Here is a 56,774-nt window from a genome sequence, read left to right on the forward strand (position 1 = left end):
CGAAGGAAGGATCAAGGGATTCCGCCGGGCCAGTGCGTCCGGAAGACTATTCCGCCGGGTCGTGTCCGGTCCGGCGGAATGCCGCCAGGAGCGAGCCTTCCAGCAGCCAGGCCAGGCCCATGCGCGCGCCAAGCGCGATGCACGCCATGACGACCGGCGCGGAAATCGCCAGTGTCGAAACGGCCGTCACGCCCTGGCCGATCGTGCAGCCCATGGCGAACACGCCGCCCGTGCCCATCAGGAAGCCGCCCGCCAGGTGCCGCGACAACTCGCGCGCATCGTCGCAGGCCTCCCAGCGCATGTCGTCGGCAAGCCAGGCACACAGTGCCGCGCCGAATACCACCCCGACCATCAGGCCCACGCCGTAATCGGGGATGACGCCGGTGAAGGTCGCGAAATGCATGAGCGTGTCGCCGACCGGCACGACGAAAGATCCGGCCTCGATCTGTACCGGCTCGAATGCGTGTATGGCGGCCGTCGAGGTTGCCCACCAGCCGAAGGCGACCGACAGCCCGATGACGATGCCCGACACGATACGCGCGCGGTTGCCCCGGAAGGCTTGGTCGCGGAAAGCCCAGGCCAGCAGCCCCAGCGCAGCCGCAACCGCCGTCGCGACCGTCAGGTCGGCGCCGGTGTGAACGGAGAGCAGGTCACCGAGCGATTGGCTGCCGGCAGGTGACAGGTCGATGGCAAGGTTGTCCACGACTTGGACTCGCAATTGCGCGATCAGCCCCTTTTGTGCCGCGAGCGCCGACAGGCCCAGCACGATCAGCACGACCACCGAGCGCAGGCTCCCGCCGCCCGCGCGAACCAGGGCGCCGAATCCGCAGGTGCCCACCAGCGCCATCCCGAAGCCGAAAGCCAGCCCGCCGATGATAGCGCCCGTCAGGCCGAACAGCGGCGAGAGATAGAAGGTGCCGGAAATATTGGCGACATCGGCATGGATGAGGGTCTGGGTGGCGATCAGAGCCACTGCGGCTGCCAGGATCCAGCTTGAAAGACCGGTGGAATCGCCTGCGTACCAGTGCCGTTCCAGCGCGGACAAGGTGCAGAAATGCGTCCGCCTGGCCGCATAGCCCATCACGAGTCCGGCAAGCAACCCGGCGACGGGCAGGAACCATGGCGATTCCGCAAGCTCCATCAGCATTTCCTCCGGGCGGTCCTCTCCGGCGAAGGGGGACGGACAGCCTCGTTGTTGTTGGCATGATCCTACCTGCCACAATGGCAGAGTTCAATCGGCTGCAAAGGGAAGGCGAACAGCGGTTCCCGGGCCGAAGGCTCCGGGCAGCAGGTGCCGTGCAAACGCAAAGGCCGGCCCATGGCCGGCCTGGAATGCGCTGTCGAAGCGTTTGCCCTTATTCTGCGGCGTCTGTCTCCCCCCCGCCGCGTACGGGCGCGCAGAACAATCCGTAGAGCGTCTCGATGACGGGCGCCACTTCCGCGCTCGCCAGCGAGTAGTAGATCATGCGTCCTTCGCGGCGGGTCTCGACCAACTGGTCGAAGCGCAACCGCGCAAGCTGTTGCGAGACGGCCGCCTGCGGCATGTCCATGATCGTTTCCAGTTCCGAGACGGACTTTTCCCCCTCCGCCAGGAGGCAGAGGATCAGCAGCCGGCTTTCATGGCTCAGCGCCTTCAGGAGGTCGCTGGCCTTGCGCGCCTGCGCGAAGAGCACGTTCATGTCCTCTGGGGCGGACGGATCGAATTTCGGAAGTGCCATGGTTTCAAATCCCGCAATCCGGGCTCCAACGACGGTTGCCGTGATATTCAAACATCTTCATTCTACCATGCTGCGCTGCAAAAAATCAATCGCGGGGCAGCTTGCCGATCAGTTCACCGGCCAGATACCAGAAAAATTCGTCACCCGGATAGCCCCTGATCCGGCCGATCTCCTTGCCGTCGTCGATCAGCACGAAGGTCGGCGTGAACCGTTCGCGCGCCACGAAGCCGATATCGTCGGGCCATGGCTTCGTGATGTCCACGCGGCGAAGCGGCGCAGCCTGGCCCTCCCGCGTCTTCGGCCATGCCGGGGCGATCTCGGCGTTGAAACGCGCGCACCAGGCGCATCCGGGGGCCTCAAGCATAAGCATCTGCGCGGCCGATGCCGGCAGCGCCAGGAGGGCAAGAAAGCCGACGACGGCCAGGGCGATGATCGATTTCACGGACAAACCTCATTTTGACATTGCAACATATAGTTTTTTCCGCATACATTCCAGCCCTCATCCGCCGTCAAGGATGGCTGCGACGACGCGGCGCGGATGAGGGGAGGGACCATGCTGGATGTCAGTTTGTGGGGCGCGCTGGTGGCAGGAATCCTGTCATTCGTCTCGCCCTGTGTGTTGCCGATCGTGCCGCCCTATCTGGCCTGGCTTGCCGGCCTGAGTTTCGAGGAACTGCAGGCCAGCGAGACCCTGTCGGGCCGTTCGCGCAAGATCGTCATGGCGGCGGTCGCCTTCGTTCTCGGGTTCTCCACGGTCTTCATCATGCTTGGCGCGACCGCCTCGATCTTCGGCCAGGCCATGCGCGAGGCGCTTGCCTGGTCGATCCGGATCGGTCCGCTGGACATCAACGTGCTGGCAGCCGTGGCCGGTCTCGTCATCCTCGTCATGGGCCTCCATTTCCTGGGCGTTTTCCGCATAGGGCTTCTCTACCGCGAGGCGCGGGTCCAGGTCGACCGCAAGCCCGCCGGCCTCGTCGGCGCTTATGTCATCGGTCTCGCCTTCGCCTTCGGCTGGACCCCTTGCGTCGGGCCTGTCCTTGCCGCCATCCTGTTCGTCGCCGGAACCGAGGACACCGCCGCACGCGGTGCCATGCTGCTCGGCGCCTACTCGCTCGGCATCGGCGTGCCCTTCGTTCTCGCTGCGGTCTTTGCCAGCCGGTTCATCGGCGCAGCGCAGCGCTTCAAGCGCCACATGCACAAGGTCGAGATGGCCATGGGAGGACTTCTGGTGATAACCGGCATATTGTTCATCACCGGCCAGATGTCGCGCATCGCCCAGTGGCTGATCGACACCTTCCCGGCATTCCAGACCATTGGTTGAGGAGAAAGAGCATGATCCGCCTGTTTGCCCTGATCGCCATGTTGCTGTTCCCCGCCGCGCTTCAGGCCGCCGAGATCGGCGATGACGGCCTGCACAAGCAGGCATGGTTTGCCAACACCTTCCGCGATGTGGCGGAGGACATGGAAGCCGCTGCCGCTGACGGAAAACGCCTTGCCATCGTCTTCGAGCAGCGTGGCTGCATCTACTGCCGCGCCATGCATGAGAAGATCCTGTCAGATCCGGAAGTGTCCGACTACATCAAGGCCAATTACATGGTCGTTCAGTACAACATGTTCGGCGACACGGAAGTCACCGATCTGGACGGCGAGGAGCTTTCCGAGAAGAACGCTGCGCGCAAGTGGGGCTTCGTCTTCACGCCGACGATCGTTTTCCTGCCGGAAGAGGTTCCGGAAGGCGAAACGACCGTTGCCAAGGCTGCTGTCGCGATCATGCCCGGCGCTTTCGGGAAGCTGACCTTCCTGAACATGTTCCGCTGGGTGCGCGAAAAGGGGTATGAGGGAGAGGAACACTTCCAGAAATATCACGCCCGCATCATCAATGAACTGCGGGCGGCAGGAAAGCTCGATAGCGAATGACGGCCGCAACGCGTCAAGCATGCCCTACGAATGACATATATTAAAATTCATATCCATGCATTGAAAGCGGACGTGACTGGCGCTATGGTGCCGGACTGAAGAGAAGGGGGAGGCGGACCAAACCGCCTGCCGGAAGAGCGGAGGAGACATGAACCCGATGAAACTGGGCACAGGACTGGTGACACTTGCGGCGGCTCTGGCCGTCGCCACGAGTGTCGGCGCTGCGGAGGTCGCGCCGGATGCTGTCGAATTTACCGATGACGGCGTGATGGCGTCGCTGACGGGCCAGCCGGGCGATCCGGCCGCCGGCGCCGAGGCGTTCAAGAACCGCAGGCTCGGCAATTGCCTGGCCTGCCACGCCAACAAGGACATGGAGAAGGAGCTTTTCCATGGTGATGTCGGTCCGGCGCTTGACGGTGTTGCCGACCGCTGGAGCGAGGCCGAGCTGCGCGCCATCATCGTCAATTCGAAGAAGATCTTCAGCGATGAGACGGTCATGCCCGGCTTCTACTCGCTGGAGGTGGGCAAGGACCCTGCCGAGGACTTTGTCGGCAAGACGATTCTGACCGCACAGCAGGTCGAGGATGTGGTGGCCTACCTGGCCACGCTGAAGGAATGATTGGCAGAAAGGAGCCTCATGCCATGAAGATGACAAGACGACAGGCCCTCGGTTTCAGTGCCGCGGCGGCTGCATTCGCGGTGACGGGTTTCCGCGCCGCGCCCGCTTTGGCTTCCGCCGAGGCAACCGAGAAGGCGATCATGGATTTCACCGGCGGCAAGACGCCCGAATCCGGCAAGATCTCGCTCAACACGCCCGAAATCGCCGAGAACGGGAACACCGTGCCGGTCACCGTCGAGGTCGAAAGCGCGATGGAAGGCGATGATCTCGTCGAATCCGTGCTGGTCCTGGCGGACGGCAATCCGAGCCCCGGTGTCGCCACCTTCCACTTCACCGCGCTCAGCGGCACGGCCAGCGCGACCACGCGTATCCGCCTTGCCAAGACACAGGACGTGGTTGCCGTCGCGAAGATGAAGGACGGCTCGGTCTACATGGACAGGAAGCAGGTCAAGGTCACCATCGGTGGCTGTGGCGGCTGATCTAGGGAAACGAGGAAGACGAAAATGGCAAAGTCCAAACCCCGCGTGAAGGTTCCGAAGTCGGCGTCGGCCGGCGAGGTCATCACCATCAAGACCCTGATCAGCCACGAGATGGAATCGGGTCAGCGCAAGGACAAGGATGGCAATCCGATCCCGCGCCAGATCATCAACAAGTTCAGCTGCGAGTTCAACGGCCAGCCGGTGTTCTCCTGCGACCTCGATCCGGCGGTCTCCGCCAACCCGTATTTCGAGTTCAACGCCAAGGTCAACGAGAGCGGCACGTTCAAGTTCACCTGGGTCGATGACGACGGTTCGGTCTACGAGACCGAGAACGAAATCACGGTAAAATAAGAACAATGCGCCGGCCGCCAGTCATGTGACGGGCGCCGGCGAATGTTCCTGGGAGGGAAGACGCGTGAAGAAAACAACATTCATGATGGGCGCCGTGTTCGGCCTGGCCTTGGCTGCCGGGACCGTCGCGCTGAAAGCCGATCCCGTCGACGATACGCTCGAGATCGATGGCAAGCCCATGGTCACCCGCACGGCGGCGCCTGAAGGTCATCCGTTCGACGAGGTCCTGTCGGGCTGGCTGTTCCGCGAGGCCGAGACCAGGGATCTGGAGCGCGATTCGTTCGAGAATCCCGGCATGCTGGCCGCAGAGGAAGGCGAGCAGATCTGGAACACGGTCGAGGGGACGGCCGGCAAGTCCTGTGCGTCCTGTCACGGTGACGCGGCAGAGAGCATGAAGGGCGTTGCCGCCAATTATCCCAAGTGGGATGCCGATGCGAAGCGCCCGATCAATATCGAGCTGCAGATCAACAAGTGCCGCGAAGAGAACATGGGCGCCGAGCCCTATGCCTTCGACAAGGGCGGGCAGAAGCCGCTGACGGTCTACATCAAGCATCAGTCGCTGGGTGAGCCCGTCTCGGTGGACCTCAGCCAGGGCGAACTCCAGTCCTGGTGGGAGAAGGGCAAGGAAGTCTACTACACCCGCACGGGCCAGTTGAACCTGTCCTGCGCCTCCTGCCACGAAGTCAACATGGGCAAGATGATCCGCGCCGACCATCTGAGCCAGGGTCAGGTCAACGGTTTCCCGACCTACCGTCTCAAGTCCGGCCTGACCTCGCTGCACAACCGCTTCCGCGGCTGCATCCGCGACACGCGCGGCGCCCAGCCCAAGGCCTTTTCCGACGAACTCATGGCGCTCGAGGTCTATGTGACCTGGCGCGGCACGGGTCTGTCGGTCGAAACCCCGGCGGTTCGCCAATAAGGCGTCTGCCCCAACCGGAGGCGGCATGACGCCTCCGGTCCATGAAGAAAAACAACAGGAAAAATCGGGAGGAGGGGAACTCCGTGCCGTTGCGGCCGGGGAACGCCTTCTCCTTGCCTGACCGACATCCGGAGATCACCGCCATGTTTTCAAGACGCGAATTCCTGCAGTTCGGCCTGACGGCCGGGGCTGCGTTTTCAGTTGCCGGTTTCGGAACCGGGCTGACCCGGGCGCTGGCACAGCAGAAGCTGAGCCAGGACGATCTCCTGAAATTCGATTCGAAGGGCCAGGTGACACTCCTCCACTTCACCGATGTCCATGCGCAATTGAAGCCGGTCTATTTCCGCCCGCCGGACACGAATATCGGCGTCGGCGCCTATGCCGGCATCCCGCCGCATCTGGTCGGCGAGGAGTTCCTCACCCATTTCGGCATCGAGCGCGGCAGTGCCTATGCCTACGCCCACACCATGGTCGACTATGTCGACATGGCGCGGGCCTATGGCGCGCTCGGCGGCCTTGATCGCACGGCGACGCTGGTCAAGGCGATCCGCGCCGAACGCGGTGAGGACAAGGTCCTGTTCCTGGATGGCGGCGATACCTGGCAGGGCTCCTACACGTCGCTCAAGACCAATGGCCAGGACATGGTTGACTGCATGGCCCTGCTGAAGCCCGACGCCATGGTCGGCCACTGGGAGTTCACCTTCGGCGCCGACCGCGTCATGGAAATCATCGAACAGATGGACTATCCGTTCCTGGCGTCCAACGTGTTCGACACCGAATGGGACGAGCCGGTCTTCGAAAGCACGTCCATGGTCGAGAAGGGCGGGGTCAAGGTCGCCATCATCGGCCAGGCCATGCCCTACACGCCGGTCGCCAATCCGCGCTGGATGTTCCCGGAATGGTCCTTCGGCATCCGCCCGGAAGCCATCCAGGCCAATGTCGACAAGGCCCGCGCCGAAGGCGCAGAGGTCGTCGTGCTGCTGTCGCACAACGGCTTCGACGTCGATCGCAAGCTGGCCACCGTCGTCAGCGGCATTGATGTCATCCTCACCGGTCACACCCATGACGCGGTGCCGCGCGCCATCGAGGTCGGTTCCACGCTGGTCCTGTCGTCAGGCAGCCATGGCAAGTATCTGGGCCGCATCGACCTCGAAGTGTCCGGCGGCAAGGTCACCGGCTATTCCTCGAACCTCATTCCGGTCTTTGCCGATGTCATCACGCCCGATCCGGAGATGAAGGCGCTGATCGACGAGGTGCGCGCGCCTTACGAGGCGGAAGCGACGCGCGTCATCGGCAAGACCGAGCAACTGCTCTACCGGCGCGGCAATTTCAACGGCACCTGGGACGACCTGATCTGCCAGGGCATCATCGCCGAGCGCGATGTCCAGATCGCCCTGTCGCCCGGCTTCCGCTGGGGCACGACCCTTCTGCCCGGCCAGGACATCACCATCGACGATCTCTATGCGGCGACTTCCATGTCCTATCCGGAAGTCTACAGGACCGAGTTCACCGGCGCGCAGCTCAAGGAAATCCTGGAGGACGTCTGCGACAACCTCTTCAACAAGGATCCCTTCTTCCAGCAGGGCGGCGACATGGTGCGTGTCGGCGGCATGACCTATACCTGCGCCGTCAACGAGGAGATCGGCAACCGCATCTCCGACATGCGGCTTTCGGCCACCGGCGAGGCCATCGAGGCGGACAAGTCCTACACGGTCGGCGGCTGGGCCTCGGTGAACGAGGGCACCGAGGGTCCGGCCATCTATGACCTGATGGAAAGCTACATCACCAAGCTCGGCACGGTTTCCGTGCCGGACGAACGCACGGTCAAGGTGGTTCTTTAGTCACGAATCCCGGAGCCGGCAATCGACAGCTGGCTCCCGTCGTGATACATAGAATAAACTATATGTATGATAGGCAGCGGTCCGGGAGGATAGCGATGACGCAAACGAACGGGAAAGGCGCTTCCAGGCGCAGCTTTCTGAAAGCCGGCCTGGCCGGCGGAGCCGCCCTTGCGGCGGGAACGGTGGGAGCGCGCGCCGCCGGCGATCCGCTCATCACGGAATTGCAGGATTGGGCGACCTATACCGGCGACGGTGTCGACGCGACGCCCTATGGCCTGCCGATCGAGTTCGAGAGCGATGTGGTGCGCCGCAACGTGCCCTGGCTGACGGCGGACCCGATCTCGTCCATCAACTTCACGCCCATCCATGCACTGGACGGCACGATCACCCCGCAGGGCTGCGCCTTCGAGCGTCATCATTCCGGCGCCATCGAGCTGCGCAAGGAAGACTACCGGCTGATGATCAACGGGCTGGTCGACCAGGAACTCGTCTTCACCTATGACGATCTGGAGCGCTTCCCGCGCGAGAACCACATCTATTTCTGCGAATGTGCCGCCAATACCGGCATGGAATGGGCCGGCGCGCAGCTCAATGGCGCGCAATTCACCCATGGCATGATCCACAACATGGAATATTCCGGCGTGACCCTGCGCACCCTGCTCGAAGAAGCCGGGCTTGGCGCCGCGGGCGATCTTGAGGACAAGTGGGTCTATGTGGAAGGCGCCGACGCGTCCTCAAACGGCCGCTCCATCCCGATGGCGAAGGCGCTCGACGACTGCCTCATCGCCTTCAAGGCCAATGGCGAAGCGCTCCGCAAGGAACATGGTTACCCGGTCCGCCTGGTCGTTCCCGGCTGGGAAGGCAACATGTGGGTCAAGTGGCTGCGCCGCATCGAGGTGACCAACGGTCCCATCGAGAGCCGTGAGGAAACGTCGAAATACACTGACACGCTGGCCGACGGCACGTCGCGCAAGTGGACCTGGGTGATGGATGCCAAGTCGGTCATCACGTCGCCGAGCCCGCAGATGCCGATCCGCCATGGCAAGGGGCCGCTGGTCATCACCGGCATGGCATGGTCCGGCCACGGCCGCATTACCCGCGTCGACGTGTCGAAGGACGGCGGCAAGACATGGGAGACCGCCCGCCTCGGCACGCAGGGCGGTGACAAGGCGCTGACGCGCTTCTACCTCGACACCGAATGGAACGGCGAGGAACTGCTGTTGCAGTCGCGCGCCATCGACGAGACCGGTTATGTCCAGCCGACCAAGGCGCAGTTGCGCGAAGTTCGCGGGCTGAATTCGGTCTATCACAACAACTGCATCCAGACCTGGCATGTCAAAACGGACGGGACGGCGGAAAATGTCGAAGTTTCTTGATACAATCCTCGCGGCCACCGCGTTCATCGCCCTGACGGCCACGGCCCATGCGGGCGATGCCGATGCCGGTGAAAAGGTCTTCAACAAGTGCAAGGCCTGCCACGCCGTTGGCGAAGGTGCGAAGAACAAGGTCGGCCCGCACCTCAACGACGTCTTCGGCCGGCAGGCCGGCGCGGTCGAGGGATTCAAGTATTCCAGCGCGATGGCGGATTCCGGCATCACCTGGAACGACGAGACGATCGCAGCCTATCTCGCCGATCCGAAGGGCTATATCCCGAAGAACAAGATGGCCTTCGCCGGGCTGAAGAAGGACGAGGACATCGCCAACGTTCTTGCCTATCTGAAGACCTTCTCCACCGCCGCTGCCGGTGAGGAAAAGGCCGAAGCCGCCCCGGCGAAGGAAGAGACCGCCGCCGCCGCAGACGAGGCGAAGGACGCAGCGGCGGAACAGCCCGCCATGGCCGACGCCGTCAGGTCGAAGGGCAAGTACGGCCTCGGCCGCCTGGCCACCCCCGAGGAGGTCGCGGCCTGGAACGTCGACGTCATGCCGGACGGCACGGGATTGCCTGTCGGTTCGGGCTCGGTTGCCGAAGGAGAGCCGCTTTTCTCCGAGAAGTGCGCCGCATGCCATGGTGAATTCGCCGAAGGCGTCGACAACTGGCCGAAGCTGGCCGGTGGCGACGGCACGCTGGCCGACGAGGATCCGCTGAAGACGGTGGGTTCCTACTGGCCCTATCTGTCGACGGCCTGGGACTATATCCACCGGTCCATGCCGTTCGGCGGGGCGCAGGTCCTCTCGGCCGACGAGACATATGCCATTGTCGCTTACATCCTGTATTCCAATTACCTGGTCGATGACGAGTTCGTTCTCAGCAACGAGAACTTCCTCGAGGTCGAAATGCCCAATGCCGACGGCTTCATTGTCGACGACCGGGAAGAGACGGAGTATTCGAAGTGGCGCACCGAGCCCTGCATGACCAATTGCAAGGACGACGTGAAGATCACGATGCGTGCCACCGTTCTCGACGTCACGCCGGACGAGGAATGAACCGGCGCTGAGAATGGATGGCAGGCACGGTTCGGGAGGAAACCGATGCTGACCGGAACAAGGGAGCGAGGGCGCGACGGCCGCCCTCCGGCAGCGAGGCGCCGGTTGTGCGGCGCCCTTGCGGCTGTTTCGCTTGCATTCGTGACCCAGGCCTTCGCTGGCGACGGTGATCCCGCCGCCGGCGAAAAGCTTTTCCGGGACTGCAAGAGCTGTCACGAGATCGGCGAGAACGCCCGCCACAAGGTCGGCCCGCATCTGGACGGCATCATCGGCCGCACCGCGGGCAGCGCCGAGGGCTTCAGATATTCCAGGGCCTTGAGACAGGCCGGCGAGGATGGTCTCGTCTGGGACGAGGAAGCGCTTTCGGCCTATATCGAGAAGCCGCGCGATTTCATCAAGGGAAACCGGATGAGCTATCGCGGCATGGCCGATGCGCAGGACCGCGCCGATCTGATCGCCTATCTTTCGCGCCAGGCGCAGGCGGCGCCCGCCGAGGACACGTCGGCCCGGCAGAACGCCGGCGTCACCGGCTTTGCACAGATCGTGCTCCAGATGGAGGGCGACCCGGAATATGGCGAATATCTCGCGGGCGAATGTGTCACCTGCCACCAGGCAACCGGCCATGCCGACGGCATTCCGTCGATCGTCGGTGTGCCGAAGGACTATTTCATTCGCGCCCTGTTCGAATACAAGAACAACATTCGTTCAAACGAGGTCATGAAACTTCGCGTCGCCAACCTCACCAACGAGGAAATCGCCGCGCTCGCCGCCTATTTCAGCGGTCTGGAACCGCAATAGGTTCATTGCAGGATTGGTCAGTCAGGAGGAAGACATGACAAGATTGAATCGCAGGCATTTCGGATTGGCGGTTGGCGCCGGTGCGGCAACCCTGGCCATGCCGGCTTATCTTCGTGCCCAGGGCAAGCCGAAGGTGGTGGTGATTGGCGGGGGTGCCGGCGGCGCGACCGCCGCGCGTTACATCGCCAAGGACTCCAAGGGCGAGATCGACGTCACGCTCATCGACGATTCCGACAGGTTCACCACCTGCTTCTTCTCAAATCTCTATCTCGGCGGCTTCCGCGATTTCGCTTCCATCACGCATGGCTACGAAAAGCTGGAGGCGAATTACGGGATCACCAAGGTCACCGGCTATGCCAGGACCGTCGATCGTGGCGCCCGCAAGGTCATCATGGCCGACGGCTCGGAAATCCCCTACGACCGTCTCGTCGTTTCGCCCGGCATCGACATGATCTGGGATTCCATTCCCGGTTATTCCGAGGAAGCCGCGGAGATTGCACCGCATGCCTGGAAGGCCGGTCCGCAGACGCAGTTGCTCAAGGAAAAGCTGGATGCCGTCGGCAATGGCGAGCAGATCGTCATGGTTGCGCCGCCCAACCCCTACCGCTGCCCGCCCGGCCCCTATGAGCGCGTCTCGATGATGGCCCACCTGCTCAAGGCCAAGGGCGTGGACGCGAAGATCATCATCATCGATCCCAAGGACAAGTTCTCCAAGCAGGGCCTCTTCACCGAAGGCTGGGAGAAATACTACCCGGGCATGGTCGAGTGGTACGGACCTGAAATTCACGGCGGCATCAAGGGCGTCGATGTGAATGCCGGGACGGTGGAAACCGATTTCGATACCTTCAAGGGCGCGCTGCTCAATGTCATTCCGGCACAGAAAGCCGGCATGATCGCGGCCGAGGCCGGGCTGACCGATGACAGCGGCTTCTGCCCCATCGACGCCGCTTCCATGCGCTCGACGATGGACGAGAACATCTTTGTCATCGGCGACGCCTCGATCGCGGGCGCCATGCCGAAGTCGGGCTTCTCGGCCAACAGCCAGGCCAAGGTCGCCTCCATGAACATTCGCGGTGACCTGACCGGTTCCAAGGTGTTCCCGGCGAAATACTCCAACACCTGCTGGAGTCTCATCGAGACCGACGACGGCGTGAAGGTCGGCGCGCAATACGCGCCGCAGGACGGGCAGATCGCGTCCACCTCCAGCTTCATCTCGCAGACAGGCGAGGATGCGGCCCTGCGCAAGGCGACCTACGAGGAATCCGTCGGCTGGTATGCCGGTATCACGGCCGACATGTTCGGCTGATCGAGCCTTCCTCCCGGTGTCCGCGCCGGGCAGCGCGGACACGGACGGCAAGCGGCGGTGCAATGGGGTTGCACCGCCGCTTCCTGTCTTGAAGGGAGGATGATTATTCCGCGGGTTGCGCGACAGCGGATGCGGCGCTCCGCCCCGCGCCGGCGGGAACATCGATGACGCGGTGCGCCAGCGCTGCCGATGCCACCATGGCGCCAAGCCCGGCCAGCGCGGAAACGGCCAGCACCGCGCCGCCGGTAAAGCCCGCGCCGATCGTGCAACCGACCGCCAGGATGCCGCCGAAGCCCATCAGCGCGCCGCCGGCGGGATAACGCCAGGCGGCCGCCGCGCCCGTATCGCGAAAACCGGAAAGGCGGAACTCGCCAAAGGCAACCGCGGCCAGGAAGGCGCCGGCAAGTGTCCCGATGAGCACGCCCTGATCCAGCCCGAAGCCTTCGGCAGCGCCCGTTGCCAGTTCGCCGGTCGTGGCCAGCGGACGGATGAAGGACAGGCTCTCTGCCTGGATCGGCTCGAACACCTGGAGCGACAGCGTGTAGGTGAAATACCAGCCGCCGGCCACGGCAAGCCCCACGGCCACGCCGCCGAGGATGCGCCAGGCCGAGGCCCGCGCGGCAATGGCCAAGGCGAGCGCCGCGATGGCAAGTGCCGCGCCAATGGCAATGCCTGCGCCCTGGCCGAGCCCGGCATGGGCCAGAAGGTCGTTCCCGCCAATGGCGGCGGTATTCCAGAGGCCGCCGATCGCGTCGCGCGCGGGCACCAGGAAGCCGGAATAGGTGGCCAGGCCGGTCCCCGCGATGACGAGCGTCGTTACCAGGGCGCGGATGTTGCCGCCGGCGGCGAGCACGAGATGGCGTGATACGCAGCCGCGGGCAAGCACCATGCCCAGTCCGAACAGGCCCCCGCCGATCAGTGCGCCCGACAGGCTCTGCGCGGTGGAGAAGAAGCGGGTTTCCGCCACGTCCACGGAACCGTTCCCGATGAGCCACTGCACCGCCACGATCGCGGCTGCGAAACCGGCCAGCCAGACGGCTGCTGCGCGGCGGTCAGAAGTGAAAAGTCCGGTTACCGCCGAACGCGTGCAGAAGGCGGAGCGCTGCGCGGCGATGCCGAAGACAAGGCCGAGGACGGCGCCGCCGGCCAGCGCCGCGCCGTTTTCGCCAATGGTGTCGATGAGGGGAACGAGATCGATCATGACCGCTATCCTTCCGGAAACAGGGGATACCGGAGGATAGGAGCCGGGGCGCAAAAATCGCCGTCCGGGATTGCGCCGGGAGGGGTCCGGGGAGAAAACCTGCCTCCGGACGAGGGTTCTCTTGGAAAAATTTGCCTCATGTCGGCAAGCCGCGAGGGCAGCGACAGGCGCGGACGGGACAGGAGCTCGTCTGCCGTTTCGTTGGCCGGGGCGGGAAACCGGAAAAATCGCACCCGTTCTCCATGCCGTCATGTCCGGTTGACACGCGCCGTGTCGCGACCGTCAACGGCACGGCCGGGCTGTTGTTCCGCATGAGCGAACGATGCTTGCCTTGTGAACCGTCACGGGGCAGTTTGGCGCCTTGCCGGATGGCAGATCTTGAGACCGGAGGACCACGATGGCCGACATCGCGCTGCACAATTATTTCCGTTCGTCCACGTCCTACCGGGTGCGCATCGCGCTGGCGCTCAAGGGGATCGAGTATGACTATGTCGCCCACCATCTGCGCCACGGCGGGAACCGCGCGCCCGAATTCCTGGCCGTCAACCCGCAGGGGCTGGTGCCGGCGCTGGTCTGGTCCGATGGCACCGTGCTTGCCCAATCGCTCGCCATCATGGAATTCATCGACGAGATGGTGCCCGAACCGCCGCTGCTGCCCGCCGATCCCCATGGCAGGGCGCGGGTGCGCATGCTCTCCCAGATGATCGGCTGCGACATCCACCCGGTAAACAACTTGCGGGTCCTCAATGCGATTCGCGAGCGTTTCGGCGCCGACGATACCGCCGTGGCCGACTGGTTCCGCCACTGGGTGGCCGAGACCTTTGCGCCGATGGAACAGATGCTGGCCGAAAGCGAAGCCACCGGCACCTTCTGCCACGGCGATCATGTGACCATGGCCGATCTTTGCCTGGTGGCCCAGGTTGCCAACAACGGCCGTTTCGGCGTCGAGATGGAACCCTATCCGACGATCCGCCGCATCCATGAGGCCTGCATGGAAATCGAGGCTTTCCGTACAGCCGCGCCGATGAACCAGCCTGACGCTGAATAGCCGAAGGCTCTTTGAACAGGCATTGAAAACCGCCAGCCAGGCTGAAATCCTGCTAGTGACGGAACGGACGGGAAAGGGAGAAACGCCGCCATGATGAGCCAGGAGCAGAACGACCTGATCACGCGAACCGGTCCGGGCACGGCGGCGGGCGCCGTCTTGCGCCGCTACTGGCAGCCCGCCGCCCTGGCCGAGGAACTGGTTTCGGCCCGCCCGGTCGTACCGGTCACGCTGCTGGGTGAAAAGCTCGTGCTGTTCCGCGACGAGGAGGGCAAGCTTGGCCTGATCGGGCGTCACTGCCCCCATCGCGGCGCCGACATGTGCTACGGCCGGCTGGAGGACAATGGCCTGCGCTGCCCCTTCCATGGCTGGCACTTCAACCGCGATGGCCAATGCGTGGAACAGCCCGCCGAGCCGGAAGGCAGCCGGATGCATGAGAACATCCGCACCGTCTCCTATCCGGTCGTGGAGCGCAACGGCATGGTCTTTGCCTACATGGGCCCCGGCGACCCGCCGCCTTTCCCCGCGCTCGACTGCTTCACCGCGCCCGACACCCATGTCTTCGCCTTCAAGGGGCTGTGGGAATGCAACTGGCTGCAGGCCATGGAAGTCGGCATCGACCCGGCGCACGCCTCCTTCCTGCACCGTTTCCTGGAGGACGAGGACCCGTCCGCAAGCTATGGAAAGCAGTTCCGCGACAAGGCCGCCGATACCGAAATCCCGATGACGAAGCTGCTGCGCGACTATCCGCGTCCGGAGATCGTGGTGGAGGAAGCGCCGCACGGCTTGCGGCTCGTCGCGCTGCGCCACATGGAGGACGGGCGCACGCATGTGCGCGTCACCAACCAGCTTTTCCCGGAAGCCATCGTCATCCCCATGTCGCGCGAGATGACGATCACGCAATGGCACGTGCCCGTCGATGACGAGACCTGTTACTGGTATTCCATGTTCACCAGTTTCGGTGCGCCGGTGAACAAGACGCTGATGCGCGAGCAGAGGCTGAAGGAGCACCGCCTGCCGGATTACGCGCCGCTGAAGAACCGCGCGAACAATTACGGTTACAATCCCGCCGAGCAGAAGGACCGCACCTATACCGGCATGGGCATGGACATCAACGTGCATGACCAGTGGGCGGTGGAAAGCATGGGGCGCATCCAGGACCGCACCCAGGAGCATCTTGGCCGTTCCGACATCGGCATCTCGCGCTATCGCCGGATGCTGCGTGCCGCCATCGAGGCCGTCGGCAAGGGCGAGGATCATGCCTTGCCCATGGCCAACGGTTCGGCGGCTGCCGTCACCGGTCCGGCGGCGGTGGACGCCATCGGCGCGGCCGGCGAGGACTGGCGGGACGTCTATGAACGTGCCGACGCCGAACGCCGTTCCGCCTGTTCCTGGGCTTGAGGCGCGCGATGGGAGCGATCACGCCAGACAGCCTGAAATCGGGTCTCACCGGCCGCAAGGGCCTGCTCGACGATGAAGGCTTCCGCCGCGCGGCCGAAATCTGCGCCGAGATGGAAGCCGGCGAGTTCGAGACCGTGCGCGTCTGCTTCATCGACCAGCACGGGATCCTGCGCGGCAAGACGCTGGTCGCCGGCGCGCTGGCCTCGGCCTTCCGCTCCGGCGTGGCCATGACCTCGACGCTGCTGCTGAAGGACACCTCACATCGCACCGTCTTCGATGTCTGGGCCGCCGATGCCGGTTTCGGCCGCGGCGTGCTGACCGGCGCGGGCGATTTCCTCATGGTGCCCGATCCGCGCAGCTTCCGTCCGCTGCCGTGGTCGCCGCATTCCGCACTCATTCTCTGCGACATCTGGCAGGCCGATGGCGAACCGCTCGCCCTGTCGGCGCGCGGCATCCTCGCGCGCGCCCTCGACCGGCTCAATGCGGCGGGCCACGATGCGCTGTTCGGCCTGGAACAGGAATTCTTCGTCTATTCGGTGACCGACGAGAAACTGGCCCATGGCGATGGCGGCATGCCCGCCACGCCGCCCGAGACGCAATTGCTCACCCACGGCTACCAGTATCTCACCGAGGCGCGCTATGACGCGCTGGAACCGGTGATGGACGAGTTGCGCCGGGCCGCCCAGGCCATGGATCTTCCCGTCCGCACCATGGAGATCGAGTTCGGGCCCAGCCAGTTCGAGTTCACCTTCGATCCGCAGCGCGCCATGGCGGCAGCCGACAATGCGGTCCTGTTCCGCCACATGGTCAAGTCCGTGTGCGCCCGCAACGGCTTGCATGCCACCTTCATGTCACGCCCGCGCGTGCCCAACGGCATGGCGAGCGGCTGGCACGTGCATCAGTCGGTGACGGATATCGACGGCGACGAGAACCGCTTCACGCCGCAGGCCGGCCGTGAGCCGACCGCCATAGCCTCGGGCTGGATCGCCGGCCTTCTGGACCACGCCGTATCCGGCTGCATGCTGGTGACGCCGACCGTCAACGGCTACAAGCGCTACCTCTCTGCATTGCTGGCGCCCGACCGCGTGCAATGGGCCCATGACAACAAGGGCGCCATGCTGCGCGCCCTGTTCCGCGAAGGCGACCCGGCCAGCCGCATCGAGAACCGGACCCCCGAGCCGGCGGCCAATCCGCACCTGGCCATCGCCTCGCAGATCCTCGCCGGCCTCGATGGCGTCACGCGGGGCCTGACCGCGCCCGCGCCGGTGGAAAGCCCCTATGCCGGTGACGCCGAACGCCTGCCGCGCAATCTCGGTGCCGCCATCGATGCCTTCGCGGCGAGCGGCTTCTGGCGCGATGCGCTCGGTGAGAATGTCGCCGGCTGGCTGATCCGCATCAAGCGGGCCGAGTGGGATCGCTACCTGTCGGAAATCTCCGAATGGGAGCACCGTGAATATTTCTCGCTGTTCTGACCGGCGGGACCGAAAACACCGAGGGGAGGGTTCGTCCGTGTATCGCAATCCGTTTTCGCTGGAAGGAAAGGTTGCCGTCATAACCGGCTCGTCGCGCGGCATCGGCAAGGCCATCGCCGAATGCATGGCCGGGCTTGGCGCGAAAGTGGTGGTGTCCAGCCGCAAGGCCGATGCCTGCGAGGAGGCAGCAGCCGGCATCCGGGCCGAAGGCGGAGAGGCGCTCGTCGTGCCTTGCAACATTTCCGACAAGGCGCAGGTGGAAAACCTGATCGCGACGACGGAACGCCATTGGGGCACGCCCGACATTCTCGTCTGCAATGCGGCGGTGAACCCCTATTACGGCCCCTTGACGGACCTGCCGGACGAGGGCTTCGACAAGATTTTCGCCAACAATGTGAAGTCGAACCTGTGGCTGTGCGGCCGCGTGATCCCCGGCATGGCGGAGAAGGGCAAGGGCTCCATCGTCATCATTTCGTCGATCGGCGGCCTGCGCGGCAATGGCGTCATCGGCGCCTACGGCATGTCCAAGGCGGCCGATTTCATCCTGGCGAAAAACCTCGCCGTGGAGCACGGGCCGAGCGGCATCCGCGTCAATTGCGTGGCGCCGGGCCTGGTCAAGACCGATTTTGCCCGCGCCCTGTGGGAAGACGAGAAGGCCATGAAGTTCCGCAATGCCATGACGCCGCTGCGGCGGATCGGCCAGCCCGGCGAGATCGGCCCGGTCGCCGCCTTCCTCGCCTCCGATGCAGCAAGCTTCATCACCGGCGAGACCATCGTCGCCGACGGGGGCGTGACGAGCGCGTGACGAAACCTGCATGGCATGACGATATCGATGCATTCTCGGCCCACTGCCGGCAGGTGCTGGCGGATGCGGCGTCAAAGCCTGACCTGCAGCCGCGCCTGATGCAGGTCGCCACCATTGGTGCCGATGGCGCGCCGCGCCTGCGCACCGTGATGCTGCGCAGCGTCGAGGAAGACGGCTGGCAGATCACCTTTCACACCGACGCGACCAGTTCCAAGGCCGCTGAACTGGCCGCCGACCCGCGCCTCGAAATCCATGTCTGGCGCCAGGATCTGCAATTGATGCTGCGCCTTCGTGGCCGCGCCAGCCTGATCCACCCACCGGACCCGCTTGTCCTGGCCGCTTGGAGGCAACTGGCGGAACATTCCCGCCATGTCTACCGGCTGACCGCACCGCAAGGACAGCCGATTGACGACGCCGGCGCCTACGGACGCCATGAACCGCCTCTGGAGGGCGCCGGCGATCCGGGCCTTGCCCGGTTCACCGTGGTCTCGGTCCGGCTGGACGAGATCGAGGGTGTTTCGCTCGAACCGGCGGGCCACCGCCGCGCCATCTGGCAGGCGCCTGGAAGCGGCCGGCCGGATCGCTGGCTGGTGCCGTGATCAGCCAGTGGCGTTGGCTGCCTCCAGTGCCGCCGAAAGATCGGCCTTCAGGTCGGCCACGTCCTCCAGCCCGATCTGCAGGCGGATCAGCGGACCGCCGTAATCGGAACGGCTGACGGTCCGGTCACCCAGATAAACGTGGACGGCGAGGCTCTCGTGCCCGCCCCAGGAATAGCCGAGGCCGAAGACTTCGAGTGCATCCAGAAAGGCATGTGCCTTCTGCGTGCCGCCGCCGTCGAGCACGATGGAAAACAGGCCGGACGCGCCGCAGAAATCGCGTTTCCAGAGATCGTGGCCGGGAAAGGACGGCAAGGCGGGATGCAGCACCTGCTTCACGCCCGGCTGCCCCTCCAGCCATTCGGCGAGCGCCAGCGCGCTTTCGCCATGGCGCTGCAGGCGGATGCCCATGGTCTTCAATCCGCGCTGCACGAGATAGACGTCATCCGGTCCGGCGCAGGCGCCGAGTGTCAGGAAGCCTTCGTGCAGCCGTTCCCAGCAGGCCTCGTTGGCCGAGACGGTGCCGAGCAGCACGTCGGAATGGCCGCCGGGATATTTCGTCGCAGCATGGACGGAGATATCGACGCCATGGTCGAGCGGCTTGAAGAAGAGCGGGGTCGCCCAGGTATTGTCCATCATGACGATGGCGCCATGCGCGTGGGCCACCGCGCAGATGGCGGGGATGTCCTGCATCTCGAAGGTGTTGGAACCCGGCGATTCGGTCCAGACCACCCTGGTGTTCGCCCTCATCAGCGTTTCGATGTCCGCGCCGAGCTCCGGCGGATAGTATTCCACCTCCACGCCGAGCCGCGCGAGCATGGTATCGGCAAAGCGCCGCGTCGGATTGTAGACCGAATCGACGATCAGCAGGTGGTCGCCGGCCGAGAGGAAGGCCAGCAGCGGCACGGTGACCGCCGCCAGCCCCGAGGGCACGCAAACCGTTCCCGCCGAACCCTCGAGCGCGTCGACCGCTTCGGCCAGCGCGTCCGATGTCGGTGTGCCCCGCGTGCCATAGGTGTAGCGCTGGTTGCGCGAGGCCATTGTCCCGGCATCGGGAAAGAGAACCGTCGAGGCATGCACGACCGGCGGCTGGACGAAACCGTGAAATGCGCGCGGATCGTGGCCCGAATGCGCCAGCCGCGTGTTGATGCCCCTGGGTTTCGTGGTCTCTTTCGTCATTTCCAGTCCCTTTTTCACGGCATGATCTTGCAGAAGGCATAGGCGCCCGACCCGTGCGCCGCAAGTATTTGCTGCCCTGAATGTGTTTCGCGAAATGACGTTGCGTCAGGCCTGTTGCGGGCATGGCGAAAAGCGCCTGCGGTTGCAGACTTTGCTTGACGATGCGCCGAAGAGCGAATTTGATAGCCCTCGCAATGGGAACCGGGCACAGGGGACCATCGGTTTGAATGGCCGGATGGAATGCCGACAACAGGCACGCCGTGGCCGGATCGAAAAACAGGGGCCGGATGAACCGGTCCGCAAACAAGGGGTTTGCCACATGAAGAAAGAACTTCTCACCGGCGTGTTCGGCGCAGCGATGCTCGCCGCCTCCGCCGCTTCCGCGGCCACGCTTGACGACGTCAAGGCCAAGGGTTTCGTGCAGTGCGGCGTGTCCACCGGCCTGGCCGGTTTCTCCGCGCCAAACGACAAGGGTGAATGGTCGGGCCTGGACGTGGACCTGTGCCGCGCCGTCGCCGCCGCCATCTTCGATGACCCGAATGCCGCGAAGTTCTCGCCGCTTTCGGCCAAGGAGCGCTTCACCGCCCTCCAGTCGGGCGAAGTGGACATGCTGCCGCGCAACACCACCTGGACGATCAGCCGCGATACCTCGCTCGGCCTCAACTTCCGAGCCATCAACTACTATGACGGCCAGGGCTTCATGATCAACAAGAAGAACCTGCCCGACATCACCTCCGCCCTGCAGCTTTCCGGCGCCGCTGTCTGCGTGCAGGCCGGCACCACGACCGAGCTGAACCTCGCCGACTATTTCAAGGCGAACAACATGCAGTACAATCCGGTCGTCTTCGAGAAGCTGGAAGAGGTCAACGCGGCCTATGATTCGGGCCGTTGCGACGTGTACACGACCGACCAGTCCGGCCTGTACGGCATCCGCCTGACGCTGAAGAGCCCCGACGATCACATGGTCCTCCCGGAGATCATCTCCAAGGAGCCGCTCGGCCCGGCCGTGCGCCAGGGTGACGACCAGTGGTTCGACATCGTTTCATGGGCTCACTTCGCCATGGTGGCCGCCGAGGAACTGGGTGTGACTTCGGCCAATGTCGAGGAAATGAAGACCTCCGGCAACCCGGACATCCAGCGTCTGCTCGGCACCGAGGAAGGCTCCAAGCTGGGTGAGAACCTCGGCCTGACGAACGACTGGGCCGTGCGCATCATCAAGCATGTCGGCAATTACGGCGAGGCCTTCGAGCGCAATGTCGGCTCCGGCTCGAACCTGAAGATCTCGCGCGGCATCAATGCCCTGTGGACCAAGGGCGGCCTGCAATACGCCCCGCCGATCCGCTAAGGGCGGGCACGCACTCCAACACGGCTTCGGGGCGGCAACCGCCGCCCCGGCCAGCTTCCCGGACCGCCGGGCAAGGCCCCTCACAAGAAACACACCGGGGCCGTTCATAAGACAAGACAAGCTCATGAGGGGATCATGGCTTCTACAGATATCTCGGGCGACCGGGGCAGCAGCGCCGCGTCGTGGTTCTACGATCCGAGGATTCGCGGGATCGTCTATCAGGTCCTGGTTTTCGCGGGGCTTGTGGCATTCGTCTGGTGGATCACCAACAACACGATCGAGAACCTGCAACGGGCGAACATCGCCTCCGGCTATGATTTCCTGAACAGCCGCGCCGGCTTCGACATCGGCCAGACGCCGATCGAATACACGAGCGATTCCACCTATGGCCGCGCCTTCGTGATCGGCATGATCAACACGGTGATCGTCGCCTTCTTCGGCATCCTGACGGCCACCATCGTCGGCTTCCTCATCGGTCTCGGCCGGCTCTCGCACAACTGGCTGATCCGCAAGATCTGCATGGTCTATGTCGAGATCTTCCGCAACATCCCGCCGCTGCTGGTCATCTTCTTCTGGTATTTCGGCGTGTTGTCGGTCCTGCCGCAGCCGCGCGACAGCGTGGACATGCCGTTGGGCTCCTTCCTGAACAATCGCGGCATCTTCCTGCCCAAGGCGGTATGGGGCGAGGGCGCCTGGCTCATCGCGCTGGCCCTGGTCATCGCCATCGTGGGCGCTTTGCTTGTGCGCCGGTGGGCGTGGCAGCGCCAGATGGCGACCGGACAGCCATTCCCGGTGCTCTGGACCGCCATCGGCCTCATCGTCGGCCTGCCGCTACTGGCCTTCGCCGTCACCGGGTTCCCGCTGTCCTGGGACCTGCCCACGCTCGGCCGCTTCAACCTGACCGGCGGCATCCAGATCAAGCCCGAATTCCTCTCGCTCTTCCTGGCCCTGTCCTTCTACACGGCGGCCTTCATCGCCGAGATCGTGCGCGCGGGCATTCTCGGCGTGCCCAGGGGCCAGACCGAGGCGTCCTTTGCGCTGGGCCTTCGCCCGGGGCAGACCTCGCGCCTCGTCATCGTGCCGCAGGCCATGCGCATCGTCATTCCGCCGCTGACGAGCCAGTATCTGAACCTGACCAAGAACTCCTCGCTTGCCATCGCCATCGGCTATCCCGATCTGGTCGCCGTCGGTGGCACGGTGCTCAACCAGACCGGCCAGGCCATCGAGGTCGTGGTGATCTGGATGATCGTCTATCTCGGGCTCAGCCTCGGCACCTCGCTGTTCATGAACTGGTTCAACGCCAAGATGGCCCTGGTCGAGAGGTGATACCAATGGTTCCCCGCTCTGATCCATTTGATGGGCAAGTCCCGGATGATCTGGCAAGGCGGATCGCGCAGGCCGATGTGGGGCATCGGTCAAGCGGTCCAACGCCGCCAGGGCTCCGGGATTGCTCACCGGAGGCCGGGTTTCCGGCCGTTCCAGCCTTGTCGCGCCGCTTGGCCGGGCAACCAGCCCGACCTTCACGTCTCTCCTCGCTGCCTCCAGCCGGAATTCCCGGTCAAATGGACCACAGCGGGAAACCATTGGTATAGCGATGCAGGAACACGACCTCTCCTATGTGCGCATGGAAATGATCAATGCGCGCGCCGCGCCGGTCAGCGAGAAAAGCTGGACGGGCTGGATCCGCAAGAACCTCTTCGCCAACGTGACCGACAGCGCCATGACGCTGATCGCGCTGGCGGCGATCCTCTATTTCCTGCCGCCCATGCTCAACTGGCTGTTCCTTTCGGCCCAGTGGACCGGCGCCGACCGCAGCGTCTGCGCCACCGAGGCCCAGGGCGGCATCCAGCCGAACGACTGGGCGGGTGCCTGCTGGGCCTTTGTCGGCTCCAAGTTCGAGCAGTTCCTGGTCGGCCGCTATCCCATCGAGGAACGCTGGCGCGTCTGGGTCACCGGGCTGACATTCTTCGGCCTGATGGTGCCGCTGCTCATGCCGTCTGTTCCGCGCAAGGGCCTGAACGCGGTGCTTTTCTTCGGCGCCTTCCCGGTCTTCGCCTTCTTCATGCTCTATGGCGGCGTGTTCGGCCTGGAGGTGGTGGAAACGCCGCTGTGGGGCGGGCTGATGGTCACGCTGGTGCTTTCCTTCGTCGGCATCGCCGTCTCCCTGCCTTTCGGCATCGTGCTGGCGCTGGGGCGGCGGTCCAACATGCCGGTGGTGAAAAGCCTGTGCGTCATCTTCATCGAGGTGGTTCGCGGCGTGCCGCTGGTCACCGTTCTGTTCATGGCCTCGGTCATGCTGCCGCTGTTCCTGCCGCAGGGCGTGACCTTCGACAAGCTGTTGCGCGCTCTGATCGGCGTTGCGCTGTTTGCCTCCGCCTACATGGCGGAAGTGGTGCGCGGCGGCCTGCAGGCCATACCGAAGGGCCAGTACGAGGGCGCCGATTCGCTCGGGCTCGGCTATTGGCAGAAGATGAACCTGATCATCCTGCCGCAGGCGCTGAAGCTGGTGATCCCGGGCATCGTCAACACCTTCATCGGCATGTTCAAGGACACGAGCCTCGTCTACATCATCGGCATGTTCGACCTGCTCGGCATCGTGCGCCTGAACTTCGCCGATTCCACCTGGGCATCGGCGCAAACGCCGGCCACGGGCCTCATCTTCGCGGGCTTCGTGTTCTGGATCTTCTGCTTCGGCATGTCCCGCTACTCGATCTTCATGGAACGCCGGCTCGACACCGGCCACAAGCGATAGGAGCCAGCCAATGGCCGACGTTCACTCCGCTGAAGCCACCTCCAGGCCCGCCGGCATGCAGGTCTCGGAAACCGAAGTCGCCGTGGAAATCATCGGCATGCACAAGTGGTATGGCGATTTCCACGTTCTGCGCGACATCAACCTGAAGGTCATGCGCGGCGAGCGCATCGTCATCGCCGGGCCGTCCGGTTCAGGCAAGTCGACCATGATCCGCTGCATCAACCGGCTGGAGGAGCACCAGCAGGGCAAGATCGTCGTCGACGGCATTGAACTCACCAATGACCTGAAGAAGATCGACGAGATCCGCCGCGAGGTGGGCATGGTCTTCCAGCACTTCAACCTGTTCCCGCACCTGACCATCCTGGAGAACTGCACGCTGGCGCCCATCCATGTGCGCAAGATGCCCAAGAAGGAGGCTGAGGAGATCGCGATGCACTACCTGGAGCGCGTCAAGATTCCCGAACAGGCGGCCAAGTATCCGGGGCAATTGTCGGGCGGCCAGCAGCAGCGCGTGGCCATCGCCCGCTCGCTGTGCATGAGCCCGCGCATCATGCTCTTCGACGAGCCGACATCGGCGCTGGACCCGGAGATGATCAAGGAAGTGCTGGACACCATGGTCGGGCTGGCGGAAGAGGGCATGACCATGCTCTGCGTCACCCACGAGATGGGCTTTGCCCGCCAGGTGGCCAACCGCGTCATCTTCATGGACCAGGGCCAGATCGTGGAGCAGAACGCGCCCGACCAGTTCTTCGACAACCCGCAGCACGAGCGCACCAAGCTCTTCCTCAGCCAGATCCTGCACTGAGGGGGCGGTATCGCACGGCCAGGTGAGGCCGGCGCTGTTTGCCGGAAAGGCTATGGAAACCGGTCGCCGGAGAGACATTGAGGCTTTCTATGGTCTCTTGAAAAGCTTGGTTAACAAGCAGCCTCTTCGTCGACTGGGAAACTCTACGGGGCGTGACGGTTGGCCAGATCGTGGAGTCTACTTCTTTTTTGAGAAGGGAGAAACGCGTTGTGACGGGTTCCCGCGCGTCGTTCGCATTGGGACACATGCGCTTCTTGAAGGAAGTTCGTCCACACTCTGGGGGCGACTGGCACAGCATCGCGGTACGTTGATACCGAAGGGAGGCAATCATCGAGGCTCTGTCTTTCGCCTTCTGGTCGGTACAGCGATTGCAGCCAAATATGACGAGCCTGTTCCAAGTTGGGGTGTCGGCAATTCGCCAACGCCTCATCTGCGTGAAGTGGAACGCGCACTGGAAACCGCAGTAAGCGACATTATTGGAGCCATGCAGGTTGCATGGTTAGAAATCCCGGATGATCCGGGGCCGAAATCCCTTCGCGGCTACATTGAACGGAATGCAATCGCGCTTCTTTCCAACTACGGCCGTGAAGCTGTCGATCCACCAAGCGAGGGATGGCTTGGGCACTACAGTAACAGGGGCCGTGTGCGTCAGTCCGGATTATGGAATAGTAATCACGTCGATGAGCAATACGATCCGGAATTCCTGAAAATCATGGCAACTCTGATTGATGGCCAACTTCCTTCGACTTTAGATCCTTCGGATCAGCGAACGATCGTCATGCAATGTGCCAAGTCGAAGATGGACGAGGGTTGGTTTCGAGACGGAAATGGCAATATCCTGAATTTCGTCGCCGATCCGGACAATAGTCCCTCCGTACCTCAATTCCGGGCTGTTCATCCCGATGAAGATGATGGTGCTGGTGAAACATGGCGTTCACGCCTTTTGAAATACAACCAGCACTACACGGCTACAGGAGAAAATCCTTTCGGCTTGCATGCAGCCGGTGCGTTGTACAGAAATCCGGCATACGCTGCCGTTTCGGGATCATTGCCTGCGGAAAATTTCTATATTCTCTCTGCTTGCTGGGGATTGGTCCGCTCGGACTTCTTGATCCCGAACTACAATGTCTCCTTCAGTAGGTCCCAAGGGGTGCCTGCATATGCCGTCCGGTCTGGATTGAAGGGGTGGCAGGACTTCAACATGCTCGACCTGCGTAGCACGCTGCCGCTGATATACGTTGGAGGTCGAAGCTATCTGCAAGCCTTTGCTCTCCTGTCTGGCGGATACAAAGGGCCGAGAATTGCGTATCACAATCTTTCGGAAGTGCCCGAAATTGATGGAATTGAGATGCGCCGTTTCGATACGGCAATCAAGACGAACTGGTACTATCAGCTCGCCCATGAATTGGTTGAAGGGCACGGGAGTCTGCCTCCAGACAGCACCGTACCGATTCGGGAGAGCAGAAAGACACAGAACCGCGCCGAGGAAAAACAAAAGCGAGGATATAGAAAGTATACCGGTCTCTACGAATTCCTGTCCAGTCTCCCGCCTCATCAGAAAACTGTAACGCTGACCTTTGCAGAGATCGAAAAATTGCTGGCTGCCCCGCTACCGCGGTCAGCGCGAACATATGTGGCTGTGTGGTGGGCGAACGGAGGCCACCCGCAGGCGCGTGCATGGCTTGCTGCAGGTTTCAGGAAAGTGAGCCATCACCTGGAGGATACCAGTCATTCCAGTTGGATCCGTTTTGAAAGGGCGGTCTGAAAAGGTGGCGAAATACGCAGCAAGACGCTTCAGGTGAAGCCCCTCACACCTTCCACCCGTACAACCAGTCGAAATCGGCCATCAGCCGTTCCGGCTTGCGCAGCTTGAGAACCGCGTCTCGCGCGAGCGCCACCGGGCCGCGGGCGTGCCAGGTGAAATGGTTGAACGCGCCGCGCTTGACGACCCGCGCCACGCGGGTTTTCCGCTCCGCTTCAAAGCGCGGCAGGGCCACGGCCGGGTCGCCGCCCGCTTCGGCGAGCGCCTTGGCCAGGACGCCGGCATCCTCGATGGCCATGGCCGCGCCCTGCGCCGCGAAGGGCGTGGTCGCATGGGCCGCGTCGCCGATCAGCACCACGGCCTTGCCGTCCTGCCAGGCGCCGGGGCCCACCGCATGCAGCGCCCAGGCCACCCACGGGCCGGCCTCGCGCGCCATGCGGCCGAGCGCCGGCGATGCCTTGTCCATCACGGACACGAAGGGGGCGGGATCGGCGCTCGCCGCCCATTTCTGCCCGTAGTCCTCGCCGCGCATCAGCCCGACAAGGTTGATCCGCCGGCCGGCGCTGATCGGGTAGGCGACGAGATGCACGTCCGGCGCCATGAAGGCGGTCACATGGGCCGGGTCCAGCAGGCCGCCGAGCGATTGTGCCAGGGCGCCATCGGCAGGAATGGTTGCCCGCCAAGCGACGTGCCCGGTGAATGCGCTAGTCCCGGCGCCGGGCACCTGTGCGCGCAGGCGCGACCAGACGCCGTCGGCGGCGACCAGCAGCCCGCCCACGATCTCGTCCACCCGGCCCGCCCGGTCCACCGAGAGCGTGACGCCGCGCGGATGGGTGCAATAGTCGGCCACCGTGGCCCCGGTCGCGATCTCGATGAGCGGTTGCTGGCGCGCCGCGGTGGTCAGCGCCGCGTGCAGGTCGCCCCGGTGGATCACCAGGTAGGGCGCGCCCCAGCGCTGCGCCGCCTTTTCGCCCAGCGGCACCTCGGTCAGCTTGCCCATGGCCTGCCCGCGGCGCAGCACCACGCTTTCCGGCGCCGTGGCTGCCGCCAGCAGCCAGCCGGACACGCCGACGGAGGCCAGCACACGCGTCGCATTGGGGGAAAGCTGCAGGCCCGCGCCCACTTCCGTGAGGTCCGGCGCGCGCTCGAACACGCGCACGGCATGGCCGTCACGCGCCAGGGCCAGCGCCGCGGTCAGCCCGGCAATGCCGGCCCCGGCGATCAGGATCGGTCTGTTGCGGATCATTGCGCCCCCCGCCCGGCAGAGGGGATCAGGCCGCCTTCGGCGTGAAGGTGCAGCCTTCCGGCCTTGTCTCGGACGCCTTCAGGGCGCTGTTGTAGCGGTAAAGCGTGGAGCAATAGGGGCAGACCTTTTCCGCGTCGTCGCCCATGTCGAGATAGACATGCGGATGGTCATAGGGCGGATGGGCGCCCACGCACATGAATTCCTTCACCCCGATCTGGATGGACTTGTGGCCCGCATCGTTCTGGAAATGCGGAATGGAATGTCCGGCCATCTTGCTCTCCGTTGGTGGCGGCGGGCAGGCTCCCGCCTGTCGGCTAGGCTCACGGCGACGTTTGGAACATATGGCCCGCCTTTGCAAGATGGCAGGCGCCTTTCGCCCCATTGTGCGCTGCCCGGAAGCGTGGAATGTAGGAAGGGCGCAAGTGGCAGGCCGAGGGCTTGGAACGCAGATGAACGAACTGACACCGGCAAGGACCGATTTCACCGAGAACGCGGCACAGGCCATGCTGACGCCGGGCGATCCCGAGCGCTTCGTCAACCGCGAATTCTCCTGGCTCCAGTTCAACCGCCGTGTGCTGGAGGAATCGCAGAACGCCAGCCATCCGCTGCTGGAGCGGCTGCGCTTCCTGTCCATCTCGGCAACCAATCTCGACGAGTTCTTCATGGTCCGCGTGGCGGGCCTGGCCGGCCAGGTGCGCGAGAACATCACCGAGCGCTCCGCCGACGGGCGCACGCCGGCCGAGCAGCTCGACCAGATCCTGCTGGAGGTCACCAAGCTGCAGGCCGACCAGCACAAGAGCCTCGCCGGGCTGATGGACCTGCTGCGCGCCGAGAACATCGGTCTGATCCGCGCCGACGGCCTGGCGAGCGACGAGACGGCCTGGCTGGAAGAGCATTTCATGGACGCCGTCTTCCCCGTCTTGACGCCGCTCTCCATCGATCCGGCCCACCCGTTTCCCTTCATCCCCAATCTCGGCTTCTCCATGGTGCTGGCGCTGAAGAACCGGCGCGACGGCGAGGAGATGACGGGCCTGTTGCGCCTGCCCGTGGCGCTCAGCCGCTTCATCCAGTTGCCCGAGCGCGCCGGCGTCACGCGCTTCATCGCGCTGGAGGATGTCGTCGGCCTTTTCATCAGCCGCCTGTTTCCCGGCTACGAGGTGCTGGGTTCCGGCACCTTCCGCATCATCCGCGATTCCGACATCGAGGTGGAGGAGGAGGCCGAAGACCTGGTGCGCCTGTTCGAGACGGCGCTGAAACGGCGCCGCCGCGGCCAGGTGATCCGCATCGAGTTCGACCCCGACATGCCCGAGGGCCTGCGTGATTTCGTCGCCCACGAACTGGGCGTCCAGGGCAACCGCATTTCGGTGCAGGCGGGGCCGCTGGCGCTCAACCACCTGTCGGAGATCGTCTCCCTGCCGCGCGACGAGTTGAAGTTCCAGCCCTACAATCCGCGTTTTCCCGAGCGCATCCGCGAACATGCCGGCGATTGCCTGGCGACCATCCGCGAGAAGGACTTCCTCGTCCACCACCCCTATGAGAGCTTCGACGTGGTGGTGCAGTTCCTGCGCCAGGCGGCCGCCGATCCGGACGTCGTGGCGATCAAGCAGACGCTCTACAGAACCTCCAATGACAGCCCGATCGTGCGCGCCCTCGTGGATGCCGCCGAGGCCGGCAAGTCGGTCACGGCCCTGGTGGAACTGAAGGCCCGCTTCGACGAGGAGGCCAACATCCGCTGGGCCCGCGACCTGGAGCGCGCCGGCGTGCAGGTGGTCTTCGGTTTCATCGAACTGAAGACCCACGCGAAACTCTCGCTGGTGGTGCGCAGGGAAGAGGGCCGCTTGCGCAACTACTGCCATCTGGGCACCGGCAACTATCACCCGATCACCGCGAAGATCTACACCGACCTGTCCTATTTCACCGACGATCCGCAGGTCGCCCGCGACGTGGCTCAGGTGTTCAACTTCATCACCGGCTATGCCGAACCGGCCGACCAGATGAAGCTCGCCTATTCGCCCTATACGCTGCGCCCGCGCATTCTCGGCCATATCCGCGACGAGATCGCCCATGTGAAGGCAGGGCGGCCGGGCCAGATCTGGATGAAGATGAACTCGCTGGTCGATCCCGAGATCATCGACGCGCTCTACGAGGCGAGTGCCGCCGGCGTCGAGATCGATCTGGTCATCCGCGGCATCTGCTGCCTGCGCCCGCAAGTGCCGGGCCTGTCGGACAACATCCGGGTGAAGTCCATCGTCGGGCGCTTCCTGGAACACAGCCGCATCTGGTGCTTCGGCAACGGCGACGGCCTGCCTTCCGACGAGGCCGTCGTCTATTTCGGCTCCGCCGACCTGATGCCGCGCAACCTCGACCGGCGCGTGGAGGTCATCGTGCCGGTGGAGGCCTCCACCGTTCACGAGCAGATCCTCGACCAGATCATGCTGGCAAACATCATGGACAACCAGCAGAGCTTTGAGGTACTGCCCGACGGGACGTCGAGACGGCTCCAGCCCGAGGAAGGGGAGGAACCTTTCAACGCCCAGGAATATTTCATGACCAATCCCAGCCTTTCGGGCCGGGGTGAATCGTTGAAGTCGCATGCGCCGAAGCGGATCGCCCACTTCAGGCGCCGGAAGAAAGACAAGTCTGCCAAGCCGTGATGGACCGCCTGTCCCAGGGTCGTCTCTACGACCGCAAGCCCGTCGCCATCGTCGATATCGGATCGAACTCGGTCCGTCTCGTCATCTATGAAGGCGTGGCGCGTTCCCCCACCGTCCTGTTCAACGAGAAGATGCTGGCGGGTCTTGGCCGCCAGATCGTGTCCACCGGCCTGCTGGACCCGGCCGGCGTGGAGCGCGCGCTTTCCGAGTTCCGCCGCTTTCGGGCGCTGTGCGACCAGGCCGGCGTCGAGGAGGTGCATGTCCTGGCCACGGCCGCGGCGCGCGAGGCCGAAAACGGCCCGGCCTTCATCGAGCGTGCCGGCGAGGTGCTGGGCACGGAAATCCGGGTGCTGTCGGGCCGCGAGGAGGCGCTCTATTCCGCCTATGGCATCATGTCGGGGTTCCACAGGCCCGACGGCATCGTCGGCGACCTTGGCGGCGGATCACTGGAACTGATCGACATCAGCGGCCACGGGACCGGCGACGGCATCACCCTGCCGCTTGGCGGCCTTCGGCTGCAGGAGGTCACCGGCGGCAAGCCGGAAGAAGCCGGCGCCGTCATCGCGGCGCAGATGAAACGGGCGGGCCTCTTGCGGCAAGGCGAGGGCCGGGAATTCTATGCCGTGGGCGGCACATGGCGAAACCTGGCGCGCCTGCACATGATGGAGCGCGATTATCCCCTGCATGTCATGCACCACTACGTGATGGAAACGGACGAATGCGTTCCCTTCCTCATGCAGGTCGCCCGTGGCGACACGGCGGGCATGAAGGGGATCAAGCGCGTCTCCAAGAACCGGCGCGGCCTGCTGCCCTATGGCGCCGCGGTCATGCTGGAAGTCATCCGCGCCATGAAGCCGGCCCGCATCGTCATTTCCGCGACGGGCGTGCGCGAGGGCTATCTCTTCGAGCAATTGCCGGACGAATGGCGCAAGGCCGACCCGCTGCTGACCGCCGCCGACGAACTGGCCATCCTACGGTCACGCTCCGAACGCCATGCCCGCGAACTGGCCGACTGGACCGGCACGGCCTTCGCCGCGCTGGGGCTCGACGAGACGCCGGAGGAACACCGCCTGCGCCGCGCCGCCTGCCTCGTGGCCGACATCGGCTGGCGCGCCCATCCGGAATATCGCGGCACCCAGTCGCTCAACATCATCTCCAACGCCTCCTTCGTCGGCATCGACCATCCCGGCCGCGCCTACCTGGCGCTGGCCAATCTCTACCGTCACGAAGGGCTGATCGATGACGCGGTGGCGCCCGAATTGCTCAAGCTGGCGCCTGCACGCTACATCGAGCGGGCCAAGGCACTGGGTGCGCTGATGCGCGTCGTCTACCTGCTGTCGGCCTCCATGCCGGGCGTCATTCCGCGCCTGTCATGGCGCATCGCCGCGGACGGCGGCCTGCAGCTTGTCATCCCGAAAAGCCATGCGAGCCTTCATGGCGAGCGGCCAATGGCGCGCATGGCGCATCTCGCCCGCTTCACCGGCCGCCAGATCGATCTCGTCGTCGCGGAGTGACGCGGAGCAGACGCTGACCTTCAGTCGATATCGAATACCTGCACCTTGCGGTTGGCGAAGCGGATGCCGAGTTCGCCGCGGATCAGCTTGAGCGCCTTGTCGCCGAAGGCTTCGCGCCGCCAGCCGTGCAGGGCGGCCACATCGGCCTCCTCGCCTTCCGCGGCCAGTTTCTCGATGTCGTCGGCCGTGGCCAGCACCTTGGCCGCCACGCCTTCCTGCTCGGCCACCTGTTTCAGCAGCACCTTCAGCAGTTCGGTCGCCGCCCCAGTGCCTTCCGGCTGCTGGTTGGGGCGGGGCACGCGCGGCAGGTCGTCACGCGGGATGGCGAGTGCTTCCCGGACAGCGTCGAGAATGCCCTGCGCCGCCGAGGAACGCTCCCACCCCTTCGGGATGGAGCGCAGCCGGCCGAGCGCCTCGACGGTTTCGGGGCGCTGCTGCGCGATCTCGTAGATGCCGTCGTCCTTGATGATGCGCCCGCGCGGGACGTTGCGGTTGCGCGCCTCGCGCTCGCGCCAGGCGGCCACCTTCTGCATCACGGCCAGTTCCAGCGGCTTGCGCACGCGCATCTTCAGCCGCTTCCAGGCGTCGTCGGGATGCAGTTCGTAGGTCTCGCGGGAGGTCAGGACGTCCATTTCCTCCTTCAGCCAATGGGCGCGGTTCTCGCGCTCCAGTTCGGCGGCCAGATGGGCATAGACGTCGCGCAGATGCGTGACGTCGGCCAGCGCGTAGGAAAGCTGCTTGTCGGTCAGCGGCCGGCGGCGCCAGTCGGTGAAACGCGACGACTTGTCGATCTGCTCGCGCGTGATCTTCTGGACAAGCTGGTCGTAGGACACCGAATCGCCGAAGCCGCAGACCATGGCGGCCACCTGCGTGTCGAACACCGGATGCGGCACCAGGTCGCCCATCTTGACGATGATCTCGATGTCCTGGCGCGCCGCGTGGAACACCTTGAGCACGCTTTCGTCGGCCATCAGGCGGAAAAACGGGGCGAGATCCATGCCGTTGGCCAGCGGGTCGACCAGCGCGGTCTCCTCGACCGTCGCCATCTGGATCAGGCAGAGTTCCGGCCAGAAGGTCGTCTCGCGGATGAATTCGGTATCCACGGTCACGAAATCGCACTTCGCCATCGAGGTGCAGACGGCTTCCAGTTCGGCAGTTGAGGTGATCACATGCATGAAGACAGGACGTCCGGATGGGATATGGATAGCCGTCTATTCGCGTTGCAGGACCGCAAGTCAAGCCGGGCAGGGCGGTTTGCGGCCGCAAACCTTGACAAACAGCCTCGCCCGTGCGCTTTTCGCGCGGATTTTGACCGGGCGCCGGTTTCTAGCCGACGGCCGCGCGCCCCTTCCCGTACGAGCCATAACCGGACCTGATTTCCATGCACCGCTACCGCAGCCACACCTGTGCCGCTCTCCGCAATGCCGATGCCGGCGCCACCGTCCGCCTTTCCGGCTGGGTTCACCGCGTCCGCGACCATGGCGGGGTGCTCTTCATCGACCTGCGCGACCATTTCGGCATCACCCAGGTGGTCGCCGATCCGGATTCGCCGGCCTTCAAGGTGGCCGAGACCGTGCGCGGCGAATGGGTGATCCGTGTCGACGGCGTCGTCAAGGAGCGCGCGCCCGAAGCGGTCAACCCGAACCTGCCGACCGGCGGCATCGAGGTCTTCGCGCGCGAGATCGAGGTCCTGTCCAAGGCGGCCGAACTGCCGCTGCCGGTCTTCGGCGAGCCGGACTATCCGGAAGACATCCGCCTGCGCTACCGCTTCCTCGACCTGCGCCGCGAGACCCTGCACGCCAACATCATGCTGCGCACGCGCATCATCCGCGAGATGCGCCGCCTGATGGAGGATGCCGGCTTCAACGAGTTCTCCACGCCCATCCTTACGGCTTCCTCGCCGGAGGGCGCGCGCGACTTCCTGGTGCCGAGCCGCATTCATGCCGGCAAGTTCTACGCCCTGCCGCAGGCACCGCAGCAGTACAAGCAGCTTCTGATGATGTCGGGCTTCGACCGCTATTTCCAGATCGCGCCCTGCTTCCGCGACGAGGATCCGCGCGCCGACCGCCTGCCCGGCGAATTCTACCAGCTTGACCTGGAGATGAGCTTCGTCGAGCAGGACGACATTCTCGGCACGATGGAGCCGGTGCTGCGCAAGGTCTTCGAGGCCTTTGCCGACGGCAAGCCGGTCACGGCGGAATTCCCGCGCATTCCCTATGACGAGGCCATTGCCAAATACGGCAGCGACAAGCCGGACCTGCGCAACCCGATCATCATGGAGGACGTGTCGGAGCATTTCCGCGGCTCCGGCTTCAAGGTCTTCGCCAACATCCTGGCCAATTCGCCCACCGGCGCCGTCTGGGCCATTCCCGCGCCCACGGGCGGCAGCCGCGCCTTCTGCGACCGCATGAATTCCTGGGCGCAGGGCCAGGGCCAGCCGGGCCTCGGCTACATCTTCTGGCGCGAGGAGGGCGGCAAGCTGGAAGGCGCCGGCCCCATCGCCAAGAACATTGGCGAGGAACGCACCGAGGCCATCCGCCTGCAGCTGGGCCTGAAGGCGGGCGATGCCTGCTTCTTCGCCGCCGGCGACCCGAGGAAGTTCGCCTCTTTTGCCGGCGACGCGCGCACCCGCGTCGGCGAGGATCTCGACCTTGTCGACCGCGACCGCTTCGCGCTGGCCTGGATCGTGGATTTCCCCTTCTTCGAGTGGGACGAGGACAACAAGAAGGTCGAGTTCGGCCACAACCCGTTCACCATGCCGCGCGGCGGCCTGGGCGCGCTGGAAAACGAGGACCCGCTGGCCATCAAGGCCTGGCAGTACGACCTCGTCTGCAACGGCTACGAGATCGCATCCGGCGGCATCCGCAACCACCTGCCGGAAGTCATGGTCAAGGCCTTCGGCATTGTCGGGCTGGATGCCTCCGTGGTCGAGGAGCGCTTCGGCGGCCTCTACCGCGCCTTCCATTACGGCGCACCGCCCCATGGCGGTATGGCCGCCGGCGTGGACCGCATCGTCATGCTGCTGGCCGGCGCCAAGAACCTGCGCGAGGTCACGCTCTTCCCGATGAACCAGCAGGCCCAGGACCTGCTGATGGGCGCGCCGTCGGAGGCTGCGCCGGCGCAGTTGCGCGAACTGCACCTGCGCACCGTCATGCCCGCCAAGGAATGAATGCGCGTCCGCGCATTCTGGTCACGGGCTTCGGCCCGTTTCCCGGGGCGCCGGAAAACCCGACGGAATGGCTTGTCGGCGAACTGGCCGGCGCGGCGGGGTCGCGACGGGAGATCGCCACGGCTGTCCTGCCGGTCGATTATGCGCTGGCCGGTCCCGCGCTTGAGGTGGCTGCCATTGCGGCGGCGCCGGACATCGCCATTCATTTCGGCCTTGCTGCATCGGCAAACGGCTTCAGGCTGGAACGGGTGGCAAGCCACGTTCAGGACCGGTCCAAGGCGGACAATTCCGGGCGTGGCGCACCGGAATGGCTGGACGCGGACATGCCGTCGGCATCGCAATTGCCCCTGGCTTCGATGCATGCCGCACTGACCGCCGCCGGACTTCCCGTGGAATGGTCGCAGGATGCCGGCGGATATCTTTGCAACCATGTTTTCCACCTGTCCTGCTCCGGCCGCTGCCTGCCACTGGCGCAGGCGACAAGCGGCTTTGTGCACATACCGCATGTGGGGGACGGGCAGCGGCTGACGCGGGAAGCCGCATTGCGCGGCACGCTGATCATCCTTGAGACCTGTATCCGGGAATGGTGCGCGGCGCGGCCATGAAGAAAAACCCGGCGGATCGCTCCGCCGGGCTTTTCATTCGCGCGCTGTCCTGTCCTGTCAGCAGGTGATCGTGCCGCATTCATTGGCGGTGACAGTGACGGCGAGGACGTCCGGGATGGTCTGCGGCGCGCCCATGGCCGCGCCCATGATCTGCGGCGCCGGCACCGGGGCATCCGGCTCCGCCTCGACCGTCAGGGTCTGCGGGTCGTCCAGGTACTCGCCGACCGCCTTGGACACCATGCTGGCAAAGGACGGATTCTGGAGTTGTGAAAGCAGGATCGGCATCATGCCCTTGGCCATGTTGACGACGTCCTGGCGCTTCGCGCCCTGCTGGGCGGCCACGAAATCGAGGATGCGGTTGGTCAGCGAGGCATCATCGAGCGCGATCGTCGCGCTGTTGAAGGAGAGCTGCTGCATCAGCCCCATCATGGCGAAGCCCATGGCCTGCTCGTTCATCTCGCCGCTCTCCCGCTTGGCGGCGATCTCCTGGAGCTGGGTCATGAACTCCGTCGTGAAGCCGCTCAGGTCCATGGTGATGTTCAAGGCCGCGGCGTCGGTCATATCGAGCAGCCATTCATTGATCTCCATGCGGCCGCCGGCCGGGTCCCAGCGTCCTTTCATGGTCATGCCGCCTGAAAGCGTCGGATAGCCGAGCGCCTGCATCACCGCGCGCGCCTTCTCGTCGGGCAGCTTCGTCATGTCGGCTTCCACCCCTTCGATGACCATCTCGGAGAGCATCGGCTGGCCTTGTTCATAGGCGCTGGCCGTGTAAACCATGCCATCCATCTTGAAGAGCGTGGCGTCACCCTCCGACACGCGCACCGGACCCATGGTGGCGCCTTCAAGGAGCACCGAGATCTGGCGCACAGGGTCCGGCTCGTTTTCCTTCGGCACCTGCAGGCCGGTAATGGCAGCGCCGCCGAAGTCCAGCGTCATGCCGTCCTTGCTCATTGAGAAGGCGGGCGCCTCGATCGCGCCGATGCGGAATCCGGTGTCGTCCTCTGTGACGTCCTGCAGCCGGATTTCGCCGATTTCGGCCGCGTTGGCCTCACCCGGCTTGATCGAGACGTCGGTGAGGACGACATCGTCACCATCGGAGGTCGCTGCGCCGATGGTCAGTTCGGTCCCGCTCTTCTCGAATTGGCGAACGAGGGCGTTGGTCAGCGCCTGCGCGTCAGCTTCGGCCCAGGCCGGCGCGGAAAGCATGCAAAGAACGGCCAGCGCGGTTGCGGATTTCAGAAACGGTCTGGTCATGGCGGTTTCCTTCGATGGTCGGCCGGCGTGCCGGCTGGAAAACGGGAAAGGAGGCTCACCGGACAGTGTCCGGGTCCGTCCCGGACGTCCAGTTGTCTTGCACAGTTTAGTTTATTTTTTGGCTGTTGGCTTGTGATGCCCGCCACAAGGCCTGAAACGCGTGGCGCACTTGCCCCGAATCACCGCTTTCTGTAACCGGGTTCCATGGGAAAAAGCCTCATTCCGCCCGGCGGGGGCGATGGCAAGGACATTGAATCGGTCGACCTGAAGCGCGCCCTGGAGGAGCGCTACCTGGCCTATGCGCTGTCGACCATCATGCACCGTGCGCTGCCCGACGTGCGCGACGGGCTGAAGCCCGTGCACCGGCGCATCATGCATGCCATGCGCCTGCTGCGCCTCGATCCCGACCGCGGCTTCGCCAAATGCGCGCGCATCGTCGGCGACGTGATGGGCAAGTTCCACCCGCATGGCGACCAGGCCATCTACGATGCCCTTGTCCGGCTGGCGCAGGATTTCGCGGTCCGCTATCCGCTGGTCGACGGCCAGGGCAATTTCGGCAATATCGACGGCGACAACGCCGCCGCCATGCGCTACACGGAAGCGCGCATGACCGACGTCGCCGCGCTGCTGCTGGAGGGCATCACCGAGGATTCGGTCGATTTCCGGCTGACCTACAACGAAGAGGACGAGGAACCGGTCGTCCTGCCGGGTGCCTTTCCCAATCTTCTTGCCAACGGCGCCTCGGGCATCGCGGTCGGCATGGCGACCAACATTCCGCCGCACAACGCCGCCGAGATCTGCGACGCCGCCCTTCACCTGATCGAGCATCCCGACGCGGCGAATGCCGACCTGATGCAGTTCGTGCCGGGGCCGGACTTCCCCACCGGCGGCATCATCGTCGATTCCAAGGCGTCGATCGCCGAGGCCTACGAGACCGGGCGCGGCGGCTTTCGGGTGCGCTCGCGCTGGCATCAGGAGGATGCCGGGCGCGGCACCTGGGTCATCGTTGTCACCGAGATACCCTACCAGGTGCAGAAGGCGCGGCTCATCGAGAAGATCGCCGACCTGCTGATCGGCAAGAAACTGCCGCTGCTCGACGACGTCCGCGACGAGAGCGCCGAGGACATCCGAATCGTCCTGGTGCCAAAGAGCCGCACCGTCGATCCCGGACTGCTGATGGAATCCCTGTTCAAGCTGACCGAGCTTGAAAGCCGGTTCCCGCTCAACATGAACGTGCTCAGCCACGGCAAGGTGCCGAACGTGCTGTCGCTGCGCGAAGTGCTGAAGCAATGGCTGGAGCACCGCAAGGACGTGCTCATCCGCCGCTCCCGCCATCGCCTCGGCGTGATCGAGCGGCGGCTGGAAATCCTCGGCGGTTATCTGATCGCCTATCTCAACATCGACGAGGTGATCCGCATCATCCGCGAGGAGGATGAGCCCAAGAAGCAGTTGATGGTCACCTTCGAGCTGACCGACAACCAGGCCGAGGCCATCCTCAACATGCGCCTGCGCAACCTGCGCAAGCTGGAGGAGTTCGAGATCCGCAAGGAATTCGATGCCCTGACGGAGGAGAAGGCGCAGATCGAGAAGCTGCTGGCCTCCGAGGCCCTGCAATGGAAGACCGTGGCCTGGGAAGTGGCCGACGTGCGCAAGACCTTCGGCCCCGAGACCGGACTTGGCCGCCGCCGCACCACCTTCGCCGAGGCGCCGGAGCGCGATCTTGAGGCCATCCAGCAGGCGATGATCGAAAAGGAGCCGGTCTCCGTCATCGTCTCGGAAAAGGGCTGGCTGCGCGCCATGAAGGGGCACCTGTCCGACTGGTCGGGCCTGTCCTTCAAGGATGGCGACAAGCTGAAGCTCGCCTTCCATGCCCAGACCACCGACAAGATCCTCGTGCTGACCACCGGCGGCAAGGTCTACACGATTGGCGCCGACCGCCTGCCCGGCGGGCGCGGCCATGGCGAGCCGATCCGCATCATGGTCGATATGGACAACGACCAGGACATCGTCACCGCCTTCGTCCACGATCCGCAGGTGCGCCGCCTGCTTGTCTCCCATGAGGGCAACGGCTTCGTCGTGCCGGAGGCCGACGTTGTCGCCAATACCCGCAAGGGCCGGCAGGTGATGAACGTGAAGACGCCCGACGAGGCGCGTTTCTTCGTGCCCGTGACCGGCGACCATGTCGCCATTGTCGGCGAGAACCGCAAGCTGCTCGTTTTCCCGCTCGACCAGGTGCCGGAAATGACGCGCGGCAAGGGCGTGCGCCTCCAGCGCTACAAGGATGGCGGCGTGTCCGACATCAGGACCTTCGCCATGGCCGATGGCCTGACCTGGACCGACAGCGCCGGGCGCACCTTCACCCGGAGCCAGGCGGAACTCGCCGAGTGGACCGGCGCGCGCGCCGCCGCCGGACGGATGGTCCCGAAGGGCTTTCCGCGCACCGGCAAGTTCGGCTGATCCGGCCGTCCCGTCTGGTATCCCTCTCCATCTTGTGATCGGGCACCTGCGGTTTTTTACGCAGGGGCAACCGAACCGAAACCTTTTTTGTGCCGTAATGTTGACATTGAGAATGATCATTCGCATATAGCGCGAACGAACGTTCGCACTCTATTTTTGACGATATCGATATGACCAGCGATCTAGCCACCTCCCAGCGGCCGCATGATCCGGCCGAGGATGAAGACACCGGGGGACCAGTGACCCGCGCGGAGCGGCGCGAGGCGCAGAGCGCCCGCATCCTCGATGCCGCGAAGAAATGCTTCGTGCGTTCCGGTTTCCAGGGTGCCTCCATGCATGACATCTGCCGCGAGGCGGAGATGAGCCCGGGCGCGCTCTACCGCTACTTTCCCTCCAAGGAAGCCATCATCGAGGCCATCGCCGAGGCGGACCGGACGAAGGACGCCGCGCTCCTGTCCGAGGCGCTCGCCAATCCCGACATTGTCGAGGGCATCGTCCAGGCCATGATGACGCATCTGCGCGTCAGCCACGAGAACAACATGGCGCCGCTGTTCACGGAAATCCGCGCCGAGGCGCTGCGCAATCCGTCCGTTCTGGCAACCTGCGAATGCTCCATGCGGCAGGTCCATGAACTCATCTTCAGACGCATCCAGGCCGCCATTGCCGCTGGCCAGATAAGGCCGGCTGTCTCGGTGGAGACATTGATGGCCGTCATGGTTTCCATCGGGGAAGGGATCGTGCTCAACGACCTGCCCTCGAAGGGCATCGATCTCGACGAGGTGGAGCACATGGTGCGCACCTCCGTCACAGCCAATCTGCGCCCCGTCGCGCAATGATCCGGACACGACCCATGCCGCTGACCCATGCCCTGAAGCCGGTTTCCGCCGCCTTGGCGTTGACCCTTCTCCTGGCCGCCTTCCCGGCGGCCCAGGCCTTTGCCCAGCCGGCCGGAGCGCCTGCCGTTTCCGCACCCGCGCCTGCCATTCGCGTGGTGGAGGTTCAAACCCGGCATCTTGTCGAAAGCCTGCCGGTCAATGGCACCGTTGCGCCGCGCGAGGAAGCCGCGGTCGGCGTTGACCTGAACGGCCTGACCGTTCTCGATCTCAGGGCGGATGCGGGCGATCTCGTCGAAAAGGGCCAGGTGCTGGCGGTGCTCGACAAGTCCGGCCTTGAACTGGCCCTGCTGCAGGCCCGCGCCCAAAGCGCGCAGATCGAGGCGCAGACGGCCCAGGCCAGCGCCCAGATCGCCGATGCCGAGGTGGGTGTCCGCCAGGCAAGCGAAACCCTTGAAAGGGTGAAACAGTTGCGCGAGAAAGGCGTGGCGTCCCAGGCCCAGTACGACAACGCCGTCAACGGTCTCGACAGCGCCCGCGCCAAGCTGGAGACCGCGCGCAAGGCCGTGGTTGCCGCGCAGGCGCAGTCCGGTGTCAATGCCGCGCAGATCAGCGAACTTGAGCGCCAGATCGCGCGCACCGAGGTCAAGGCCCCGGCCGATGGTCTCGTGCTGGCCCGCAGCGCCATGCTGGGCGCGGTGGTTGGCGCGTCGGCCGGGCCGCTGTTCCGCATCGCCATCGACAATGAACTGGAATTGCAGGCCGCGGTTTCCGAAACCCACCTGCCGCGCCTGCGGCCAGGCCAGCCGGTCAAGGTCCACGCGCCGGGGGTCGCGGAAACACTTGAGGGCACGGTGCGCCTGGTTGCCCCGGAGGTGAACCGCACGACGCGGCTCGGCACGGTCTACATTTCCCTTCCGCAGGATGGCCCGGTCCGCGCCGGCAACTTCGCCAGCGCCAGCATCGAACTGGCCAGCCGTGACGGCCTTGCCGTTCCGGCCAGCGCTGTCCTCTTCCGCAACGGGGCCGCCTATGTCCAGAAGGTCGTTGACGGCAAGGTCGCCTCCACGCCGGTCGTGCTGGGCTTGCGCGTCAATGGCGCCGTCGAGATCACGGACGGTCTTGCCGCGGGCGATCAGGTCGTTTCGCGCGCCGGCGTCTTCGTCAGTGACGGTGAGGCCATCACACCGGTCCTTGAAGAAGCCACTGGAGCGCTCACGCGATGAACTGGAACATTTCCGCCTGGGCGATCCGCAACCCGCTGCCCTCCGTCCTGCTCTTCATCGTGCTCACCGTGCTGGGCACGATGAGCTTCATGCAGCTTCCGGTCACGCGCTTCCCGAATATCGACATTCCCATCGTTTCGGTCGTCGTCACCGATCCCGGCGTGGCGCCGAGCGAACTGGAAACCCAGGTCACCAAGCGCGTCGAGGATGCCGTGGCCAACGTGACCGGCGTCAAGAACGTGATGTCGACGATCACCGAGGGCCGCTCCTCCACGGTCATCGAATTCCGCCTTGAGGTGGATACGGCAACCGCCGTGACGGACGTCAAGGACGCGGTCGAACGCATCCGCTCCGACCTGCCGGCCACCGCGGATGAGCCGATCGTCAACCGCATCGACGTGGAAGGCCAGGCGATCCTCACCTATGCGGTTCGCGCGCCGTCCATGACGCTGGAGGAACTGTCCTGGTTCGTCGAGGACGAGGCGATCCGTGCGATTCAGGGGCTGAAGGGCGTTGCCCGCGTCGACCGCTATGGCGGCGTGGACCGCGAGATCCGTGTCGAGCTTGATGCCGACCGGATGAACGCGCTCGGCGTCACGGCCTCGGCCGTCAACAACGCCCTGCGCGCCGCCAATGTCGACCTGACGGGCGGGCGGACCGAGATCGGCGGGCGCGAACAGACCATCCGCACGCTCGGCGGCGTCGACAACGTCAATGCCCTGCGCGCGCTCGAGATCCCGCTTGCGGGCGGCCGGCGCGTCATCCTGTCCGATATTGCCACCGTCACCGACAGCTGGGCCGAGCCGCGCTCGTTCGCCCGCGTCAACGGCGAGCCTGTCGTCTCCATGGGCGTGTTCCGCGGCAAGGGCGAAAGCGATGTCGACGTCTCGCGGCGCGTCACCGAAGCGGTGGAAAAACTGCGGGCCGACCATCCCGGCGTGACCATCGACCGGGTCGACAACTCCGTCGACTACACCGTCGGCAATTATGAATCGGCCATGCAGACGCTGCTCGAGGGCGCCGCGCTGGCCGTCATCGTCGTCTTCCTGTTCCTGCGCGACATCCGCGCCACGCTGGTTTCTGCCGTGGCACTGCCTTTGTCGATCATCCCGACCTTCCTCGTCCTCGATCACCTCGGCTTCTCGCTGAATCTCGTCAGCCTGCTGGGCGTGACGCTGGTGACGGGCATCCTGGTCGACGACGCGATCGTCGAGATCGAGAACATCGTCCGCCACATCAAGATGGGCAAGACGCCCTACCGCGCGGCGGTCGAAGCCGCCGACGAGATCGGACTGGCGGTCATCGCCATTTCGGCCACTATCATGGCAGTCTTCGCGCCGGTCTCCTTCATGTCCGGCGTCGCGGGTCAGTATTTCAAGCAGTTCGGCCTCACCGTGGCCGTGGCCGTCTTTTTCTCGCTCCTCGTGGCGCGCCTGATCACACCGTTGATGGCCGCCTATTTCCTGCGGTCCCATGGCCAGCATGAATACCGGCCGGGCTTCGTGATGCGCGGCTATCTTGCCCTGCTCGGAACCAGCCTGCGGTTTCGCTGGATCACCTTCGTTGCCGGCGTCGCCTTCTTCGTGGCGGCAATCATGGCCACCACCATGCTGCCCGCCGGCTTCGTGCCGCGCCAGGATGCCTCGCGCGTGGTCTTCTCGCTGGAACTCCCGCCCGGCGCGCGGCTGGAGGATACCGGACGCGCCACCGATCGCGCCGCCGAGGCCGTGCTGGCCATCCCGCAGGTGGAGAACGTCTACGTGGTCGGTGGCGCCAATCCGACCGGCACGCTGGAACTGCGCCGCGCCACCATGGTCGTGGACCTCCAGCACAAGAGCGAACGCGAGATTTCCCAGCACGATCTCGAAAACCACATCCTCGACATCCTCCAGACGATCCCGGACCTGCGCGCGTCCTATGTGAACGACCGCGGCCAGCGTGCGCTCGAAATCGGCGTGATGAGCACCGACGGACAACTGCTTGACGACGAGGCGCGCAAGATCCAGAGCGCCATGGCCGAAACCGGCCTGTTCCGCGCGATCACCTCCAATGCCGCCCTCGACAGGCCGGAAATCATCGTCGAGCCGGATCGCGACCTGATGGCCCAGCTTGGCGTCTCGACCGCGGCGCTTTCGGACGTCCTGCGCGTGGCAACCATCGGTGACGTTGACGCCAAGCTGGCGAAGTTCACGGACGGCGTGCGCCAGATCCCGATCCGCGTCCAGTTGAACGAGACCGCCCGCGACGACCTGTCGGTTCTCTCGCAATTGCCGGTGCCGCTGGCATCCGGGGCGACGGTGCCGCTTTCCGCCATTGCCGACATCCATTACGCCCAGGGACCGTCGTCGATCCAGCGCTTCAACCGCGAGCGCCGCGTCGTCATCGGCGTCGACATGGCCGGCAAGGCCGAGATCGGCGTGGGACTGGCCGCCATCAAGGCGCTTCCGGAAGTGCAGAACCTGCCGGCAGGCGTGCGCATCCAGGAAACCGGGGATGCCGAGGTCATGGGCGACGTGTTCACCTCCTTCCGCAATGCCATGATCACCGGCCTGATGCTGGTCATGGTGGTGCTCATCCTGCTGTTCGGATCGGTCTTCCACACGATCACCATTCTCCTGTCCCTGCCGCTTTCCATCGGCGGCGTCGTCGGCGCCCTCTGGCTCACCAACCAGGCGGTTTCCATGCCGGTCGTGATCGGCATCCTGATGCTGATGGGCATCGTGACCAAGAACGCGATCATGCTGGTGGATTTCGCCATCGAGGCCATCGCTCATGGCGTCTCGCGCGGCGAGGCCATCGTCGATGCCTGCCGCAAGCGCGCCCAGCCGATCATCATGACGACGATCGCCATGTCGGCGGGCATGGTGCCCGCGGCGCTTGCCCATGGCGATGGCGGCGAGTTCCGGGCGCCCATGGCCATTGCCGTGATCGGCGGCCTGCTCGTCGGCACCGTGCTCAGCCTGCTGTTCGTGCCCTCGCTGTTTTCCATCATGGATGATGTGCGCAGGGGCGTCAGCTGGCTCGCGGTCAGGCTCCTGCGGCCCAATGAGCGCGACGAACCCGGCGAAGAAGGCGCACAGCCAGGCCTGCAGGAGGGTCCGCTCGAACTGGCTCCCGCCCGCCTGCCGGAAGCGGCGGAATAGGCCGGGGCCAACCCCCTCCAGCACCCGGGGCGGAACCGTCCGCAAGGGGCCTTTCAGGTTTTCTGAAGGGCCGGCGCCATGGCGGCCCGCTTTGGCTCTCCGTTCACAGAGGGCGTGCCGCCAGCCGCCGTTTGCGGTCCCTTGCGATCTGGACGGCGGTGTGGATGACGAGCGCGCCAAGCACGATCGCGCCGCCAATGAAGGTATGGCTGCCCGGCACTTCCCGGAAGATCAGCCAGACCCAGACCGGGGCCAGCACGGTTTCCAGCATGTAGAACATCGCCACTTCCGGCCCCGTCAGCCAGCGCGTGCCGGTTGCCAGGCAGAACATGGTTACCGGCAGCAGGATGGCGCCATCGAGGATGATCCAGACCGGATCCTCGATCTGGTAGCCATTGAACAGGACGACCACGCCGGCAATGACAGCGAGGAACGCGCCCGACATGACGGCCGAAAAACCCATGTCCTGGCCGCTGGCCCTCGACACGGTCAGTGCGGCGGCCAGGAAAACGGCGGCGCCCAGCGCCAGCAGGTTGCCCGCCAGGCTGCCAGCCGAAATGCCGCCGGAGACGATGATGAACACGCCGGCCGCCATGGCAACCATGGCAATCAGCGTTTCCCGCCTGATCCTCTCGCCGAGGAAGATGCGCGCCAGCAGGGCGGCGATCATCGGGTTGAGCGCAAGGATGAAGACCAGGTTGGCGGTCGGCGTGAGGAACACCGCCAGCAGGAAACACAGCCCGGTCAGCGCATAAAGGACAGACACGATCCATCCGGTCCGGCCCTGGATGAGCGGCAGCGGTTTGCGCCCGAACCACTTGAGCGCCAGCCAGACGATCAGCATGACGACGATAGAGCATGTCGAGCGCAGGAAGATGACTGACCAGGACTCGCCATTGCCCAGTCTCAGCAGCGGAATGTCGAAGGTGAGCAGCATGCCGCCCAGGCCTGTGATCGCGAGGCCCTTCACGTGATCGGTCTGAATTGTCAAATCCTGTCAGTCCTCATATCGGCCCCAACCCGAGGGGCCGAGATGCTCCTGCGGCCTGAACCGGATCTTGTAGTCCATCTTGCGCGAGCCACGGACCCAGTAGCCCAGATAGACGTGGGGCAGGCCCATCGACCGTGCGCGCTGGATGTGGTCGAGAATCATGTAGGTGCCCAGCGAGCGTTCGGGCATGTCCGGGTTGAAGAAGGAATAGACCATCGACAACCCGTCGCCCATCACGTCGGTCAGCGCGATGGCGACGAGTTCGCCTTCGCCCTTGCCGGTGATGAAGCTGTCGGGCCCGCGCTTGCGGTATTCGATGATGCGCGTGTCCACATGCGTGTCCTCCACCATCATCGCGTAGTCGAGAACGGTCATGTCGGACATGCCGCCGCGCCGGTGCCGCGCATCGAGATAGGCGCGGAAAAGGCTGTACTGCTCGGTCGAGGGCTCGGCGTCGTAGATGGCGGCGACGAGGTCGTCATTGGCTGCCAGCACCTTGCGCATGTTGCGCGACGGCTTGAATTCCTGGGCCAGGATGCGCACCGAGACGCAGGCGCGGCATGTTTCGCAGGCCGGCCTGTAGGCGATGTTCTGGGAGCGGCGGAAACCGCCCTGGGTCAGCAGATCGTTCAACTCGCTGGCCTTGTCGCCGACAAGGTGCGTGAAGACCTTCCGCTCGAATTGCCCTTCCAGGTAGGGACAGGCCGACGGCGCGGTCAGGTAGAACTGCGGATTGTGAACCGGTTGCTGAGTCATGCGTGTTGAAGATAGTAGGCGCCGGTCCGTTCGCCAATGCCATTTTTTGGCAGGCCGTTTGCTGTCAGAGGCCGTAATACCAGGGCGCGAACAGGGTAAAGGTCAGCCACATGAGCAGGACCAGTGGCAAGCCGGCCTTCACGAAATCGGAGAACCGGTATCCGCCAGGCCCCATCACGAGCAGGTTCGTCTGGTAGCCGACCGGCGTGGCGAAGGAGGCGTTGGAGGCGAAGATCACGGCCGCGATGAAGGGCGCCGCCGGTATTCCGGTGCTTGCGGCCATGTCGAGCGCGATGGGCGTGAACAGGACAGCCGTCGCGTTGTTGGACAGGACGTTGGTCAGCAGCGCGATCACCAGGAACAGCCCGGACAGCAGGACGACGGGCCCCTGGCCGGCCATCGCCATCACGGCCGTGTCGGCGATCAGTCTTGCGCCCCCGGTCTGTTCCAGTGCCGTCGCCGCGGCGATGGAAGAGCCGACAAGCAGGAAAATCTGCCGGTCGAAGGCGCGCGCCGCCTGTTGCAGCGTCAGGCAGCCGGTGGCGATCATCACCGCCGCGCCGATGACCGAGCTTGCCACGATCGGCACGAGCGACGTGGCCGCCGTGGTCACGATCAGGGCGAAGATCACGAAGGCGATCCAGGCCTTCTGGCGCTGCGGCACCGCCTGGGCGGACCATTCCAGCAGCAGCAGGTCATGGCTGTCGCGCATCGACAGCAGGTGCTGCTCGTCGGCGCCCACCAGCACCGTATCGCCGGGTTCGAGGCGGATGTCGGCGAGCGGCACCCGACCCATGCGGCTCTTGCGCTGGATGCCGAGCACGTCCACGCCGTGGGTCGACTGGATGCCGGCATTGCGCACCGTGCGTCCGGCATGGCGCGAACCGGGTGTCACCACGGTCTCGGCCACATGATAGGCCGGTCCGGGCTTGACGCGCGGGTTGTCGTCGCGGTCCTCGTGCGTCGACGGCGTCGCCGATCCGCGCGCCAGTGCGTTCATGAAGGCGCGCCGCGTGCCGGAAACCACCACGCGGTCGCCTTCCGAGATGACCATGTTCTCGAAGGGCGGCAGGAATTCCATGCCCCGCCGGATGATCAGCCGCGGCATCAGGTCCTTCAGGCCGGGGAACAGCCCGGCGCGCGACTCCATGCCGAGAAAGGGATGACCGGCCCCGACGGTGATCTCGCCGATGAACTGGGCGCCCGCCGCCCGGCGCTTTTCCTCGCTGCCGCGGCTTGCCCGGCCGAGGATGCGTGGCATGACGAAGAAGATGTACAGGGCCCCGGCCGCCGCCAGCGTAAGCCCCGGCGCGGTGATGTCGAAGAAGCCGACCTGGTGCCCGTTGCGTTGCGCCACGCCGGCGACGAGCAGGTTCGTCGACGAGCCGATGATCGTGGTCATGCCGCCCAGGATCGAAAGGAAGGAAAGCGGCATGAGGGCGCGCGAGGCAGGGAAATTGCGTTGCGCGGCCAGCACGGTCAGCACCGGGATGAAGATGACGACCACCGGCGTGTTGTTCAGGAAGGCCGACAGGAACGCCGCCGCGAGCAGCGTGACGGCGAGCGCCCGGAAAGGCGACGCGCCGCCAGCCCTCGATGCCATGCGGGCCGGCCCGTCCATGGCGTCCGTGGCGAACAGGCCCTGGCCCACGATCAGCAGGGCGATGACCGTGACGAGGGCCGGATTGGCGAAGCCGGCAACCAGTTGTTCCGGCCCGATGGCCTCTCCGGCCGCGTTTGAATAGGGAAACAGGGCGAAAAGGGTGAGGAACGCGGCGAGCGAACCGATGGCCACCGACTCCAGCGCGAAACGGTCGCTCACATAGGCGATCACCATCACGGCAATGATGGCGAAGGTGGCATAGGTATGGAAATCGGCCATGCAGCGTCCGCGGGCGAGGATTCGTCCGAAGCCACTTTAGAATCCCGCGCCGGCAATGGCGAGTGCGGATTTTCAGGCGCGCGGCAAGCCGCGACGGGCAGGGCCCGTCAGGTTGCGGTTTCGCGGACGACGACGGTTCCCAGCAGCAGGTCGTGCACCGTGCGCTTGCGGTCCAGCACAAGGGTGGCCAGCAGGATCAGGCCCGATGTGAAGACGTTTCCGGCCCAGAAAAGGACCGTATGGACGATGGCAAGGAGCGGGTCGACGCGCAGGCCGTCGAGGCGGGCCAGGCGGATGCCCGTCATCTGCATGCCGACCGTCGCTTGCCGCCGTCCGCCAAGCGTCATCGCGACATAAGTCAGCGCCACGAAGGGGCCAAAGACGGCAAACAGCATCCAGCCCAGGCCGAGCGTCACGATGCCGAGCAGGAACACCAGGATGGCAAACGGGATCATCAGGAGCAGGATGATGACGTAATCGATGAAAAACGCCATGACGCGGCGTGTCCGCACACCCTCATAGAGGCGCCAGTCCTCCTCTGCCGGAAACCTGCCGTCGTTTTCCCGGTGTTCAATCGTGTTGTTCATCGCGCGTGCCAAGAGCCCTTCCGCCTTCCTTCCCCTGCGGGAAATTCGTCCGTTGCAGGTTTTCACATGGGAAGGCGATGGGTCCGGTTCAAGCGAGTGCCGTTCCGGCAGTCTCCCATGGAAGGAATTTCAATCCGGATGCTTGAAAACGGGAAAGAGTTATCGGAGAGTGATCTTTGGCAATTCGGATAAAGTGACCTTGAACACTTGCCGAAAAACGCCTGGATTGATCCGTTCCGGTTGCGGGTTTGCCGTCTGATGGACGAAGGGTTTCTCCGGATGGCCATGCCGGAAGCGGATGCCGGCAGGGGGCGAAAGAAAGTCAAGCGCAACAGGGAGGGACCCGGCTATGCGCGGAACAGCTTTTCTTTTTGTCGCCACCGCAGCGCTTTTCGTGACCATCGGCATGGCCTGGGGAATCCAGATGTCGGCCACCGGCAATCACATGCTGGCCGGGGCCCATGCCCATCTCAATCTCGTTGGCTGGGTGACGATGGGTCTTTTCGGTTTCTACTATCACCTCGTTCCCGCCGCCGGTGAACGGATGCTGGCCAAGATCCACTACGCGATCGCCACGCTGGGCGTGGTGACCATCGTGCCGGGCATCGTCATGGCGATCACCCGGCAGGGCGAAACGCTGGCCAGGATCGGCTCCGTGCTCACCATCCTGTCGATGCTGATCTTCCTGTACACGGTCGTGACCACGCGGGCGCGGGCCGCCTGACAGGTCCTTGCCGGGAAAAGGAGGGATGAACGCGCCGGCGTTCAGCCCTTCAGCATTTCGGCCACCTGCGGCGCGAAATAGGTGAGGATTCCGTCGCAACCGGCCCGCTTGAAGGCCGCCAGGCTCTCCAGCATGGCCCGGTCATGATCCAGCCAGCCATTGGCCGCCGCCGCCTTGATCATCGCGTATTCCCCCGACACCTGGTAGGCGAAGGTTGGCAGGCCGAACGTGTCCTTCAGGCGCCGGCAGATGTCCAGATAGGGCATTCCGGGCTTGACCATGACCATGTCGGCGCCCTCGGCAATGTCGGCTTCGGTCTCGCGGATTGCCTCCTCGCTGTTGGACGGGTCGATGTAGTAGGTCTTCTTGTCGCCCTTGAGCAGGCCGCCGGTGCCGACCGCCTCGCGATAGGGGCCGTAGAAGCCCGACGCGAACTTGGTCGCGTAGGACATGATCGCCACGTCCTGGAAACCGGCCGCGTCCAGCGCGTCGCGGATGGCGCCGATGCGCCCGTCCATCATGTCGGAGGGCGCGATGATGTCGGCGCCGGCCTCCGCCTGGCCCACCGCCGCGCGCGCCAGCAGTTCCACCGTCTCGTCATTGACGATGATGCCGTCGCGCAGGATGCCGTCATGGCCGTGGCTGGTGAAGGGGTCGAGCGCCACATCGGTGATGATGCCGATTTCGGGAACCGCGGCCTTGATGGCGCGGCTGGCCTTATTGATCACGTTGTCGGCGTCGAGGATGTGCGAGCCGGTCTGGTCACGGCGATCCATGGCGATGTTGGGGAAGGTCGCCAGCGCCGGAATGCCGAGCCTCGCCGCCTTTTCCGCCTCGCGCACGGCAAGATCCACCGTCATTCGCCGGACGCCCGGCATGGCGGCGATGTCCTCGCTGCGGTTCTCGCCCTCGATGACGAAGATCGGCCAGATCAGGTCGTCCACCGTCAGCCTCGTCTCCTGCACAAGCCGGCGCGACCAGTCGGCCTTGCGCATGCGCCTGAGGCGGCGCGAGCCCGTGATCTCGTCGACGGAACGCGGCATCGAAAACTTGTCCATGCGATTCATGATCCTGTCCTTCATTCTGTCCGCGCGGGCGGTTGTGTGGTTGAACCACAGGAAGATGGCGCCCGGCAACCTGCGCCATTGACAAAAAAGCACGCCGCCCCGTAAGCCCGGCAGGCCGGGAGACACAGGAGAGGGAGGCAGGCACGGCATGGAAATCGATTTCGGCGGCGGCGGGGAAATCCGTTTCGAGCAGATCGGCAGGGCGGGCGTCATCACCATGACGCGGCCGAAGGCGCTCAACGCATTGACCCATTCCATGGTCAAGGCCATGGGGCGCGCCATGGATGCCTGGGAAGGCGACGACGGCATCGCACTCGTCGTCATGCGCGGCGAGGGCCGGGCCTTCTGCGCCGGCGGCGACATCATGGACATCTACCGCGCCGGGCGAGAAGGCCGGGTGCTCACCGCCTTCTTCCACGACGAATACCGACTCAATGCCCGTATCCACCGGTTTCCCAAGCCCTGGGTGTCGCTGATCGACGGCATCGTCATGGGCGGCGGCTGCGGCGTGTCGATGAACGGCGCCGTGCGGGTCTTTGGCGACAAGGGCGTGATCGCCATGCCCGAAGTGGGCATCGGCTTCTTTCCCGATGTCGGCGGCAGCCATTTCCTGCCGCGCCTGCGCGGCAGGTCGGGCTACTGGATGGGCCTGACGGGCGAGCGGGTCAAGCAGGGCGATGCCCTGGCCATTGGCGCCGCCACCCACGCGGTCGCCTCCGCCGATCTCGAGGCGCTCCTCGACGCCCTTTGCGAAACCGGCGATGCCGCAGCATCGCTGATGCGCTATTCCGTGCGGCCCGAACCGGAGACCGGCGCGCAGACCTTCGCCGCCATCGACAGGCTCTTCGCGGGATCGAGCCTCGAGGCGGTTCTGTCGGCGCTGGAGAAGGCGGCCGGTGAAGGTGAGGAATTCGCCGCCAAGACGCTTGGAACGATGGCCGGCCGCTCGCCGACCTCCCTGCATGTCGCCTTCAGGCAACTGGCAAGCGGCGCGGACCTGTCCATGGACGACTGCATGCGCATGGAGTTCAGGATCGTCAACCGGATGCTCACGGGCCATGATTTCTACGAGGGCATCCGTGCCGTGCTCGTGGACCGCGACAACACGCCCGCATGGAAGCCCGCCACCGTCGAAGCGGTCGATCCGGCGGACATAGACGCCTATTTCGCGCCGCTGCCCGGCGGGGAGTTGCCCTTGCCATGATCGAAGCCGCACAGGCCGGCCTGTTCAAACCGACGCGTGCCGAACAGGCATTTGTCCTGTTCATGCGCGTTCTGGCGGTGCTTTCGCTCTGGTATGGCCTCACCTACTGGCTGCGTCTTGTCGGGCTGGAGGCAGGCAGCCTCTGGCGCTTCGATCTCATGCCCGTTCACTGGCAGGTCGCCAGCGTCTGCCTGGCCGTTCTCTATCCCTTTGCCGCCGTCGGCCTCTGGCTTCCGGCATCCTGGGGGCCGGTGATCTGGTTTCTTTGCGCAACTGCGGAGATCGTCATGCACGCCTTCTATCCCGGTCTTTTCGGTCATCGCCAGCTGCTCGTTTTCGCGCATGCGGGCGTGCTGGCGGGCTTGCTCGCGCTTCGCCTCTACATCTGGCTGGAGGCCCGCCGCACCCGGGATGCGGCCTGAGGCGCGTTAACCTTTCATTGTCCAAGCGGACTCGACAGGGCCGGGGAAGGTTTTGTTAACGCAAGCCTTTAAGTCGACTTTTAAATGCCTTCGCTAATGTGGGCGCCAAGGTGACGAAGAAAAACAAGTCGCCAGGCGTCAAACAGAAGGCAATGTACAATGATCAACGCACGTCGCGCTGTCACGCAGCAGCCAGAGGCCAATGACAAGAAGGAAAACCCGATCCATTCCCTCTACATGGAATCGGTGCATCTTCTGGAGCGTCTGCACCGCCGCCTCCTGGATGTGGTCAAGGACGAGTTCGAGCGCAACGGCCGCTCCGACATCAATGCCGTTCAGGCGCTGCTGCTCTTCAACATCGGCGACAGCGAACTGACCGCCGGCGAACTGCGCACGCGCGGTTACTATCTTGGCTCGAATGTCTCCTACAATCTCAAGAAGATGGTCGACATGGGCTTCCTGCACCATCAGCGCTCGCGGGTCGACCGGCGCTCGGTCCGGGTGAGCCTGACGCCCAAGGGCAAGGACGTGGCGGCGATCGTCTCCGGCCTCTATCACCGTCACATCGGCTCCATCGAGCAGGTTGGCGGCATCGGTCCGGACGAGTTCCGCCAGATGAACCGGGCGCTGCAGCGTCTCGACCGCTTCTGGAACGACACCATCGCCTACCGCATGTGATCGTCCGGTACCCGCCGGATGCCTGATCGGACCCCGCGGCATGCCGCGGGGTCCGTCATGTGCGGGGTCCGGCGATGACATCCTCGTGAACGGATGCCCACAATCAGGCCATATTCGCGTGGCATCGCCTCTTTCCATTGGGTCAGGGGTGGCGGATCGTGTCCGGCGCGCAGCAACCGGCGGCAATGGTCTTGGCGCTTTGTTAACGTTGACGTGCAAAATCTCCCTTCCCATAATCCGGTGAAGCAGTGCCTGATCCGGTCATGAAGGTTCGATGAGGGAAGTAGACCATGGCAACCAGCCGCCGCCTGTTTCTTGCCGGTGCCGGTGCGACGGCGCTGTCCGCGATGAGCGCAGCCGCCCGCGCGGACGATATCATCCGGAATATCATTGAATCGCCGAGACGCGGCAACTGGGATACCGAATTCGATGCGCGCGCCACCCAGGCCGGACGCGTGGCGTCGAACCTTCCCATCTTCAACCCGGAAACCGTTGCTCATGTCGAGCGCGCCATCGTGCAATACCAGGACATCGTCGCGCGCGGCGGATGGCCGGTCGTGCCCGCCAGCCAGAAGCTCTCGCTTGGCATGGTCGACCCGGCGGTCGAGACGCTGCGCAAGCGGCTGATGATTTCAGGCGATCTTTCGACGCGCGCCGGCATGTCACCGGCCTTCGACACCTATGTCGATGCGGCCGTGAAGCGCTTCCAGGAACGTCACGGCCTGCCCTCCGACGGCGTGATGGGCCGCTACACCTTTGCCGCCATGAACGTCTCCGCGCCGGTCCGCCTTGGCCAGTTGCAGACCAACCTGGTGCGCCTGCGCTCCATGTCCGGTTACCTTGGCGACCGTTATGTGATGGTCAACATCCCCGCTGCCCAGATCGAGGCGGTGGAAAACGGCCGCGTTGTTTCCCGCCACACCGCCATCGTCGGCAAGGTGGACCGCCAGACGCCGATTCTCAATTCCAAGATCAACGAAGTCATCATCAATCCCTACTGGACAGCGCCGGAATCGATCATCCGCAAGGACATCATCCCGCTGATGCGCAAGGACCCGACCTACCTGTCGCGCAACAATATCCGCATCTTCGGCCCCGATGGCAGCGAGATCCCGCCGGAAATGGTCGACTGGACGACGGACGAGGCGGCCAAGTACCGGCTGCGCCAGGATCCGGGCAAGATCAACGCCATGGCGTCGGTCAAGATCAACTTCCCCAATCCGCACGCCACCTACATGCACGACACCCCGCAGCAGAGCCTCTTCGGCCAGCTTGCGCGGTTCGAAAGTTCGGGTTGCGTGCGCGTCCAGAACGTGCGCGACCTCGTCAGCTGGCTGCTGCGCGGCACCGATGGCTGGAACCGCCAGCGCTTCGAGGCGACCATCAAGTCCGGCGAGAGCACGCCCGTTCAACTGGCCGAGCCCGTGCCGGTCTATTTCACCTACGTCTCGGCATGGTCGACCGGTGACGGCGTGGCGCATTTCCGCGACGACATCTATGGCCGCGACGGGGTCGACGAGTTGCAGCTGTCATCCACGCTCTGAAACGCTGGCGGCTCCATGTCGCAACGAAACGTCTGGACGCCGCTCCGCCATGCGGGGCGGCGTTTTCGCTGGCGCTACGGTCTTTCGCGGGCGACGGGGAAAACCGCGTCCACTTTGCCCGCCTGCCAAGTGGCAGGCGCCGAAAAACTGTGTTAAGGCGCGCTCTCGTTTCCGCAGAGACCGCTGACAGGAAGGGACCACACAGCATGTCCGATACGCGCGCTTTCTTTTCCGCACCGCTGGAAGAGATCGATCCGGAAATCTTTGGCGCCATCCGCGACGAGCTTGGCCGCCAGCGCCACGAGATCGAACTGATCGCCTCCGAGAACATCGTCAGCCGGGCGGTGCTGGAGGCCCAGGGCTCGATCATGACGAACAAGTATGCCGAAGGCTATCCGGGCAAGCGCTACTATGGCGGATGCCAGTTCGTCGACGTGGCCGAGACGCTCGCCATCGAGCGCGCCAAGACGCTGTTCGGCGCCGCTTTCGCCAATGTCCAGCCCAATTCCGGCTCGCAGATGAACCAGGCGGTGTTCCTGGCCCTGCTGCAGCCGGGCGACACCTTCATGGGTCTCGACCTGAACTCCGGCGGCCACCTGACCCACGGTTCCCCGGTCAACATGTCCGGCAAGTGGTTCAACGTCGTCTCCTACGGCGTGCGCCAGGACGATCACCGCCTCGACATGGATGACATTGCCGCCAAGGCCGAGGAATTCAGGCCCAAGCTCATCATCGCGGGCGGCACCGCCTATTCGCGCATCTGGGACTGGAAGCGCTTCCGCGAGATCGCCGATTCCGTGGGCGCCTACCTCATGGTGGACATGGCCCACATCGCCGGCCTGGTGGCGGGCGGCGTCCATCCCTCGCCGGTTCCCCATGCCCATGTGGTCACCTCCACGACGCACAAGTCGTTGCGCGGACCGCGCGGCGGCCTCATCCTCACCAATGACGAGGCGATCGCCAAGAAGATCAACTCGGCTGTCTTTCCCGGCCTCCAGGGCGGTCCGCTGATGCATGTCATCGCCGCCAAGGCGGTGGCCTTCAAGGAGGCGCTGGAGCCGTCCTTCAAGGATTATGCTGCCGATGTCGTCGCCAATTCCAGGGCACTGGCCGCGTCCCTCAAGGACAACGGCCTCGACATCGTCTCCGGCGGCACCGACAACCACTCCATGCTGGTCGACCTGCGTCCCAAGAACGCCACCGGCAAGCGCGCCGAGGCAGCGCTCGGCCGCGCCAACATCACCTGCAACAAGAACGGCATTCCCTTCGACCCGGAAAAGCCCTTCGTCACCTCCGGCATCCGGCTGGGTTCGCCGGCAGGCACGACGCGCGGTTTCGGCGAGGCCGAGTTCACCGAGATCGGCAACCTGATCTCGGAAGTTCTCGACGGCCTCAAGGCAGCCAATTCCGACGAGGGCAATGCAGCCATCGAGGCCGCGGTGCGCGACAAGGTCGTCGCGCTGACCGGCCGCTTCCCCATGTATCCCTACATGGGCTGACATCACGCGAACGGGGAATGGCGGACAGGGGCAGCTTGACGGCCGCCGCCGCCGTCCGGACTTCCCCGTTTGCCACTCACTACTCGCTACCCGCCCGGTGAACCATGCGCTGCCCCTATTGCCAGTCCGAAGACACGCAGGTGAAGGATTCCCGTCCCGCCGAGGACGGCGTGGCGATCCGCCGCCGTCGTGTCTGTCCGGATTGCGGCGGCCGCTTCACCACTTTCGAGCGGGTGCAGTTGCGCGATCTGACGGTGCTCAAGCGCTCCGGCCGCAAGGTGCCCTTCGATCGCGACAAGCTGATGCGTTCCTTCGACATCGCCCTTCGAAAGCGCAATGTCGATCCCGAGCGGGTGGAGCGCGCGGTCTCCGGCATCGTGCGCCAGCTTGAAAGCTCCGGCGAGAGCGAGATCAAGGCCGACGAGATCGGCCAGCTGGTCATGGAGGCGCTCAAGGCGCTCGATGACGTGGCCTATGTGCGATACGCCTCTGTCTATCGCAATTTCCGTGAGGCCCGCGATTTCCAGGAACTTCTGGGCGAACTGGGCGGCGAGGATGCCGCGGCTACGCGGGAAACCGGGAGA

At 64.7% G+C, this 56,774-nt stretch carries 50 protein-coding genes (1 of these 50 only partly in view); 36 read left to right on the plus strand and 14 right to left on the minus strand.

What is annotated here, in order from left to right; all coding sequences use genetic code 11:
• Window positions 1–46: 46 nt before the first annotated feature.
• From ACLB6G_RS15185 to ACLB6G_RS15195, 3 genes are all read right to left on the minus strand, one after another.
• Window positions 47–1,141, minus strand: coding sequence for a YeeE/YedE family protein (locus ACLB6G_RS15185; protein WP_410357039.1), 1,095 nt, complete (start codon window positions 1,139–1,141; stop codon window positions 47–49).
• A gap of 214 nt (window positions 1,142–1,355) precedes the next feature.
• A complete protein-coding gene (locus ACLB6G_RS15190) occupies window positions 1,356–1,718 on the minus strand; it encodes an ArsR/SmtB family transcription factor (RefSeq protein ID WP_410357040.1) in 363 nt (120 codons plus the stop codon).
• Window positions 1,719–1,803: 85 nt separating this feature from the next.
• The gene (locus ACLB6G_RS15195; protein ID WP_410357041.1) at window positions 1,804–2,160 is read right to left on the minus strand and encodes a transcriptional regulator; all 357 of its coding nucleotides are present in this window, start codon (window positions 2,158–2,160) and stop codon (window positions 1,804–1,806) included.
• Between the two features lie 111 nt (window positions 2,161–2,271).
• On the opposite strand from ACLB6G_RS15195, the gene ACLB6G_RS15200 reads away from it, so the two are divergent.
• From ACLB6G_RS15200 to ACLB6G_RS15250, 11 genes are all read left to right on the plus strand, one after another.
• A complete protein-coding gene (locus ACLB6G_RS15200) occupies window positions 2,272–3,039 on the plus strand; it encodes a cytochrome c biogenesis CcdA family protein (RefSeq protein WP_410357042.1) in 768 nt (255 codons plus the stop codon).
• Between the two features lie 11 nt (window positions 3,040–3,050).
• A complete protein-coding gene (locus tag ACLB6G_RS15205; protein WP_410357043.1) occupies window positions 3,051–3,635 on the plus strand; it encodes a SoxW family protein in 585 nt (194 codons plus the stop codon).
• A gap of 157 nt (window positions 3,636–3,792) precedes the next feature.
• Window positions 3,793–4,254: a sulfur oxidation c-type cytochrome SoxX gene (soxX, locus tag ACLB6G_RS15210; RefSeq protein WP_410357163.1), complete on the plus strand. Its 462-nt coding sequence runs from the start codon at window positions 3,793–3,795 to the stop codon at window positions 4,252–4,254.
• Between the two features lie 23 nt (window positions 4,255–4,277).
• Window positions 4,278–4,733, plus strand: a complete 456-nt coding sequence (soxY, locus tag ACLB6G_RS15215; RefSeq protein ID WP_410357044.1) for a thiosulfate oxidation carrier protein SoxY — start codon at window positions 4,278–4,280, stop codon at window positions 4,731–4,733.
• Between the two features lie 24 nt (window positions 4,734–4,757).
• Window positions 4,758–5,084, plus strand: coding sequence for a thiosulfate oxidation carrier complex protein SoxZ (gene soxZ, locus ACLB6G_RS15220; RefSeq protein WP_371276153.1), 327 nt, complete (start codon window positions 4,758–4,760; stop codon window positions 5,082–5,084).
• An 82-nt stretch (window positions 5,085–5,166) separates the two neighbouring features.
• Window positions 5,167–6,003, plus strand: a complete 837-nt coding sequence (gene soxA, locus ACLB6G_RS15225) for a sulfur oxidation c-type cytochrome SoxA (protein WP_410357164.1) — start codon at window positions 5,167–5,169, stop codon at window positions 6,001–6,003.
• A 143-nt stretch (window positions 6,004–6,146) separates the two neighbouring features.
• Window positions 6,147–7,844, plus strand: a complete 1,698-nt coding sequence (gene soxB, locus ACLB6G_RS15230; RefSeq protein WP_410357045.1) for a thiosulfohydrolase SoxB — start codon at window positions 6,147–6,149, stop codon at window positions 7,842–7,844.
• A 95-nt stretch (window positions 7,845–7,939) separates the two neighbouring features.
• Window positions 7,940–9,220, plus strand: a complete 1,281-nt coding sequence (soxC, locus tag ACLB6G_RS15235; RefSeq protein ID WP_410357046.1) for a sulfite dehydrogenase — start codon at window positions 7,940–7,942, stop codon at window positions 9,218–9,220.
• Entirely contained in the window at window positions 9,204–10,268 is a 1,065-nt protein-coding gene (locus ACLB6G_RS15240) for a c-type cytochrome (protein ID WP_410357047.1), read from the plus strand. Before soxC ends, ACLB6G_RS15240 begins: the two co-directional genes overlap by 17 nt.
• Window positions 10,269–10,313: 45 nt before the next feature.
• A complete protein-coding gene (locus ACLB6G_RS15245; protein ID WP_410357048.1) occupies window positions 10,314–11,066 on the plus strand; it encodes a c-type cytochrome in 753 nt (250 codons plus the stop codon).
• Window positions 11,067–11,100: 34 nt separating this feature from the next.
• Window positions 11,101–12,372, plus strand: coding sequence for an FCSD flavin-binding domain-containing protein (locus tag ACLB6G_RS15250; RefSeq protein ID WP_410357049.1), 1,272 nt, complete (start codon window positions 11,101–11,103; stop codon window positions 12,370–12,372).
• Window positions 12,373–12,475: 103 nt separating this feature from the next.
• On the opposite strand, the gene ACLB6G_RS15255 is transcribed toward ACLB6G_RS15250, so the two are convergent.
• Window positions 12,476–13,573, minus strand: a complete 1,098-nt coding sequence (locus ACLB6G_RS15255) for a YeeE/YedE thiosulfate transporter family protein (protein WP_410357050.1) — start codon at window positions 13,571–13,573, stop codon at window positions 12,476–12,478.
• Between the two features lie 397 nt (window positions 13,574–13,970).
• Between ACLB6G_RS15255 and maiA the strand changes: the two genes are divergently transcribed.
• From maiA to ACLB6G_RS15280, 5 genes are all read left to right on the plus strand, one after another.
• Window positions 13,971–14,621 carry a maleylacetoacetate isomerase gene (maiA, locus tag ACLB6G_RS15260; RefSeq protein ID WP_410357051.1) on the plus strand — a complete coding sequence of 217 codons (651 nt, stop codon included), beginning with the start codon at window positions 13,971–13,973 and terminating at the stop codon, window positions 14,619–14,621.
• 90 nt (window positions 14,622–14,711) lie between these two features.
• Window positions 14,712–16,019: a Rieske 2Fe-2S domain-containing protein gene (locus ACLB6G_RS15265; protein ID WP_410357052.1), complete on the plus strand. Its 1,308-nt coding sequence runs from the start codon at window positions 14,712–14,714 to the stop codon at window positions 16,017–16,019.
• Window positions 16,020–16,027: 8 nt separating this feature from the next.
• On the plus strand, window positions 16,028–17,491 hold the full coding sequence (locus ACLB6G_RS15270) for a glutamine synthetase family protein (protein WP_410357053.1): 1,464 nt from the start codon (window positions 16,028–16,030) through the stop codon (window positions 17,489–17,491).
• Window positions 17,492–17,528: 37 nt separating this feature from the next.
• Window positions 17,529–18,296 (plus strand): SDR family NAD(P)-dependent oxidoreductase, encoded by a 768-nt coding sequence (locus tag ACLB6G_RS15275; protein WP_410357054.1) that lies wholly within the window; start codon window positions 17,529–17,531, stop codon window positions 18,294–18,296.
• A complete protein-coding gene (locus ACLB6G_RS15280) occupies window positions 18,293–18,895 on the plus strand; it encodes a pyridoxamine 5'-phosphate oxidase family protein (RefSeq protein ID WP_410357055.1) in 603 nt (200 codons plus the stop codon). Before ACLB6G_RS15275 ends, ACLB6G_RS15280 begins: the two co-directional genes overlap by 4 nt.
• Here the strand turns inward: ACLB6G_RS15280 and ACLB6G_RS15285 are convergent, their stop codons facing one another.
• Window positions 18,896–20,071, minus strand: coding sequence for a cystathionine beta-lyase (locus ACLB6G_RS15285; RefSeq protein WP_410357056.1), 1,176 nt, complete (start codon window positions 20,069–20,071; stop codon window positions 18,896–18,898).
• A gap of 319 nt (window positions 20,072–20,390) precedes the next feature.
• On the opposite strand from ACLB6G_RS15285, the gene ACLB6G_RS15290 reads away from it, so the two are divergent.
• From ACLB6G_RS15290 to ACLB6G_RS15310, 5 genes are all read left to right on the plus strand, one after another.
• Window positions 20,391–21,416, plus strand: coding sequence for an amino acid ABC transporter substrate-binding protein (locus tag ACLB6G_RS15290; protein ID WP_410357057.1), 1,026 nt, complete (start codon window positions 20,391–20,393; stop codon window positions 21,414–21,416).
• Between the two features lie 135 nt (window positions 21,417–21,551).
• A complete protein-coding gene (locus ACLB6G_RS15295; protein ID WP_410357058.1) occupies window positions 21,552–22,742 on the plus strand; it encodes an amino acid ABC transporter permease in 1,191 nt (396 codons plus the stop codon).
• 268 nt (window positions 22,743–23,010) lie between these two features.
• Window positions 23,011–24,168 (plus strand): amino acid ABC transporter permease, encoded by a 1,158-nt coding sequence (locus ACLB6G_RS15300; RefSeq protein WP_410357059.1) that lies wholly within the window; start codon window positions 23,011–23,013, stop codon window positions 24,166–24,168.
• A gap of 55 nt (window positions 24,169–24,223) precedes the next feature.
• Window positions 24,224–24,973, plus strand: a complete 750-nt coding sequence (locus ACLB6G_RS15305) for an amino acid ABC transporter ATP-binding protein (RefSeq protein WP_410357165.1) — start codon at window positions 24,224–24,226, stop codon at window positions 24,971–24,973.
• Between the two features lie 52 nt (window positions 24,974–25,025).
• A complete protein-coding gene (locus ACLB6G_RS15310; RefSeq protein ID WP_410357060.1) occupies window positions 25,026–26,738 on the plus strand; it encodes a DUF7662 domain-containing protein in 1,713 nt (570 codons plus the stop codon).
• Between the two features lie 43 nt (window positions 26,739–26,781).
• Here ACLB6G_RS15310 and ACLB6G_RS15315 read toward each other — a convergent pair whose 3' ends face one another.
• Entirely contained in the window at window positions 26,782–27,981 is a 1,200-nt protein-coding gene (locus ACLB6G_RS15315) for an FAD-dependent monooxygenase (protein ID WP_410357061.1), read from the minus strand.
• Window positions 27,982–28,006: 25 nt separating this feature from the next.
• On the minus strand, window positions 28,007–28,252 hold the full coding sequence (locus tag ACLB6G_RS15320; RefSeq protein ID WP_410357062.1) for a zinc-finger domain-containing protein: 246 nt from the start codon (window positions 28,250–28,252) through the stop codon (window positions 28,007–28,009).
• Window positions 28,253–28,430: 178 nt separating this feature from the next.
• Here ACLB6G_RS15320 and ACLB6G_RS15325 point away from each other — a divergent pair, with 178 nt between their 5' ends.
• Entirely contained in the window at window positions 28,431–30,635 is a 2,205-nt protein-coding gene (locus ACLB6G_RS15325; RefSeq protein ID WP_410357063.1) for an RNA degradosome polyphosphate kinase, read from the plus strand.
• Window positions 30,635–32,149: an exopolyphosphatase gene (gene ppx, locus ACLB6G_RS15330; protein ID WP_410357064.1), complete on the plus strand. Its 1,515-nt coding sequence runs from the start codon at window positions 30,635–30,637 to the stop codon at window positions 32,147–32,149. The genes ACLB6G_RS15325 and ppx overlap by 1 nt, the downstream gene beginning before the upstream one ends.
• 20 nt (window positions 32,150–32,169) lie before the next feature.
• Here the strand turns inward: ppx and rnd are convergent, their stop codons facing one another.
• Window positions 32,170–33,324, minus strand: coding sequence for a ribonuclease D (gene rnd, locus ACLB6G_RS15335; RefSeq protein WP_410357065.1), 1,155 nt, complete (start codon window positions 33,322–33,324; stop codon window positions 32,170–32,172).
• A 206-nt stretch (window positions 33,325–33,530) separates the two neighbouring features.
• On the opposite strand from rnd, the gene aspS reads away from it, so the two are divergent.
• Together aspS and ACLB6G_RS15345 are read left to right on the plus strand one after the other, a co-directional pair.
• Window positions 33,531–35,318 carry an aspartate--tRNA ligase gene (aspS, locus tag ACLB6G_RS15340; RefSeq protein ID WP_410357066.1) on the plus strand — a complete coding sequence of 596 codons (1,788 nt, stop codon included), beginning with the start codon at window positions 33,531–33,533 and terminating at the stop codon, window positions 35,316–35,318.
• On the plus strand, window positions 35,315–35,923 hold the full coding sequence (locus ACLB6G_RS15345) for a pyroglutamyl-peptidase I (protein WP_410357067.1): 609 nt from the start codon (window positions 35,315–35,317) through the stop codon (window positions 35,921–35,923). The genes aspS and ACLB6G_RS15345 overlap by 4 nt, the downstream gene beginning before the upstream one ends.
• Before the next feature lie 57 nt (window positions 35,924–35,980).
• Here ACLB6G_RS15345 and ACLB6G_RS15350 read toward each other — a convergent pair whose 3' ends face one another.
• On the minus strand, window positions 35,981–37,177 hold the full coding sequence (locus tag ACLB6G_RS15350; protein ID WP_410357068.1) for a YdgA family protein: 1,197 nt from the start codon (window positions 37,175–37,177) through the stop codon (window positions 35,981–35,983).
• Between the two features lie 204 nt (window positions 37,178–37,381).
• Here ACLB6G_RS15350 and parC point away from each other — a divergent pair, with 204 nt between their 5' ends.
• The 4 genes from parC to ACLB6G_RS15370 all read left to right on the plus strand — a co-directional run bounded on the left by parC (window position 37,382) and on the right by ACLB6G_RS15370 (window position 44,836).
• A complete protein-coding gene (gene parC / locus ACLB6G_RS15355; protein WP_410357069.1) occupies window positions 37,382–39,634 on the plus strand; it encodes a DNA topoisomerase IV subunit A in 2,253 nt (750 codons plus the stop codon).
• A gap of 170 nt (window positions 39,635–39,804) precedes the next feature.
• Window positions 39,805–40,470: a TetR/AcrR family transcriptional regulator gene (locus tag ACLB6G_RS15360; protein WP_410357070.1), complete on the plus strand. Its 666-nt coding sequence runs from the start codon at window positions 39,805–39,807 to the stop codon at window positions 40,468–40,470.
• A gap of 14 nt (window positions 40,471–40,484) precedes the next feature.
• Window positions 40,485–41,693 (plus strand): efflux RND transporter periplasmic adaptor subunit, encoded by a 1,209-nt coding sequence (locus tag ACLB6G_RS15365; protein ID WP_410357071.1) that lies wholly within the window; start codon window positions 40,485–40,487, stop codon window positions 41,691–41,693.
• Window positions 41,690–44,836 carry an efflux RND transporter permease subunit gene (locus tag ACLB6G_RS15370; protein WP_410357072.1) on the plus strand — a complete coding sequence of 1,049 codons (3,147 nt, stop codon included), beginning with the start codon at window positions 41,690–41,692 and terminating at the stop codon, window positions 44,834–44,836. The genes ACLB6G_RS15365 and ACLB6G_RS15370 overlap by 4 nt, the downstream gene beginning before the upstream one ends.
• Window positions 44,837–44,939: 103 nt before the next feature.
• Here the strand turns inward: ACLB6G_RS15370 and ACLB6G_RS15375 are convergent, their stop codons facing one another.
• The 4 genes from ACLB6G_RS15375 to ACLB6G_RS15390 form a co-directional block, all read right to left on the minus strand.
• Window positions 44,940–45,827: a DMT family transporter gene (locus ACLB6G_RS15375; RefSeq protein ID WP_410357073.1), complete on the minus strand. Its 888-nt coding sequence runs from the start codon at window positions 45,825–45,827 to the stop codon at window positions 44,940–44,942.
• 6 nt (window positions 45,828–45,833) lie between these two features.
• Window positions 45,834–46,583: an arginyltransferase gene (locus ACLB6G_RS15380; RefSeq protein ID WP_410357074.1), complete on the minus strand. Its 750-nt coding sequence runs from the start codon at window positions 46,581–46,583 to the stop codon at window positions 45,834–45,836.
• Between the two features lie 64 nt (window positions 46,584–46,647).
• Window positions 46,648–48,465: an SLC13 family permease gene (locus ACLB6G_RS15385; protein ID WP_410357075.1), complete on the minus strand. Its 1,818-nt coding sequence runs from the start codon at window positions 48,463–48,465 to the stop codon at window positions 46,648–46,650.
• 107 nt (window positions 48,466–48,572) lie between these two features.
• Window positions 48,573–49,052: an RDD family protein gene (locus tag ACLB6G_RS15390; protein WP_410357076.1), complete on the minus strand. Its 480-nt coding sequence runs from the start codon at window positions 49,050–49,052 to the stop codon at window positions 48,573–48,575.
• A gap of 349 nt (window positions 49,053–49,401) precedes the next feature.
• On the opposite strand from ACLB6G_RS15390, the gene ACLB6G_RS15395 reads away from it, so the two are divergent.
• Window positions 49,402–49,776, plus strand: coding sequence for a hypothetical protein (locus ACLB6G_RS15395; RefSeq protein WP_410357077.1), 375 nt, complete (start codon window positions 49,402–49,404; stop codon window positions 49,774–49,776).
• Between the two features lie 41 nt (window positions 49,777–49,817).
• Here ACLB6G_RS15395 and hemB read toward each other — a convergent pair whose 3' ends face one another.
• Window positions 49,818–50,834 carry a porphobilinogen synthase gene (gene hemB / locus ACLB6G_RS15400; RefSeq protein WP_410357078.1) on the minus strand — a complete coding sequence of 339 codons (1,017 nt, stop codon included), beginning with the start codon at window positions 50,832–50,834 and terminating at the stop codon, window positions 49,818–49,820.
• A gap of 163 nt (window positions 50,835–50,997) precedes the next feature.
• On the opposite strand from hemB, the gene ACLB6G_RS15405 reads away from it, so the two are divergent.
• The 6 genes from ACLB6G_RS15405 to nrdR form a co-directional block, all read left to right on the plus strand.
• On the plus strand, window positions 50,998–52,047 hold the full coding sequence (locus tag ACLB6G_RS15405) for an enoyl-CoA hydratase/isomerase family protein (protein WP_410357166.1): 1,050 nt from the start codon (window positions 50,998–51,000) through the stop codon (window positions 52,045–52,047).
• A complete protein-coding gene (locus ACLB6G_RS15410; RefSeq protein ID WP_410357079.1) occupies window positions 52,044–52,469 on the plus strand; it encodes a DUF6163 family protein in 426 nt (141 codons plus the stop codon). Before ACLB6G_RS15405 ends, ACLB6G_RS15410 begins: the two co-directional genes overlap by 4 nt.
• A 159-nt stretch (window positions 52,470–52,628) precedes the next feature.
• Window positions 52,629–53,147, plus strand: coding sequence for a transcriptional regulator LdtR (ldtR, locus tag ACLB6G_RS15415; RefSeq protein ID WP_410357080.1), 519 nt, complete (start codon window positions 52,629–52,631; stop codon window positions 53,145–53,147).
• A 290-nt stretch (window positions 53,148–53,437) separates the two neighbouring features.
• Window positions 53,438–54,691, plus strand: a complete 1,254-nt coding sequence (locus ACLB6G_RS15420) for a L,D-transpeptidase family protein (RefSeq protein WP_410357081.1) — start codon at window positions 53,438–53,440, stop codon at window positions 54,689–54,691.
• A gap of 206 nt (window positions 54,692–54,897) precedes the next feature.
• The gene (glyA, locus tag ACLB6G_RS15425) at window positions 54,898–56,190 is read left to right on the plus strand and encodes a serine hydroxymethyltransferase (RefSeq protein ID WP_410357082.1); all 1,293 of its coding nucleotides are present in this window, start codon (window positions 54,898–54,900) and stop codon (window positions 56,188–56,190) included.
• A gap of 104 nt (window positions 56,191–56,294) precedes the next feature.
• Window positions 56,295–56,774 carry the 5' portion of a transcriptional regulator NrdR gene (gene nrdR, locus ACLB6G_RS15430; protein ID WP_410357083.1) on the plus strand. It continues 3 nt past the right edge of the window, so only the first 480 of its 483 coding nucleotides appear in the window; the start codon lies at window positions 56,295–56,297; its stop codon lies beyond the right edge, outside the window.

Origin of the sequence: Zhengella sedimenti (assembly GCF_046506625.1) — a bacterium.
Lineage (GTDB): Bacteria > Pseudomonadota > Alphaproteobacteria > Rhizobiales > Rhizobiaceae > Zhengella > Zhengella sedimenti.

Excerpts from the sequence above, each read along its gene's own strand:
- ACLB6G_RS15185 (WP_410357039.1), bottom strand. The coding sequence starts at position 1,141 with ATGGAGCTTGCGGAATCGCCATGGTTCCTGCCCGTCGCCGGGTTGCTT.
- ACLB6G_RS15190 (WP_410357040.1), bottom strand. The coding sequence starts at position 1,718 with ATGGCACTTCCGAAATTCGATCCGTCCGCCCCAGAGGACATGAACGTG.
- ACLB6G_RS15200 (WP_410357042.1), top strand. The coding sequence starts at position 2,272 with ATGCTGGATGTCAGTTTGTGGGGCGCGCTGGTGGCAGGAATCCTGTCA.
- ACLB6G_RS15205 (WP_410357043.1), top strand. The coding sequence starts at position 3,051 with ATGATCCGCCTGTTTGCCCTGATCGCCATGTTGCTGTTCCCCGCCGCG.
- soxX (WP_410357163.1), top strand. The coding sequence starts at position 3,793 with ATGAAACTGGGCACAGGACTGGTGACACTTGCGGCGGCTCTGGCCGTC.
- soxY (WP_410357044.1), top strand. The coding sequence starts at position 4,278 with ATGAAGATGACAAGACGACAGGCCCTCGGTTTCAGTGCCGCGGCGGCT.
- soxZ (WP_371276153.1), top strand. The coding sequence starts at position 4,758 with ATGGCAAAGTCCAAACCCCGCGTGAAGGTTCCGAAGTCGGCGTCGGCC.
- soxA (WP_410357164.1), top strand. The coding sequence starts at position 5,167 with ATGATGGGCGCCGTGTTCGGCCTGGCCTTGGCTGCCGGGACCGTCGCG.
- soxB (WP_410357045.1), top strand. The coding sequence starts at position 6,147 with ATGTTTTCAAGACGCGAATTCCTGCAGTTCGGCCTGACGGCCGGGGCT.
- soxC (WP_410357046.1), top strand. The coding sequence starts at position 7,940 with ATGACGCAAACGAACGGGAAAGGCGCTTCCAGGCGCAGCTTTCTGAAA.
- ACLB6G_RS15240 (WP_410357047.1), top strand. The coding sequence starts at position 9,204 with ATGTCGAAGTTTCTTGATACAATCCTCGCGGCCACCGCGTTCATCGCC.
- ACLB6G_RS15245 (WP_410357048.1), top strand. The coding sequence starts at position 10,314 with ATGCTGACCGGAACAAGGGAGCGAGGGCGCGACGGCCGCCCTCCGGCA.
- ACLB6G_RS15250 (WP_410357049.1), top strand. The coding sequence starts at position 11,101 with ATGACAAGATTGAATCGCAGGCATTTCGGATTGGCGGTTGGCGCCGGT.
- ACLB6G_RS15255 (WP_410357050.1), bottom strand. The coding sequence starts at position 13,573 with ATGATCGATCTCGTTCCCCTCATCGACACCATTGGCGAAAACGGCGCG.
- maiA (WP_410357051.1), top strand. The coding sequence starts at position 13,971 with ATGGCCGACATCGCGCTGCACAATTATTTCCGTTCGTCCACGTCCTAC.
- ACLB6G_RS15265 (WP_410357052.1), top strand. The coding sequence starts at position 14,712 with ATGATGAGCCAGGAGCAGAACGACCTGATCACGCGAACCGGTCCGGGC.
- ACLB6G_RS15270 (WP_410357053.1), top strand. The coding sequence starts at position 16,028 with ATGGGAGCGATCACGCCAGACAGCCTGAAATCGGGTCTCACCGGCCGC.
- ACLB6G_RS15285 (WP_410357056.1), bottom strand. The coding sequence starts at position 20,071 with ATGACGAAAGAGACCACGAAACCCAGGGGCATCAACACGCGGCTGGCG.
- ACLB6G_RS15290 (WP_410357057.1), top strand. The coding sequence starts at position 20,391 with ATGAAGAAAGAACTTCTCACCGGCGTGTTCGGCGCAGCGATGCTCGCC.
- ACLB6G_RS15295 (WP_410357058.1), top strand. The coding sequence starts at position 21,552 with ATGGCTTCTACAGATATCTCGGGCGACCGGGGCAGCAGCGCCGCGTCG.
- ACLB6G_RS15300 (WP_410357059.1), top strand. The coding sequence starts at position 23,011 with ATGCAGGAACACGACCTCTCCTATGTGCGCATGGAAATGATCAATGCG.
- ACLB6G_RS15305 (WP_410357165.1), top strand. The coding sequence starts at position 24,224 with ATGCAGGTCTCGGAAACCGAAGTCGCCGTGGAAATCATCGGCATGCAC.
- ACLB6G_RS15310 (WP_410357060.1), top strand. The coding sequence starts at position 25,026 with ATGGAAACCGGTCGCCGGAGAGACATTGAGGCTTTCTATGGTCTCTTG.
- ACLB6G_RS15315 (WP_410357061.1), bottom strand. The coding sequence starts at position 27,981 with ATGATCCGCAACAGACCGATCCTGATCGCCGGGGCCGGCATTGCCGGG.
- ACLB6G_RS15320 (WP_410357062.1), bottom strand. The coding sequence starts at position 28,252 with ATGGCCGGACATTCCATTCCGCATTTCCAGAACGATGCGGGCCACAAG.
- ACLB6G_RS15325 (WP_410357063.1), top strand. The coding sequence starts at position 28,431 with ATGAACGAACTGACACCGGCAAGGACCGATTTCACCGAGAACGCGGCA.
- ppx (WP_410357064.1), top strand. The coding sequence starts at position 30,635 with ATGGACCGCCTGTCCCAGGGTCGTCTCTACGACCGCAAGCCCGTCGCC.
- rnd (WP_410357065.1), bottom strand. The coding sequence starts at position 33,324 with ATGCATGTGATCACCTCAACTGCCGAACTGGAAGCCGTCTGCACCTCG.
- aspS (WP_410357066.1), top strand. The coding sequence starts at position 33,531 with ATGCACCGCTACCGCAGCCACACCTGTGCCGCTCTCCGCAATGCCGAT.
- ACLB6G_RS15345 (WP_410357067.1), top strand. The coding sequence starts at position 35,315 with ATGAATGCGCGTCCGCGCATTCTGGTCACGGGCTTCGGCCCGTTTCCC.
- ACLB6G_RS15350 (WP_410357068.1), bottom strand. The coding sequence starts at position 37,177 with ATGACCAGACCGTTTCTGAAATCCGCAACCGCGCTGGCCGTTCTTTGC.
- parC (WP_410357069.1), top strand. The coding sequence starts at position 37,382 with ATGGGAAAAAGCCTCATTCCGCCCGGCGGGGGCGATGGCAAGGACATT.
- ACLB6G_RS15360 (WP_410357070.1), top strand. The coding sequence starts at position 39,805 with ATGACCAGCGATCTAGCCACCTCCCAGCGGCCGCATGATCCGGCCGAG.
- ACLB6G_RS15365 (WP_410357071.1), top strand. The coding sequence starts at position 40,485 with ATGCCGCTGACCCATGCCCTGAAGCCGGTTTCCGCCGCCTTGGCGTTG.
- ACLB6G_RS15370 (WP_410357072.1), top strand. The coding sequence starts at position 41,690 with ATGAACTGGAACATTTCCGCCTGGGCGATCCGCAACCCGCTGCCCTCC.
- ACLB6G_RS15380 (WP_410357074.1), bottom strand. The coding sequence starts at position 46,583 with ATGACTCAGCAACCGGTTCACAATCCGCAGTTCTACCTGACCGCGCCG.
- ACLB6G_RS15385 (WP_410357075.1), bottom strand. The coding sequence starts at position 48,465 with ATGGCCGATTTCCATACCTATGCCACCTTCGCCATCATTGCCGTGATG.
- ACLB6G_RS15390 (WP_410357076.1), bottom strand. The coding sequence starts at position 49,052 with ATGAACAACACGATTGAACACCGGGAAAACGACGGCAGGTTTCCGGCA.
- ACLB6G_RS15395 (WP_410357077.1), top strand. The coding sequence starts at position 49,402 with ATGCGCGGAACAGCTTTTCTTTTTGTCGCCACCGCAGCGCTTTTCGTG.
- hemB (WP_410357078.1), bottom strand. The coding sequence starts at position 50,834 with ATGGACAAGTTTTCGATGCCGCGTTCCGTCGACGAGATCACGGGCTCG.
- ACLB6G_RS15410 (WP_410357079.1), top strand. The coding sequence starts at position 52,044 with ATGATCGAAGCCGCACAGGCCGGCCTGTTCAAACCGACGCGTGCCGAA.
- ldtR (WP_410357080.1), top strand. The coding sequence starts at position 52,629 with ATGATCAACGCACGTCGCGCTGTCACGCAGCAGCCAGAGGCCAATGAC.
- ACLB6G_RS15420 (WP_410357081.1), top strand. The coding sequence starts at position 53,438 with ATGGCAACCAGCCGCCGCCTGTTTCTTGCCGGTGCCGGTGCGACGGCG.
- glyA (WP_410357082.1), top strand. The coding sequence starts at position 54,898 with ATGTCCGATACGCGCGCTTTCTTTTCCGCACCGCTGGAAGAGATCGAT.